The sequence below is a fragment of the Parachitinimonas caeni genome, from assembly GCF_030129945.1.
Taxonomy (GTDB): domain Bacteria; phylum Pseudomonadota; class Gammaproteobacteria; order Burkholderiales; family Chitinimonadaceae; genus Parachitinimonas; species Parachitinimonas caeni.
Genome location: NZ_JARRAF010000035.1, coordinates 1 through 51,260 on the forward strand (window position 1 = coordinate 1; position 51,260 = coordinate 51,260).

At 54.7% G+C, this 51,260-nt stretch carries 56 protein-coding genes, 1 tRNA gene and 1 riboswitch; of the genes, 34 read left to right on the plus strand and 23 right to left on the minus strand.

The window, feature by feature from the left end; all coding sequences use genetic code 11:
- The first annotated feature begins 258 nt into the window (after positions 1-258).
- The 9 genes from rph to PZA18_RS19735 all read left to right on the plus strand — a co-directional run bounded on the left by rph (position 259) and on the right by PZA18_RS19735 (position 6,560).
- Positions 259-975, plus strand: coding sequence for a ribonuclease PH (gene rph / locus PZA18_RS19695; RefSeq protein ID WP_284102594.1), 717 nt, complete (start codon positions 259-261; stop codon positions 973-975).
- Positions 975-1,970 (plus strand): tRNA dihydrouridine(20/20a) synthase DusA, encoded by a 996-nt coding sequence (dusA, locus tag PZA18_RS19700; RefSeq protein ID WP_284102595.1) that lies wholly within the window; start codon positions 975-977, stop codon positions 1,968-1,970. Before rph ends, dusA begins: the two co-directional genes overlap by 1 nt.
- Positions 1,971-2,064: 94 nt before the next feature.
- The gene (locus tag PZA18_RS19705; RefSeq protein WP_284102596.1) at positions 2,065-2,724 is read left to right on the plus strand and encodes a retropepsin-like aspartic protease family protein; all 660 of its coding nucleotides are present in this window, start codon (positions 2,065-2,067) and stop codon (positions 2,722-2,724) included.
- 40 nt (positions 2,725-2,764) lie between these two features.
- Positions 2,765-3,361 (plus strand): RdgB/HAM1 family non-canonical purine NTP pyrophosphatase, encoded by a 597-nt coding sequence (rdgB, locus tag PZA18_RS19710; protein ID WP_284102597.1) that lies wholly within the window; start codon positions 2,765-2,767, stop codon positions 3,359-3,361.
- Positions 3,358-3,591: a hypothetical protein gene (locus PZA18_RS19715; protein WP_284102598.1), complete on the plus strand. Its 234-nt coding sequence runs from the start codon at positions 3,358-3,360 to the stop codon at positions 3,589-3,591. The genes rdgB and PZA18_RS19715 overlap by 4 nt, the downstream gene beginning before the upstream one ends.
- On the plus strand, positions 3,588-4,766 hold the full coding sequence (gene hemW / locus PZA18_RS19720; RefSeq protein ID WP_284102599.1) for a radical SAM family heme chaperone HemW: 1,179 nt from the start codon (positions 3,588-3,590) through the stop codon (positions 4,764-4,766). The genes PZA18_RS19715 and hemW overlap by 4 nt, the downstream gene beginning before the upstream one ends.
- Before the next feature lie 37 nt (positions 4,767-4,803).
- On the plus strand, positions 4,804-5,565 hold the full coding sequence (locus PZA18_RS19725; protein WP_284102600.1) for a substrate-binding periplasmic protein: 762 nt from the start codon (positions 4,804-4,806) through the stop codon (positions 5,563-5,565).
- 89 nt (positions 5,566-5,654) lie between these two features.
- Positions 5,655-6,035 carry a Rid family detoxifying hydrolase gene (locus tag PZA18_RS19730; RefSeq protein WP_284102601.1) on the plus strand — a complete coding sequence of 127 codons (381 nt, stop codon included), beginning with the start codon at positions 5,655-5,657 and terminating at the stop codon, positions 6,033-6,035.
- Positions 6,036-6,080: 45 nt separating this feature from the next.
- Entirely contained in the window at positions 6,081-6,560 is a 480-nt protein-coding gene (locus PZA18_RS19735; protein ID WP_284102602.1) for a hypothetical protein, read from the plus strand.
- A 36-nt stretch (positions 6,561-6,596) separates the two neighbouring features.
- On the opposite strand, the gene PZA18_RS19740 is transcribed toward PZA18_RS19735, so the two are convergent.
- The 4 genes from PZA18_RS19740 to PZA18_RS19755 all read right to left on the minus strand — a co-directional run bounded on the left by PZA18_RS19740 (position 6,597) and on the right by PZA18_RS19755 (position 9,056).
- Entirely contained in the window at positions 6,597-7,061 is a 465-nt protein-coding gene (locus tag PZA18_RS19740; RefSeq protein ID WP_284102603.1) for a DoxX family protein, read from the minus strand.
- 58 nt (positions 7,062-7,119) lie between these two features.
- Positions 7,120-7,866, minus strand: a complete 747-nt coding sequence (locus PZA18_RS19745) for an HvfC/BufC N-terminal domain-containing protein (RefSeq protein ID WP_284102604.1) — start codon at positions 7,864-7,866, stop codon at positions 7,120-7,122.
- A complete protein-coding gene (bufB, locus tag PZA18_RS19750; protein WP_284102605.1) occupies positions 7,850-8,692 on the minus strand; it encodes an MNIO family bufferin maturase in 843 nt (280 codons plus the stop codon). The genes PZA18_RS19745 and bufB overlap by 17 nt, the downstream gene beginning before the upstream one ends.
- A gap of 103 nt (positions 8,693-8,795) precedes the next feature.
- On the minus strand, positions 8,796-9,056 hold the full coding sequence (locus PZA18_RS19755; protein WP_284102606.1) for a BufA1 family periplasmic bufferin-type metallophore: 261 nt from the start codon (positions 9,054-9,056) through the stop codon (positions 8,796-8,798).
- A gap of 213 nt (positions 9,057-9,269) precedes the next feature.
- On the opposite strand from PZA18_RS19755, the gene murB reads away from it, so the two are divergent.
- On the plus strand, positions 9,270-10,301 hold the full coding sequence (gene murB, locus PZA18_RS19760) for a UDP-N-acetylmuramate dehydrogenase (RefSeq protein WP_284102607.1): 1,032 nt from the start codon (positions 9,270-9,272) through the stop codon (positions 10,299-10,301).
- 39 nt (positions 10,302-10,340) lie between these two features.
- On the opposite strand, the gene PZA18_RS19765 is transcribed toward murB, so the two are convergent.
- Together PZA18_RS19765 and mpl are read right to left on the minus strand one after the other, a co-directional pair.
- Positions 10,341-10,850, minus strand: coding sequence for a cyclic nucleotide-binding domain-containing protein (locus tag PZA18_RS19765; protein ID WP_284102608.1), 510 nt, complete (start codon positions 10,848-10,850; stop codon positions 10,341-10,343).
- A 338-nt stretch (positions 10,851-11,188) separates the two neighbouring features.
- Positions 11,189-12,583 carry a UDP-N-acetylmuramate:L-alanyl-gamma-D-glutamyl-meso-diaminopimelate ligase gene (gene mpl, locus PZA18_RS19770; protein WP_284102609.1) on the minus strand — a complete coding sequence of 465 codons (1,395 nt, stop codon included), beginning with the start codon at positions 12,581-12,583 and terminating at the stop codon, positions 11,189-11,191.
- A gap of 109 nt (positions 12,584-12,692) precedes the next feature.
- Here mpl and PZA18_RS19775 point away from each other — a divergent pair, with 109 nt between their 5' ends.
- Complete coding sequence (locus PZA18_RS19775; protein ID WP_284102610.1) at positions 12,693-13,643, plus strand: GGDEF domain-containing protein; 951 nt, start codon at positions 12,693-12,695, stop codon at positions 13,641-13,643.
- Here the strand turns inward: PZA18_RS19775 and PZA18_RS19780 are convergent.
- The 5 genes from PZA18_RS19780 to argB form a co-directional block, all read right to left on the minus strand.
- Positions 13,621-14,238: a nucleotidyltransferase family protein gene (locus PZA18_RS19780; protein ID WP_284102611.1), complete on the minus strand. Its 618-nt coding sequence runs from the start codon at positions 14,236-14,238 to the stop codon at positions 13,621-13,623. The two genes, PZA18_RS19775 and PZA18_RS19780, sit on opposite strands and share 23 nt — an antisense overlap.
- Positions 14,238-14,690 (minus strand): D-aminoacyl-tRNA deacylase, encoded by a 453-nt coding sequence (gene dtd, locus PZA18_RS19785; RefSeq protein WP_284102646.1) that lies wholly within the window; start codon positions 14,688-14,690, stop codon positions 14,238-14,240. Before dtd ends, PZA18_RS19780 begins: the two co-directional genes overlap by 1 nt.
- A gap of 3 nt (positions 14,691-14,693) precedes the next feature.
- On the minus strand, positions 14,694-15,473 hold the full coding sequence (gene yaaA / locus PZA18_RS19790; RefSeq protein WP_284102612.1) for a peroxide stress protein YaaA: 780 nt from the start codon (positions 15,471-15,473) through the stop codon (positions 14,694-14,696).
- Positions 15,474-15,519: 46 nt separating this feature from the next.
- Positions 15,520-15,699: a hypothetical protein gene (locus PZA18_RS19795; RefSeq protein ID WP_284102613.1), complete on the minus strand. Its 180-nt coding sequence runs from the start codon at positions 15,697-15,699 to the stop codon at positions 15,520-15,522.
- A gap of 205 nt (positions 15,700-15,904) precedes the next feature.
- The gene (gene argB / locus PZA18_RS19800) at positions 15,905-16,798 is read right to left on the minus strand and encodes an acetylglutamate kinase (protein WP_284102614.1); all 894 of its coding nucleotides are present in this window, start codon (positions 16,796-16,798) and stop codon (positions 15,905-15,907) included.
- Between the two features lie 451 nt (positions 16,799-17,249).
- On the opposite strand from argB, the gene PZA18_RS19805 reads away from it, so the two are divergent.
- The 4 genes from PZA18_RS19805 (at position 17,250) to PZA18_RS19820 (ending at position 23,508) form a co-directional block, all read left to right on the plus strand.
- Positions 17,250-17,918: a TetR/AcrR family transcriptional regulator gene (locus PZA18_RS19805; protein ID WP_284102615.1), complete on the plus strand. Its 669-nt coding sequence runs from the start codon at positions 17,250-17,252 to the stop codon at positions 17,916-17,918.
- Positions 17,911-19,044: an efflux RND transporter periplasmic adaptor subunit gene (locus PZA18_RS19810; protein ID WP_284102616.1), complete on the plus strand. Its 1,134-nt coding sequence runs from the start codon at positions 17,911-17,913 to the stop codon at positions 19,042-19,044. Before PZA18_RS19805 ends, PZA18_RS19810 begins: the two co-directional genes overlap by 8 nt.
- Positions 19,044-22,100 carry an efflux RND transporter permease subunit gene (locus PZA18_RS19815; RefSeq protein ID WP_284102617.1) on the plus strand — a complete coding sequence of 1,019 codons (3,057 nt, stop codon included), beginning with the start codon at positions 19,044-19,046 and terminating at the stop codon, positions 22,098-22,100. Before PZA18_RS19810 ends, PZA18_RS19815 begins: the two co-directional genes overlap by 1 nt.
- 82 nt (positions 22,101-22,182) lie before the next feature.
- Entirely contained in the window at positions 22,183-23,508 is a 1,326-nt protein-coding gene (locus PZA18_RS19820) for a TolC family outer membrane protein (RefSeq protein WP_284102618.1), read from the plus strand.
- 73 nt (positions 23,509-23,581) lie between these two features.
- On the opposite strand, the gene PZA18_RS19825 is transcribed toward PZA18_RS19820, so the two are convergent.
- Positions 23,582-24,097: a hypothetical protein gene (locus PZA18_RS19825; protein WP_284102619.1), complete on the minus strand. Its 516-nt coding sequence runs from the start codon at positions 24,095-24,097 to the stop codon at positions 23,582-23,584.
- Positions 24,098-24,270: 173 nt separating this feature from the next.
- Positions 24,271-24,348: riboswitch (SAM riboswitch) on the plus strand.
- Positions 24,349-24,517: 169 nt separating this feature from the next.
- On the opposite strand from PZA18_RS19825, the gene PZA18_RS19830 reads away from it, so the two are divergent.
- The 3 genes from PZA18_RS19830 (at position 24,518) to PZA18_RS19840 (ending at position 27,576) form a co-directional block, all read left to right on the plus strand.
- Positions 24,518-24,862 (plus strand): hypothetical protein, encoded by a 345-nt coding sequence (locus tag PZA18_RS19830; RefSeq protein ID WP_284102620.1) that lies wholly within the window; start codon positions 24,518-24,520, stop codon positions 24,860-24,862.
- 138 nt (positions 24,863-25,000) lie between these two features.
- On the plus strand, positions 25,001-26,368 hold the full coding sequence (locus PZA18_RS19835) for an MATE family efflux transporter (RefSeq protein WP_284102621.1): 1,368 nt from the start codon (positions 25,001-25,003) through the stop codon (positions 26,366-26,368).
- 20 nt (positions 26,369-26,388) lie between these two features.
- Positions 26,389-27,576, plus strand: a complete 1,188-nt coding sequence (locus PZA18_RS19840; protein WP_284102622.1) for a multifunctional CCA addition/repair protein — start codon at positions 26,389-26,391, stop codon at positions 27,574-27,576.
- 83 nt (positions 27,577-27,659) lie between these two features.
- Here PZA18_RS19840 and rfbA read toward each other — a convergent pair whose 3' ends face one another.
- The 7 genes from rfbA to PZA18_RS19875 all read right to left on the minus strand — a co-directional run bounded on the left by rfbA (position 27,660) and on the right by PZA18_RS19875 (position 33,998).
- A complete protein-coding gene (gene rfbA / locus PZA18_RS19845) occupies positions 27,660-28,526 on the minus strand; it encodes a glucose-1-phosphate thymidylyltransferase RfbA (protein ID WP_284102623.1) in 867 nt (288 codons plus the stop codon).
- A complete protein-coding gene (gene rfbB, locus PZA18_RS19850; protein ID WP_284102624.1) occupies positions 28,526-29,596 on the minus strand; it encodes a dTDP-glucose 4,6-dehydratase in 1,071 nt (356 codons plus the stop codon). Before rfbB ends, rfbA begins: the two co-directional genes overlap by 1 nt.
- Before the next feature lie 111 nt (positions 29,597-29,707).
- A complete protein-coding gene (gene galE, locus PZA18_RS19855) occupies positions 29,708-30,724 on the minus strand; it encodes a UDP-glucose 4-epimerase GalE (RefSeq protein WP_284102625.1) in 1,017 nt (338 codons plus the stop codon).
- A 107-nt stretch (positions 30,725-30,831) separates the two neighbouring features.
- Positions 30,832-31,359, minus strand: coding sequence for an RNA pyrophosphohydrolase (locus tag PZA18_RS19860; protein WP_284102626.1), 528 nt, complete (start codon positions 31,357-31,359; stop codon positions 30,832-30,834).
- A gap of 84 nt (positions 31,360-31,443) precedes the next feature.
- A complete protein-coding gene (locus PZA18_RS19865) occupies positions 31,444-32,229 on the minus strand; it encodes a polyamine aminopropyltransferase (RefSeq protein ID WP_284102647.1) in 786 nt (261 codons plus the stop codon).
- Entirely contained in the window at positions 32,229-33,164 is a 936-nt protein-coding gene (ttcA, locus tag PZA18_RS19870; RefSeq protein ID WP_284102627.1) for a tRNA 2-thiocytidine(32) synthetase TtcA, read from the minus strand. Before ttcA ends, PZA18_RS19865 begins: the two co-directional genes overlap by 1 nt.
- Positions 33,165-33,239: 75 nt before the next feature.
- On the minus strand, positions 33,240-33,998 hold the full coding sequence (locus tag PZA18_RS19875; protein ID WP_284102628.1) for a pteridine reductase: 759 nt from the start codon (positions 33,996-33,998) through the stop codon (positions 33,240-33,242).
- Between the two features lie 47 nt (positions 33,999-34,045).
- On the opposite strand from PZA18_RS19875, the gene PZA18_RS19880 reads away from it, so the two are divergent.
- From PZA18_RS19880 to lnt, 10 genes are all read left to right on the plus strand, one after another.
- Positions 34,046-35,203: a class I SAM-dependent methyltransferase gene (locus PZA18_RS19880; RefSeq protein ID WP_284102629.1), complete on the plus strand. Its 1,158-nt coding sequence runs from the start codon at positions 34,046-34,048 to the stop codon at positions 35,201-35,203.
- 77 nt (positions 35,204-35,280) lie between these two features.
- Positions 35,281-35,357 (plus strand) — tRNA-Met (locus PZA18_RS19885).
- Between the two features lie 96 nt (positions 35,358-35,453).
- Positions 35,454-35,765 (plus strand): hypothetical protein, encoded by a 312-nt coding sequence (locus tag PZA18_RS19890; RefSeq protein WP_284102630.1) that lies wholly within the window; start codon positions 35,454-35,456, stop codon positions 35,763-35,765.
- Positions 35,766-35,794: 29 nt separating this feature from the next.
- Complete coding sequence (gene miaB / locus PZA18_RS19895; RefSeq protein ID WP_284102631.1) at positions 35,795-37,144, plus strand: tRNA (N6-isopentenyl adenosine(37)-C2)-methylthiotransferase MiaB; 1,350 nt, start codon at positions 35,795-35,797, stop codon at positions 37,142-37,144.
- 66 nt (positions 37,145-37,210) lie between these two features.
- Entirely contained in the window at positions 37,211-38,191 is a 981-nt protein-coding gene (locus tag PZA18_RS19900; protein WP_284102632.1) for a PhoH family protein, read from the plus strand.
- Positions 38,181-38,537: a DUF5329 domain-containing protein gene (locus PZA18_RS19905; RefSeq protein WP_284102633.1), complete on the plus strand. Its 357-nt coding sequence runs from the start codon at positions 38,181-38,183 to the stop codon at positions 38,535-38,537. Before PZA18_RS19900 ends, PZA18_RS19905 begins: the two co-directional genes overlap by 11 nt.
- Positions 38,537-39,010, plus strand: a complete 474-nt coding sequence (gene ybeY / locus PZA18_RS19910; RefSeq protein ID WP_284102634.1) for an rRNA maturation RNase YbeY — start codon at positions 38,537-38,539, stop codon at positions 39,008-39,010. Before PZA18_RS19905 ends, ybeY begins: the two co-directional genes overlap by 1 nt.
- Positions 39,007-39,402, plus strand: coding sequence for an SMU1112c/YaeR family gloxylase I-like metalloprotein (gene gloA2, locus PZA18_RS19915; RefSeq protein ID WP_284102635.1), 396 nt, complete (start codon positions 39,007-39,009; stop codon positions 39,400-39,402). Before ybeY ends, gloA2 begins: the two co-directional genes overlap by 4 nt.
- A gap of 82 nt (positions 39,403-39,484) precedes the next feature.
- Positions 39,485-40,351: an HlyC/CorC family transporter gene (locus tag PZA18_RS19920; protein WP_308447431.1), complete on the plus strand. Its 867-nt coding sequence runs from the start codon at positions 39,485-39,487 to the stop codon at positions 40,349-40,351.
- Positions 40,348-41,901, plus strand: coding sequence for an apolipoprotein N-acyltransferase (gene lnt / locus PZA18_RS19925; RefSeq protein ID WP_284102637.1), 1,554 nt, complete (start codon positions 40,348-40,350; stop codon positions 41,899-41,901). Before PZA18_RS19920 ends, lnt begins: the two co-directional genes overlap by 4 nt.
- Before the next feature lie 57 nt (positions 41,902-41,958).
- Here lnt and PZA18_RS19930 read toward each other — a convergent pair whose 3' ends face one another.
- From PZA18_RS19930 to PZA18_RS19945, 4 genes are all read right to left on the minus strand, one after another.
- Positions 41,959-42,468 (minus strand): RDD family protein, encoded by a 510-nt coding sequence (locus tag PZA18_RS19930; protein ID WP_284102638.1) that lies wholly within the window; start codon positions 42,466-42,468, stop codon positions 41,959-41,961.
- Positions 42,465-42,854, minus strand: a complete 390-nt coding sequence (locus PZA18_RS19935) for a DUF3106 domain-containing protein (protein WP_284102648.1) — start codon at positions 42,852-42,854, stop codon at positions 42,465-42,467. Before PZA18_RS19935 ends, PZA18_RS19930 begins: the two co-directional genes overlap by 4 nt.
- An 89-nt stretch (positions 42,855-42,943) precedes the next feature.
- Positions 42,944-43,324: a DUF3619 family protein gene (locus PZA18_RS19940; RefSeq protein WP_284102639.1), complete on the minus strand. Its 381-nt coding sequence runs from the start codon at positions 43,322-43,324 to the stop codon at positions 42,944-42,946.
- Complete coding sequence (locus PZA18_RS19945) at positions 43,321-43,872, minus strand: RNA polymerase sigma factor (RefSeq protein ID WP_407951197.1); 552 nt, start codon at positions 43,870-43,872, stop codon at positions 43,321-43,323. The genes PZA18_RS19940 and PZA18_RS19945 overlap by 4 nt, the downstream gene beginning before the upstream one ends.
- A gap of 535 nt (positions 43,873-44,407) precedes the next feature.
- Between PZA18_RS19945 and PZA18_RS19950 the strand changes: the two genes are divergently transcribed.
- From PZA18_RS19950 to PZA18_RS19975, 6 genes are all read left to right on the plus strand, one after another.
- Positions 44,408-46,168, plus strand: coding sequence for an acetolactate synthase 3 catalytic subunit (locus PZA18_RS19950; RefSeq protein WP_284102640.1), 1,761 nt, complete (start codon positions 44,408-44,410; stop codon positions 46,166-46,168).
- A 12-nt stretch (positions 46,169-46,180) separates the two neighbouring features.
- Positions 46,181-46,672, plus strand: coding sequence for an acetolactate synthase small subunit (gene ilvN / locus PZA18_RS19955; RefSeq protein WP_284102641.1), 492 nt, complete (start codon positions 46,181-46,183; stop codon positions 46,670-46,672).
- Between the two features lie 65 nt (positions 46,673-46,737).
- A complete protein-coding gene (gene ilvC / locus PZA18_RS19960; RefSeq protein WP_284102642.1) occupies positions 46,738-47,754 on the plus strand; it encodes a ketol-acid reductoisomerase in 1,017 nt (338 codons plus the stop codon).
- A 177-nt stretch (positions 47,755-47,931) separates the two neighbouring features.
- Entirely contained in the window at positions 47,932-48,573 is a 642-nt protein-coding gene (locus PZA18_RS19965) for a phosphatidylserine decarboxylase (RefSeq protein WP_284102643.1), read from the plus strand.
- 11 nt (positions 48,574-48,584) lie between these two features.
- Positions 48,585-49,331, plus strand: a complete 747-nt coding sequence (pssA, locus tag PZA18_RS19970) for a CDP-diacylglycerol--serine O-phosphatidyltransferase (protein ID WP_407951198.1) — start codon at positions 48,585-48,587, stop codon at positions 49,329-49,331.
- 220 nt (positions 49,332-49,551) lie between these two features.
- Positions 49,552-51,087: a 2-isopropylmalate synthase gene (locus PZA18_RS19975; RefSeq protein WP_284102645.1), complete on the plus strand. Its 1,536-nt coding sequence runs from the start codon at positions 49,552-49,554 to the stop codon at positions 51,085-51,087.
- Positions 51,088-51,260: the final 173 nt, after the last annotated feature.

Below are 51,260 nucleotides of genomic sequence, written 5' to 3' on the forward strand. Positions count from 1 at the left end.
GTCGATTTTTGGGGCATGGCGTCGTTAGCGTTCGCTTATTTAGCTCGCTAAACTGCGCTCACCCTGCCTAGCCCTGCCCCAAAACTCGGCCCGGCGCGACCGGAAACAAAACGTCAACAGAGCCTAACTGCAAATCGCGCTGTCTTTGCGGCTAAAGCCGCTCCTGCCGTTAAAACCTCAGCACCCCTGATCAATAAACAGTAGTCCTCACCGCATAGGGTAAAATGCCAGGTTAACCAGTTATGACCCGAGGTTCCCATGCGCCCATCCGCCCGTACCGCCGACGCCCTGCGTCCGATTCGTATCACCCGTCAGTACACCCGTCACGCAGAGGGCTCGGTGCTGATCGAATTTGGCGACACGAAAGTCATTTGCACAGCCAGTGTCGAAGAAAGTGTGCCGCCATTCCTCAAGGGCAAGGGCGAAGGCTGGGTGACTGCCGAATACGGAATGTTGCCGCGTGCCACCAATACCCGTAGCCGTCGCGAAGCCGCCAGCGGCAAGCAAACCGGCCGGACCCAGGAGATCCAACGTCTGATCGGCCGCAGCCTGCGTGCGGTAACAGATCTGTCCGCACTGGGCGAACGCCAGATCACTATCGACTGCGATGTCATCCAGGCAGATGGGGGTACTCGTTGCGCCAGCATCACCGGCGGCTTTATCGCATTGCATGACGCACTCAGCGCTTTGGTCACCGCCGGCAAACTGCCTGCCCTGCCGATCAAAGACTTTGTGGCGGCCGTGTCCGTCGGCATTTATCAGGGTCAGGCCGTGTTGGACCTCGACTACCCTGAGGATTCTGGCTGCGAGACAGACATGAATGTAGTCATGACCGGCTCGGGTCGCTTTGTTGAAGTTCAGGGAACCGCCGAAGGCGAGCCTTTCTCGCGTGATGAAATGAATGCGTTGCTGGATCTGGCCGATGCTGGCATCCGGCAACTGATCGACTTCCAGCGCAAGGCTCTGGGGGTTTGATGAGTCTCGTACCTGCTTCAAAGCCGTCCCGGCGCGTCAGCGTTGCACCGATGCTGGACTGGACTGACCGGCACTATCGCTACATGCTCAGGCTGATCAGCCGCCATACCTGGCTCTACACGGAGATGGTGACCACCGGCGCCATCATCCATGGCGACAAACATCGGCACCTCGACTTCAACCCGGAAGAAGACCCGGTGGCCCTGCAGCTGGGTGGATCAGAACCCGATGATCTGGCCCGCTGCGCCCGCACCGCCGAAAACTGGGGCTATAACGAAATCAACCTCAACGTAGGCTGCCCTTCCGAACGGGTCCAGTCTGGTGCTTTTGGGGCTTGCCTGATGGCCGAACCGCAATTAGTTGCCGATTGCGTCAAAGCCATGCGTGATGCGGTGACGATTCCGGTCACGGTCAAGCACCGCTTGGGAATTGATCAAATCGAAGACTACGGTTACGTGCGGGATTTCGTCGGAACCGTGGCCGAGGCTGGCTGTGAAGTTTTCATTGCCCATGCCCGCAATGCCATCCTCAAGGGGCTTTCCCCCAAGGATAACCGCGAAATCCCGCCGTTGAAGTACGACTATGTGTATCGCCTGAAGCGGGATTTTCCACAACTTGAAATCCTCATCAACGGCGGCATTGTCAGCTGGGATGCCGTCACCACCCATCTGGCCGAGGTCGATGGTGTGATGATCGGCCGTGCGGCCTACCACGACCCTTATAGTTTTGCCAGTGTGGACCAGCAGTTCTATGGCGATGATCGGCAGATCCCCAGCCGGGTAGACGTAGCAAAATTGATGGTGCCGTACATCGAAAGCCAGATGAAGCGAGGCAGTAAGGTCAAGCACGTGGCACGGCATATGCTGGGTTTGTTTCAGGGCATGCCGGGCGCCCGCAACTGGCGCCGAACCTTGTCCGATTCAAAACAACTGGAAGGCGCAGGCCCGGAACTGATCTTGAAAGCCCTGGCCGAAATCGAACACGCTGCTCGCTGAGAACAAAGCCAGACGTTGCGGCTGTATCCATGTCGAGATGGCAATGACATGCCAACCGCGCCAAGCCTGTGGAGTTTTGCCAAGGAGTCTTTCCGTGCCAAGCCCAAGTCGATTACTCAGTCTGATGCTGCTGGTTGCCTCGTCGCCAACCTGGGCCGGTAGCCCGGTGCTACAGGCCGTGCTCGGCAGCAGCAAGGCCACCCTGACGCTGGACGGCGGCAAGCCGTTCACGCTAGCCAAGGGCGAATCTCGGCAAGGCGTGCGCCTGATCGACATCATGACTGACAGCGTAGTCGTTGAAGTTGACGGTACCCGCAAAACCCTGAAGCTGGGCCAGGACGTCTTCACCCCAGCGAGCTCCCCAGGCAAAACCACCAGTACGGCAGGTGGCGTCACCCTGTTTGCCGATGGCCGGGGCCATTACTACGCCAGTGTCAGCATCAACAACAGTGGCGCCCGTGGCTTGATCGACACCGGGGCCAGCGCCCTGGTCCTTAGCGCAACCCACGCGCGACAGATGGGAATCGACTACGCCAAAGGCGCTCGGATCACCCTGCATACCGCACAAGGCCCAACAGGTGCCTTTCGGGTTCAGGTGAGTGCCGTGAAAATTGAAAGCATTCAGCTTTACGGCGTTGATGCGGTGGTTCTGGAAGGAAGCTTCCCGAGTCTGCCGCTGATCGGCATGACGGTTCTCAACCAACTGGATATGCAGCGGGACGGCGATACACTGCGCCTGAGCAAACGCTACTGAACCTGACCCCCAAACCTGAGTATCCGTTCAAATACCCACCATGAAACGTATCGTTCTAGCCAGTAACAATGCCGGCAAAGTGCGCGAGTTCCAGCGCCTGTTTGCCCCCCTGCATATTGAAATCGTGCCGCAAGGTGATCTGGGTGTACCGGAAGCCGAAGAGCCGCATGTGACTTTTCTTGAGAACGCCCTGGCCAAAGCCCGCCATGCCAGCACACTTACCGGCATGCCAGCCCTGGCCGACGATTCAGGCATCTGCGTGTCGGCCCTGAATGGTGCACCAGGCGTTTATTCCGCACGCTATGCCGGCCCACCCAAATCGGATGAACGAAACAACCTCAAACTGCTGGACGCGCTGTCTGGTGTAGCGGACCGACGCGCCTTTTACTATGCGGTACTGGTGATGGTCAGACATGGCGACGATCCTCGGCCCTTGATCGCCGAAGGCCGGCTGGATGGCGAGATTCTGTTGGCTCCGCGCGGTGAAGGTGGCTTTGGTTACGACCCGCTGTTCTACCTCTCAGCCCTTGGTAATACCGTGGCAGAACTCACGCCCGAAGAGAAGAATCCAATCAGCCATCGCGGGCGGGCGCTAGCCAGCCTGTTGGCACGCATGGCCGAGGAGGGTCAGGTATGAGTACCCAAGACGAAACCCGCTGGGCTAAATGGCTGAGAGATGACGGCAGCGTTGTGTCCTGCGTCGAGAAGGTCAAGGTCATGAATGAAAACCTCGATGAAATCAGCCAGATGTTGCAGGACGCCTTCGAAGACGGGTTGCTGATGGAAGTCAACGAAACGCAGTTGCGGCAGGTGATGCAACAGATGGTGGAAAAACTGGTCAATCCATGGCCCAAGGGCAAGGCATGAGCACAATCGCCTTGCCGATCGGCAAATCCAACTGGCAGCTGAAGGCCTTGCCCCCGCTATCGTTGTACATCCACTTTCCGTGGTGCGTACGCAAATGCCCCTACTGTGACTTCAATTCGCATGAAGCGCGAGGAGGAGTGCCCGAGGACGACTATATTGCCGCACTGGTCACCGACCTCGAATCACTCCTGCCGCTGATCTGGGGTAGGCCGATCCACAGTATCTTTATGGGTGGTGGAACGCCCAGCCTGTTTTCAGCCCAGGCGATGGATCAGCTGTTATCGGCATTGCGCGCCAGACTGAAGATCCTGCCTGAAGCGGAAATCACGCTCGAAGCCAACCCAGGTACGTTTGAGTACGAAAAATTCCGTGATTACCGGGCAGCAGGCATCAACCGGTTGTCGGTAGGAATTCAGAGCTTTGATGCCGGGCATCTGTCTGCCATCGGCCGCATTCACAATGGTGACGAGGCAAGACGTGCCGCCGAGATTGCCGCCAGCCATTTCGACAACTTCAATCTGGATCTGATGTTTGCGTTACCAGGCCAGACACTGCAGCAGGCGCTTGCAGACATCAGTACTGCACTGTCGTCTGGCCCAAGCCACTTATCGTGCTACCACCTGACGCTGGAACCCAACACCTATTTTCATCGCTACCCACCCGAGCTGCCCGATGACGATGCAGCAGCCGACATGCATGACGCCATCGAAGCACGGTTGGTCGAGGCCGGTTTTATCCATTACGAAACCTCGGCCTACTGCCGCCCCGGCAAGATGTCGTATCACAACCGGAATTACTGGGAATTTGGTGACTACCTGGGAATTGGCGCCGGCGCCCACGGCAAGATTTCATTCCCAGACCGCATCATCCGCCAGGCCCGCTACAAGCAGCCTGCCGCCTACCTGAACGCAGTGGCCGACGGCTCGGCCGTGCAGACAGAAGAAACCTTGAGTCTCGAACAATTGCCATTTGAATTCATGCTCAACACCATGCGGCTGGCTGACGGTTTCCCTGTTGAACTGTTTCAGGAACGCACGGGATTGCCTCTCTCTGCATTGAATCGAGGCCTGCAGCAAGCAGAGTCGCTTGGGCTGATTGAGCGCGATCACCAGACTATCCGACCATCGGCACAAGGCAGACGCTACCAGAATCGTTTGTTGGAGCTATTTTTGTAGAGGGACCACTTTCGAGCTTCCCGGGAAGGGAGTTGCCGTGCGCCGTCTGCTTTGTATGTTTTGTCTGTTCTGCCTGCTCGGAGGGCTTGCCGCCGCACGAGACAGCACAGGGCTGCGACTGGTCTGCGATGACTGGGCCCCCTATGAAATGCAGGACGATCAAGGCAACATCACTGGCCTGTCGCACGACATTGTTCTGGCAGTACTCAAACGTATGCAGATACCGCTGGCCGCCCCGGTCGAGATGTTGCCCTGGAAGCGGGCGCTGGCATTGGTCGAGGCCGGCAAGGCCGATGGTGCATTCAGCGGTGTGCGCAGCCGGGAGCGCGAAGTATTTGCGTATTTCAGTAGTGAACCGCTGGTGCAAGCGCCGTGGGTGGTCTTCGTCCGCAAGGACGATCTGCCTCAGTTCAATCAGCTGGCAGATCTGCGTAGCCGCAAGGCGGGTATCGTCAATGGCTGGTCGTATCCCGATAAATTACGATTGCTGTTCAAACAGGGGGCCGTCAGCGTGACCTCGCTCGACCCACCCAGTAATTTCCGTAATCTGGCCCTTGGCCGCGTTGATTACATTGTGGATGAACGGCGTAGCGGCCTGCACATCATGGCCCAAAACAATCTGCAGGACCGGCTGGCCATCGCCAACCTGCCCGCAATGCGGGATGATGGCTTGTACCTCTTGCTCAGCAAGGCCAGCGTCTCTGCAGAGCTGGCTGAACGTTTCGATCGGGAACTCAAAGCTTTCAAGGCCAGTCCGGAATACCGTACGCTGCAAAGCCGGTATGGTATTCATGAATAGACTTGACCATTTCACTACCCATTTCGCCCTGCCTTTCATCATAAGCCGCTCAAGCGGTGACCATTGTCTTTACCCAAGGAGACCATTGCATGACCCGTCAAATCATCCACAGCGATAACGCCCCCAAGGCCGTTGGTACTTATTCGCAGGCCGTGAAGGTAGGCAATACCGTCTACCTGTCCGGCCAGATCGGTCTGGATCCGGCCACAGGCGTTCTTGATGAGGGATTCGAAGCCCAGACACATCGCGTATTCCAGAATCTGCGCGCTGTCTGTCAGGCCGCAGGAGGTGACCTGCGCCATATCGTCAAACTCGGTGTGTTCGTGACCGATCTGGGAAATTTCGCCAAGCTTAACGAAATCATGGGCCAGTATTTTCAAGAGCCCTATCCGGCACGTGCCGCTATCCAGGCTGCTGCGCTACCCAAAGGCGCACAGGTCGAAGCAGATGCCGTAATGGTTCTCGACTAAAAACCATATGGGCTGGCTGCCTCAGTGCCGCCAGCCCCACCGATCATGGCACATCGCGCCCCCGGATTTCTGGTCTGGCCCTGGCTATGCTGGCTGCTGAGTGCCAATGCAGCAGGCGTGCCGACCGACTTTGCAGACAAACTCGAAGCTGCCTTGTTATGCCGCTCCGAGTGGTCACCGAATTTCTGGCGTGACTACTTCAACACCCATCTTGGGAAACCCGTCCGCACCTGGGGACAGGCCAACTGGTACCCCTCCCAAGGCGCACAGCTCGGTGGCGTCAGCACTCAGGAAGTGTTTGTCGAGACGCCGGATAGCCCGGCATTGATGGTCGGCACGCTGATCCCGCAACCGCTTGAGTCCGTCCTCAAAACACTGCAGGACAATCTGAAAGTGCAGTTCCAGCCCGTGCAAACCCCGGATGGCACACGCTATCGCAGTCAGTCCGGCAGTGTGCTGGTGGGCCAGACCAATCAGCAGACCAAGTGGTACTGCGCACGCTGGAACACCGGCAATCGGCCATAACCGCCGAACTCCGCCCCCCTAGTGAGTCGCCAAAGTCTAAGCCGCCAGGCGGCGGGCGATCCAGGCGTCCAACGACAGCTTGCCGGGTCCATTCGCAATAATCGTCAGTATCAGCAGCCCCCACAGATAATGATGCAGCAGCAAGGCCGGGGCTTCTGACAACACGTGGTAATACGAGATCACCGCCATCGCATTCACACCGAACAAGGCCAACGCCCCGAAGCGCCCAGCCAAGCCCAGCACCAACAGAACCGGGAAGAACAGCTCGCCGAAAGTCCCGAGCGCCGCCGCAAGGGCCGGGGGCAGTACCGGCACCCGATACTCATCCGTGAACAAGGCCACCGTTTTGCTCCAGTCTTCGATCTTGGTCAGTCCAGAGCTGAAAAAGACATTCGCCAGATATAACCGGACCAACAAATCGGCCACTGGCTTGAAATAGCCTTCCAGCCAACGAATCGCCAGGCGGGAAGGAGGGGTCAGGGTTTGCAACAGTGAGGGCACGCTAAATTCTCCAAAACATCGTCAAGTCAGCCCGTTGGTCGGCGAATGTCTGCATTCCTTACAGCAAATCTATTTCTTCAATGGCCTGTGCCGTCATCAAAGCAGCCAACGCCGCGCTCAGGGGGAATTCCGGGTTGATGTCGAGGGCTGCCGGTATCGCCAGCTCAAGCGGCATCCCGGCCATCAAACCGCGCAACCAGGCAGCCCGATCCGGAGTTATCGCTTCAACCGTGACCTTACCCTGCTGCCGCTGCACCCAGACCCATTCCGCACCTTGATCCAATGAAGGCCATTCCCCACCATGATGGGCAAGCCAGATAGAGGCGACCGGATAGGGCGAGTACAACAAGGCACAATCCGGCAAAAACCGGAAACGCAGTCGCGCCATCTGTTCCGGCGGAATGCTGGCCAGCCGGCTCCAGTCATACACCAGTCTATCTTCCGCGTAATAGGCAAGATGCCCTGCCCACTCCAGACGCGCCATATCCGGCAGATAGGGCAAGTGTGCGACCGGTGCAAAGCCTGCGAGAAAGTCACCCAACATCCCGCCATAGCGGTTCAGATCAGGTGATGTCGAGGGTGTGGTGCGGGCATATTCACGCGCCAGGGCCTCAAAAAACTCATCGCCCACCATCTGGCGGATGACGGGATAAGCGTCATCCAGCGCCCCTGCCCGATTAAACAAGCTGTTGTTGGCATAAGCGACCACCCCACGGCAGGTACGGCCAAACAGGCTCTGCCAATCCGCCTCCGGGTCAGCAACCGCCGCTTCGAATGCCCTTTGCAGCTCAGCCAGTTGCGACATGACGCGCCATCCTTTCCTCTCCGATTGCCACTTCCGCCAGCAAATCTGCCAATGGCGGCAGATGGGTATCACGCTCCAGCAAGGTCGGCACCGGACCGAAGCGCTGCCAAGCGTAGTCGAGCAACTGCCAGACCGCCTCACACACGGGGGTACCGTGGGTATCCAGCAGCATGCCGTCGTCCCGGGTTTCAAAGCCGGCAATGTGTATCTCACCCACCACCGCTACGGGCAGTGCATCCATCGCCTGCCGTGCATCCCGCCCCAGATTGCACTGATTGACATAAAAATTGTTCACATCCAGCAGAATCCCGCAGCCACTGCGGCGAGCGAGTTCAGCCAGAAAATCCGCCTCGGCCCAGATGTCTGCCGTGAATTCGATATAGCTCGAAACGTTCTCGATCAAGATCGTTCGCCGCAAGCGGCTCTGCACGGCATCTACCCGTTCCACCAGCAAAGCAAGCGCCTCGTCGGTGTAGGGCATGGGCAGCAGGTCATTAAAGTAGTGCGCGCCGACACGGTTCCAGCACAAGTGCTCGGACACTGCCGCTGGCTGCAGGCGCTCGACCAGTGAGGCCACTTGCTCAAGATGACCGGCATCAGGCGCTACAGCCGAGCCCAGTCCCATGCCCACACCATGCAAGGACAAGGGCCACTCGACTCGCACCGCTTCCAGCGCAGCAATATTGGCCCCACCGCCAAAGAAATTTTCAGGATGTGTTTCAAACCAGGCGACTGCTGGCTTCTCGGCCAGGATCTGGCGAATGTGGGGTAATCGCAGGCCCAGCCCCATCTGGCTGGGCAAATTTGTCAGTCTGACTGCATTCATTTCACTCTTCTCAACAGAACCAACAACAAAAACGGGCAGCCAGGCTGCCCGTTTTGCCATGCCAGAAACCCGTGGTTATCTCTGGCATTCTGTGCTGCGCAAATTATTGCCCACCCGGCTTGAGCGAACCCTTCATCTTCTCGCAGGTGCCCTTGGCAACGTACTTCCACTCATTCTTGTCCATATCCTTCTTGGACTGACCGGCACAGGAATGGCCGCCGTCCTTGCTGGCACAATCATTCTGACCAGCCTTGGAAACGCCATAGCATTTCTCCTTGGCTTCTTCAGCCTGGGCAGCCGTAGCGACGCCCAATGCCAATACACCAGCGATAGCAGTAGAGATCAGGGTGGTTTGCTTGCTCATGGGAATACTCCTTACGTTGACAGAAAAAATTGCGAAAACACATTCACGCCAGCCTTGGTCGTGCTGGCCATCAAGCTATTACACCCTAATTCACAAAAATCTTTTATCCAAGCTGACATTGATACGGGCCCCTGCCCTCGCAGCAATCCGCCAGGTATGTCAGGGCCAGGCAACGGCTCGGTTATACTCGCGTTTTTTACCCCCTGACCTGCCATGTTGCCTTTGCATGCCAATTTCGATCTTCTCGGCCACAACACGCTGGGCATCGCCGCCAAGGCGCAGTGGCTGGCGCAGATTCGCCACCCTGATGATCTCGTAGCGCTGGCAAATCAGCCGGAGCTGGCGGACCTACCCCGGCGGGTGTTGGGAGGGGGAAGCAATCTGGTTCTGGCGGGGGATCTGCCTGGCCTGACCTTGAAAGTCGAAATTCCGGGTCGGCGCATTCTCGGCGACGACGAACATTACGTTTATGTTGCCATTGGCGGGGGGGAATCCTGGCATGGCACGGTCGAATGGACGCTACAGCAAGGCTTGTCCGGCCTGGAAAATCTATCGCTGATCCCTGGCACCGTCGGTGCCGCCCCGGTGCAGAACATTGGTGCCTATGGCGTTGAACTGAAAGACGTTCTGCATGAGCTGACCGCCTACCATCTGACGGATGGCAGCGCCCGCCGTTTCTCGTTGGTCGACTGCCGATTTGCCTATCGGGACAGCGTATTCAAGCAGGATCAGGCCGGCCAATGGCTGATTGGCGAAGTCGTCCTCCGCCTCCCCAAGCGAGCCGCCCTGCACACCGAATACGGCGAACTGGCCCGCGAACTCGCTGCGCTGAACAAACCTGCCACGGCGATCGACGTCGCTACCGCCGTCTGCAAGATACGCCGCAGCAAACTGCCCGACCCCGCACAGATCGGCAATGCAGGCAGCTTCTTCAAGAATCCTCTGGTATCGCAAGCTCAGTACAGCGCGCTGCTGGCCACCTTTCCAGCGCTGGTTGGCTATCTACAGCCATCGGGAGATTACAAGCTTGCAGCAGGCTGGTTGATTGAGCAGGCGGGCTGGAAGGGACGTCAGCTCGGCCCGGTGGGCATGTACGCCCGGCAAGCGCTGGTTCTGGTCAATCATGGCGGGGCCAGCGGGGCGGAAGTCATGGCTTTGGCCGCTGCGGTACAGGCGGCCGTCCAGGAGAAGTTTGGAGTCATGCTGGAGCCAGAGCCCGTCATCTGGGGGCTGGCCAGTCAATAAACGCCAACGCATCCGCATACGACATCACCGCCGACATCCCTACCCGATGATAAACCGCTTGGCCTTGGTCGCCCGGTGGGCCAAGTCGGGCGCCTGATCCAGACGCTCGACCAGCTCAGTGACCAGTTCATCGGTCTCCCGCAGCCGGGAGGCCATCAGCAAAGCCATATTGCGATACAGCTTGGGGGCCACAAACGGCAGCTGATAGAGCGCCTTGCGCTCGAAAGTCAACATCACAGTAGGTGCGAGACAACGTACCGACGCCGTACGCTCGGAATAATCCAGCAGCGCCAGCTCACCAAAACTATCGCCAGGACCAAGCTTGGATAAAACCTGCTCGTGATCACCGATCATGCGTACGACTTCCACTTGACCGGCAAGTAACACATACATGGACCGCCCCGGCTCCCCCTGATGGACGATATAGTCGCCAATATCAAAGCTGGCCCGCTTGCAGTAATTAAGTACCTGGCGAATCTCATCCGCCGTAAATTCTGCAAACAGACGAACCGAATTGGCCAAACGCCTGACCAGCTCATCGTTCGGCATCCCGCTCCCCCTTACGAGCCTCTGGCGTGCGCCTCGCCCGGCCCTTCTCTCAACGGTATAGCACGATGCCGATGATTGCGAAGGTTGAGACCGAGAAACGGCTAGTCCAGTCAGACACCCGGCACCGGATTATCAACTACTGACCGGCACACGTTCGCCCCTTCCAAGGACCATCCCATATGGAATGGCTTGCTTTTATAGACGCTGCAGACTTGTCGTTTCCGACCGTGCCAGGCCAGGCTTTGAATAACACGCTGACCGGTAACTCAAATAGCGTGTCTCACCACGCTATGTCTCACTCCAACGAAACGCGATCCGCAATCAAGAGCCAATAGCACCTAAGCCATCGTCGCGTTAGCCAGCGCAGCAAGTAGCTTGCCATGCACACCACCAAACCCACCGTTACTCATGACGAGCACATGGTCACCGGCTTTGGCATGGCTAGCGACACTGGCAACCAGCGCGTCGAGCTGGTCGAAGCATAGGGCGCGCGCGCCCAGCGGTGCCAAGGCTTCGGCCGGGCTCCAGCCAAGACTTGCCCCAAAGCAGAAGGTCAGATCGGCACTTTCCAGACTGCCAGGCAGCAGCGCTTTCATGGCACCCAGTTTCATGGTGTTGGAACGCGGCTCCAGCACGGCCAGAATCCGCGCCGAGCCAACCCGTTCACGCAAACCGGCGATCGTCGTCGCAATCGCTGAAGGGTGATGGGCAAAGTCGTCGTAAACCGTCACGCCTGCCGCTACCCCCCGCACCTCCATCCGCCGCTTGACGTTCTGGAACGCAGCCAGAGCCGCGATGCCTACGTCGACGGGCACACCCACATGGCGAGCTGCTGCCAAGGCGGCCAAGGCATTTTGCCGGTTGTGGTCGCCCAGCAAGTCCCAGCGCACGGTGCCCTGGCTTTGTCCATCCAGGCAGACTTCAAAACCATCGGCCGAGGATGCTCCGACTTGCCAGCCGCTATCTGCACCAAATCGTTCAACGCGGGTCCAGCAACCGCGTGCCAACACCCGGTCCAGGCTCTGTTCCCGGCCGTTGGCGACAATCAAACCGCTCGCCGGAATAGTACGGACCAGGTGATGGAACTGGGTTTCGATGGCACCCAGGTCGGCGAAGATGTCCGCATGATCAAATTCCAGATTATTGAGGATGGCTGTGCGTGGTCGGTAGTGGACAAACTTGGAGCGCTTGTCGAAGAAGGCAGTGTCGTACTCGTCGGCCTCGATGACAAAGAATGGGCTACGGCCCCCTGGCTCCTGCCGGGGTTCTCCAGGCAGCCGGGCAGAAATACCAAAGTTCTGCGGCACGCCACCGACCAGAAAGCCCGGTGCCAGGCCGGCGTATTCGAGAATCCAGCTCAGCATCGAGGTGGTGGTGGTTTTGCCATGAGTGCCGGCCACGGCCAGCACCCATTTAGGATGGGCCGGATCTCGCAGAATGACCTCGCTCAACCATTGCGGGCCGGAAACATAGGGCAGCCCGCGATCAAGGATCGCCTCCATCAATGGATTACCGCGCACCACAGCATTGCCGACCACGTACAGATCCGGGGCCAAATCGAGTTGGGAGGCATCCCAACCCTGGATCAGTTCAATGCCCTGCTGTTCAAGCTGCGTGCTCATGGGGGGATAGACGTTGGCATCGCACCCCGTCACCCGATGCCCGGCCTGCTTGGCCAGAACGGCAATCCCGCCCATAAAGGTGCCGCAAATGCCGAGAATATGGATATGCATTCAGAAACCTTTGATTGTCTTGGAATATTTTCAACCAGCAGTTAATTGACCACTGGTTCAACATGGTAAAATTGCCAATCTGTCCGACAATTTTGCAATGACTCGATACATGATCAAACCCGCCAGCACTCCCACGCTTACCCCCGCAGACATCGCCCGGGTAGCACTGAAGCGCCTGGGAGAGATGGGCTTGCCCCCTACCCCCGAAAACTACAGCCGATTCTACAACGCGATCACCACCATCAAATCGGCTTCCGAGCAATCGGAAGAGGAATTGAAAGGCGCCTACCGGGTGCTATTCCGGGTCAACGACGTGCTGGATAGCGTGCATGACCTCACGCACGCGGTTTTGGCCGAGCTGTCACGCAGTAGTGAAGAAATGGGGACCTCGCTGGAAGCCCTGCAAGCCACCGACGATAGGCAGGTTGTCTCAGGCCTGTTGCAGCACATTATCGATTCAACCGGCCAAGTTTACAGCAGCGTAGCCGCCTCACAGCGCGACCTGAACCAGCTGAAAGAATCCATGCTGGCGGTGCAGGCCGATTTGGCCATCAATCGCAAAACCCTGGAGCAAGACCCGCTGACTGGCGCATTGAACCGGCAAGGCTTCGAGCATGTCCTCTTGCGCGAGGTAAAGCGGGCTCAGCGACATGGTGGCAAATTGACCACCGCAGTCATCGACCTCGACCACTTCCGGGACATCAATGATCGCTATGGCCGGCAAGTTGGCGATCGCATCCTGACGCACTTTTCCAGTGTCGCCAAAGCCGTACTCAGAGATAGCGACACCCTGGTGCGCTATGGCGGCGAAGAATTCCTGCTTCTGCTGCCCGAAACCGACCTGCATGGCGCCGGCTTTTTGCTGGACCGGTTGCGGCATGTCAATTTGAAGACGCCATTCTTTCAGCAACAGCAGCGGATTGAAGTGCGCTTTTCTGCAGGACTCGCACAATGGCGGCCCGATGAAAATGGCCATGCGATGGTGCTACGTGCCGATGAGGCCCTCAACCAAGCCAAGCATAGCGGTCGGGATACGGTCATCCACGCCAGGCTCTGCTGACATTTTGTTTCCGGTCGCGCCGGGCCGAGTTAGGTGCATTGCCATCCAGCGCACCATCGTCCACTTGCAAACGCGGCCAGCGCTGCAACCAGGCTTTCTCGATGACTCTTTGCCGGAGTAGCGACTGCGCCTGCGGGTGGCGAGGATTGGCAACCAGGGTTAATGCCCACACCGCTTCCAACCCGTAGGGCGCCAAGCATTCGAGTGAATCATCGTCATTCAGGCGCACACCAACACACGTCGCCAGCTCGGGGTAATAGGCTACCGCTTCGGCAGTATTCCGGTAGGGTGGGTGGCCATTGCGCCGGGCCATATGGGCCTGATTACGCACCTGCCAGGGGATTTGCGGACAGGCACGGGCCAATTGCTGTTCCAGCTTTTGATCCATTCCTCTCTCTGCCGTCGGATCAAACCAGGCCACATCAACATCATTCAGCGGCGAAGCGCCGACATGGCCGTGCAGATGGTCCCACACCAGATTGCGGACGAAGCCGGCCACCAGCCAGGCGTCGGGCAGACGCATCGACCGCAGGCCGTGCAGGCAATTCATGCGCCAGGTATCTGCCTTGATCAGATCAAGCGTTGCCTGCCGCATCACTCGGGCTGCTTCGAGTCAAACATCAGAGTCACTGGGCCATCGTTGATCAGGCTGACTTTCATATCAGCCCCAAAGATGCCGGTCGGTACTGGCCGCCCCAGACCCATCTGTATCTTCTCGACGAAGCGCTCAAACATTGGACGGGAAAAGTCCGGCGCCGCAGCACGGCTCCACGAGGGCCGATTACCCTTCCGGGTCGAACCGAACAGCGTGAACTGGCTGACCGCCAGAATATCGCCGCCAGCCTCCTGCACAGAGCGGTTCATCACGCCCGCCTCATCACCAAAGATACGCAGTCGCAGCAGCTTACCGACCAACCAATCAATATCGGTGTCGCCGTCTGCCGACTCCACCCCAACCAGCAGCAGCAAGCCGGGGCCGATCTGCCCAACCACCTCGCCCTCCACCCGGACAGCGGCTTCACTGACCCTTTGCAATAACACCCTCATCATTCACTCCACCGAATCACGCCGGAACACCCAGATGTCGGCCTCAGAGGCCTCTGCCACAAAGCGATAGCCCGCCAGATCAAACCCGCGCAGGGCATCAACCTGATCAATGCGCTGATCGATCTGGAATCGCGCCATCAGGCCACGCGCCCGCTTGGCGTAGAAGCTGATGATCTTGTAGCCATCACCTTTGCGGTCTTGAAACACTGGCGTCACCACCCGCAGTCCGAGCTTACGGGGGCTGACCACTTTGAAGTATTCATCGGAAGCCACATTCACCAGAACCGGTTCCGCCATCGCCGCCAGCTCCTCACGCAAGGCATGCGTCAGCTGATCGCCCCAGAACGCATAGAGATTGCTCCCTGCCGGGTTCGCTAACCGCGTGCCCATTTCCAGCCGATACGGCAGCATCAGATCAAGCGGCCGCAGCACCCCATACAAGCCGGAAAGGATGCGCAGATGCTGCTGGGCGAAACGCAGTGCCGCCTCATCCAACTGACAGGCCGCCAACCCTTCATAAACATCCCCCATGAAAGCCAGCACCGCCTGTTTGGCGCGACCGGGACGGATCTGGTCGATCTGCCAATCCTGGTAGCGACCGACATTGAGTACTGCCAGCTTGTCACTGATGTCCATGAGCGCAGCCAGCTGGGCCGGGGAATATTGACGCAGGAGGCCAATCAATTCGGCCGAGCGTTCCAGCCAGCGGGGCAGGCTGTGCTGATCTGTGGTGGGAGGGGTGTCAAAATCGAGGGTTTTGGCGGGGGAAACGACTAACAGCATGCGGCAGATCCAGGCAAGACAAAGCCTGGATTCTACCGCGACCGGATCAGCGTTGCGGGGTGCGACACGGTAGTGGCAAAGACCTGCCCTGGGAAGCAGGCGAAGTTGGCGTCTGTACGGGTGGCGGACATTCAAATTGAACCAGCAAGTAGTCATCGGGCCGGCTGGCTTCGATCAAGTCCCACCCAAGTTCCCGCCGCATTTGAAGTTCGAGCTGATTAGCCATGATGTTGCCCTCCTGCAGGTTCGCCAGCGGTAGATCGCCGCCAATGATGGTGCTTACACCTGTTTAATCGGGCAAACCTGGCAAGGCTTTACTTCGGGCAGACAGGCGGATAAGCCGGGCGATAGCCGGTCATCCGCCCAGAGGCGCGGTTGACGTCATTTGCGGATCAGAAAAACGCCAATCAACCTGGCCCACAACACAATGATCAATCCGCGCAGATCATGGTGCCGACACCATCATTGGTCAGCACTTCCAGCAGCAGCGCATGTTTTACCCGGCCATCAATGATGTGCACCGAATTCACCCCGTTGCGAGCCGCATCAAGCGCCGAGCCAATCTTGGGCAGCATGCCACCGGACAAAGTGCCATCGGCAATCAGGCTGTCCACGAGCTTCGGGGTCAGCCCGGTCAGCAGTTGCCCCTTCTGGTCGAGTACGCCCGGAGTATTGGTCATCAGGATCAGCTTTTCTGCCTTCAGGGTTTCAGCCAGCTTGCCCGCTACAAGGTCAGCATTGATATTGAAAGCCTCCCCCTCACTCCCCACGCCGATGGGGGCAATCACTGGAATGAAATCCCGTGTGTCGAGCAGCGCCACCAGCTCAGGGTCGATGGATTCGATTTCCCCAACCTGGCCAATATCCACCGGTTCGCCCTCCGCGCCCTTGAGCAGCAACTTCTTGGCGCGGATAAAGTGGCCATCCTTTCCAGTCAGCCCCACGGCGCGACCGCCATGCTGATTGATCAGGCTGACGATTTCCTTGTTGACGAGGCCGCCCAGCACCATCTCAACGATTTCCATGGTTTCAGCGTCGGTCACCCGCATGCCCTGGATGAACTCCCCCTGCTTGCCCACACGCTCCAGCAAATCGTTGATTTGTGGTCCACCACCATGCACCACCACCGGGTTGAGCCCCACCAATTTGAGCAGCACGACATCCTGCGCGAAGGATGCCTTCAAATCCTCATCCGTCATGGCATTACCGCCATACTTGATCACGATGGTCTTATCGTTGAAGCGACGGATATAGGGCAGCGCTTCGGACAGGATGGCTGCCTTTTCGGCAGCGGTCTGGGCTGAAATCGGCGCAACAGTCGGCATGGGAACTCCTGAGAATAAATCGCAATTGGAAAGCCGGCATTTTACGGCGAGTTGCCAAGCTCTGTTGACGTTTGGTTTGTCGATCGTGCTTCGTCGGAAGGAGGCCGGATGCAAGGCGAAAGCGCATCGCTTGATGCCAAGCCAACCAAACCCGGCCCAACACGCTTAAACGCAAAACGCAAAACGCAAAACGCAAAACGCAAAACGCAAAACGCAAAACGCAAAACGCAAAACGCAAAACGCAAAACGCAAAACGCAAAACGCAAAACGCCAGCAAAGCGTAGACCATTCCCACCGAACATCAGGGCCAGTGTCGAGCCTTGCCCTCCTCTGGATGTCCCTCTAGGGAAAGCCGTGCCATAAATCTATTGCATCACCAGATACTTAGTTCTAGACTTCGCTAATTAATGAATATTCATTTACTAAAATGAGTACAGATCGGAAGTGCCCCGTGGCAACCGTCGTCAAAGGCTGGACCCGTCGCAAAGAGGCCAGGCCCGCAGAAATCCTGGAGGCGGCGCTCGCGCTTTTCGCCGAAAAAGGATTTACCGCCACCAAGATGGAAGACATCGCCAAACGGGCCGGCGTCACCACTGGCACACCTTATCGTTACTTCGCCAATAAGGAAGAGATCTTCAAGGCGGTGGTTCGGGAGAGCCTGATCCCGCAGATCAGCTTTGGCGAAGAAATGCTGTCTCAGTTTCATGGCTCTGGCCAAGCATTGCTTGAAGAGGTTCTGCGCAGCTGGTGGCAAGGCGTGGGCGAGACCAATCTGTCGGGCCTGCCCAAGCTCATCATCGCCGAAGCCGGCAATTTTCCGGATCTGGCCAAGTTTTATTATGAAGAAGTGATCGAGCGAGGTGTCCGCCTGATTGGCCGGGTCATCACCTACGGAGTGGAGCGCGGCGATTTCCGCCCGGTTGATGTGGATTACACGGTGCGCGTCGTCATGGCCCCCGTGATCATGGGCATGATCTGGAAGCACTCACTGGGCGTCTGCGAGCGCGAACCGATCGACACTGAACGCTATCTGAAAACCGTTATAGAGCTACTTTTAAGTGGCCTGACTCAACCACAACAGCCGGCGAACCCGGCCTCTTTGGAGATTCCCCATGCGTAGCTTTCCTGCAAAGCCTGCGGTCGCAGTGCTGGCAGCTGCAAGCCTGCTTACCGCTTGCAAACCTGATGCGCCCTACGAAGATGTCCGCCCTGTCCGCACCGAAATCGTCAAGGCTGGTGAAGTCGCCATGGGAGCCTCGTATTCCGGCGAAGTCCGGGCCCGTCGCGAGACCCGGATGGGCTTTCGCGTTAATGGCAAGATCGCCGCACGTCTGGTTGAGGTCGGGCAGTCGGTAAAAGCCGGACAGCCCCTGCTAAGACTCGATCCTCAGGATGCGAGCCTGTCGCAGGCGGCGAGTGAGGCACAAGTCACCGCCGCCAAGGCGGAGATGACTCAGGCCAAGATGGATCTGGATCGCACCCGCCAATTATTTGCACGCAATTTTGTCAGCCAGGCCGAGGTTGATCGGCGCGAGCTGGCATTCAATACCGCCGACGCCAAGTACAAACAGGCAGTCGCGCAAGGCAGGGTTGTCAGCAACCAGGCCGGCTATACCACCCTGCTGGCGGATCGGGCTGGCATCGTCACCGCCATTGATGCTGAAGTTGGCCAGGTTGTGGCCGCCGGCCAGACCGTCGTCAAACTGGCCGAAGATGGCGAGCGGGAAGTCGCCGTCAGCGTGCCGGAATCCAGGGTTGAAGAACTGCGTCGGGCCAGCAAACTGACGGTGTCGCTGTGGATTGATCCCAGCAAGCGCTATGAAGGCAAACTTCGTGAAATTGCACCAGACACCGATCCTGTGACCCGGACTTATGCCGCCAAGGTCACCATTCAGAATGCCGACGAGGCAATCCGCTTGGGCATGACCGCCAGCGTTCAGCTCGACTCCGCCACCGCCAAAGGTGCAGTGCGTCTACCGCTGACCGCCATTTACGACCGCGAAGGCAAACCACTGGTGTGGGTCGTTGATCCGCGCTCTTCAACCGTCAATCTGCGGGAAGTGAAAATCGTCGGCGTTCGCGATAACCAGATGACTGTGATTGGCGGCCTGCAGGAAGGGGAACAGGTTGTGACGGCAGGCGTGCATATGCTGCATCCCGGCCAGAAGGTGCGGCTGGCTGAGTCACAACGCTCAGAATCGCAACCAGCGCCAGCCACAACCCAGGCCAGCGGGGGTAAGTCCTGATGAAAAACCTCAACTTGTCCGACTGGGCGCTCAAGCACCAGTCGCTGGTGCTCTATCTGATCCTCACCTTTCTGCTGGCGGGCGTTTTCTCGTACACCAAGCTCAGCCAGAAGGAAGACCCCGAATTCACCTTCAAGGCCATGGTAGTCCGCACCTTCTGGCCCGGCGCCAGCGCCAGCGAAGTGGAACAGCAGGTCACCGACCGGCTGGAACGCAAGTTGCAGGAACTCGGTGAGATTGACTACACCCGCTCCAGCTCCAAGCCGGGCGAATCGTTGATCACCGTGATCCTGAAGGAGAGTACCCGCCCCAAGGATGTCCCCAACGCTTGGTATCAAGTGCGCAAGAAGATTGGCGACATCCGCTATACCCTGCCAGCCGGCGCACAGGGACCTTTCTTCAACGATGAATTCGGTGACACGTTTGGCAATATCTATGCTTTCACTGCCGATGGCTTCAGCTATGCCGAACTCAAGCGCTACGTCGATCTGGCCAGAGCCGAGTTACTGCGCGTGCCCGATGCCAACAAGGTCGATCTGGTCGGTGAGCAGGATGAAAAAATCTATGTCGAAGTCTCAAATGCCAAGCTTGCCTCGTTAGGCATCGACCCGCAGCTGATCGCGCAGGTATTGGCCACCCAGAACAGCATGGAACCCGCCGGTATCGTGCATACCAGCTCGGAACGGGTCTTCCTGCGCGTGACAGGCGACTTCCAGACCGTTGATAGCATCAAGAATATCGGTATCCGTGCCAATGGCCGTACCTTCCGACTGGGCGATGTCGCCAATGTCTTCCGTGGCTATATCGACCCACCCACGTTCAAGATGCGCTACCAGGGGCAGGAAGCGATCGGCCTCGCCGTCAGCATGAAAAAAGGGGGCGATGTGATTCGCCTTGGTACAGATCTGAAAGCTGCGGTCGCTAATCTGAAAGCCTCGATGCCGGTAGGTATCGAGATTCACGAGGTATCAGACCAGCCCGGCGTTGTTGCCCGTTCGATCAACGAATTCATGCGCAGCCTGCTCGAAGCCGTCGTGATCGTACTGGCCGTCAGCCTGCTATCCCTGGGCTTTCGCACGGGTATCGTGGTGGCCCTGTCGATCCCGCTGGTACTCGCCATGACATTTGTGGCGATGTATGTGCTCGATATCGACCTGCAGCGCATCTCGCTTGGCGCCCTGATCATCTCACTGGGTCTGCTGGTAGACGATGCCATCATCGCGGTCGAGATGATGGCCTTGAAACTCGAACAAGGCTGGGACCGCTTCCAGGCAGCCACCTACGCCTATACCTCGACCGCCATGCCAATGCTGACCGGTACCTTGATCACTGCCGCCGGATTTCTGCCTGTCGGCTTGGCCAAATCAGGCGCCGGCGAATATACAGTGTCGATTTTCCAGGTGGTTGGCATTTCGTTGATCATTTCCTGGGTCGTCGCGGTGGTATTCACCCCCTATCTGGGCTTCAAGCTACTGCCCGAAATGAAAGGGCACCAGCATGATCATGACGCCGTATACAACAAGCCGTTCTATCGCCGCTTCCGCACCTTGGTGGATTGGTGTATCGACCATCGCAAGACCGTCATCTTCCTGACACTGGCAGCCTTCGTTACCTCGGTCGCCCTGTTCAAGTACGTGCCAAAACAATTCTTCCCCGCTTCCAGCCGGCCGGAATTGATGGTCGATCTGTGGCTACCGCAAGCGGCATCGTTTGAAGCAACTGAACGCGAAGTCAAAGCCTTCGAGGCCAAACTCAAGGGCGATCCGAACATCGCATCGGTCACCAGCTATGTCGGCTCAGGCTCGCCACGTTATTACATGCCCCTCGACCAGCAGCTACCCAATTTGAATTTTGGCCAGCTGACTGTCATGACCCAGAACGAGAAAGTACGTGAGCAAGTCCTGACCAAAATTCAGAACCTGTTCGACAAAGACTTTCCGCTGGTACGTGGCCGCGTCACCCGACTGGAAAACGGTCCTCCCGTAGGCTATCCCGTGCAATTCCGCGTCTCGGGCCCCGATGCAGCCAAGTTGCGGCCGATTGCTGACAAAGTCGCCGACCTGATGCGTGCCAACCCGCATGCCCGCCACGTCAATATGGATTGGGGAGAAAGGCTGAAAGTGGTGCGACTCGACGTCGATCAAGACAAAGCTCGTGCCCTGGGTCTGAGTTCGCAAGATTTGTCTCGCGCTATGCAGAATGCCATCTCAGGCATTGCCATGACCCAGTACCGTGAAGGAGACAAGTCGATCGACATCGTCGGCCGCCTGACCGCCAACGAACGCGGCAACCTCGACAACCTGAAAGATCTCAAGGTTTATCTGCGGGATGGCAAGTTTGTACCGTTGAGCCAGATTGCGCACATCAAGCTGGAGAGTGAGGACAGCATTGTCTGGCGCCGTAATCGGGTGCCGACCATTTCTGTTCGCGCCGATGTTGAAGGCGCCCAGGCACCTGACGTGACCAATATGATCTATCCGAAGGTGCAGGAGCTGGCAAAGAGCCTACCTTTGGGCTATCGCATCGAAATCGGCGGCACACTCGAATCCAGCCGCACCAGCCAGGCTTCGATTGGCGCAGTCATGCCGTTGATGTTGCTGGTGGTCACCACCTTGCTGATGCTCCAGCTGCAAAGCATGCAGAAAACGATGATCGTGCTGCTGACCGCACCGCTGGGCATGATCGGTGTCAGCGCTTCGCTACTGGTGTTCCAGGCACCCTTTGGCTTTGTAGCAATGTTGGGAGTCATCGCCCTGGCCGGCATGATCATGCGTAACTCGGTGATTCTCGTAGACCAGATTGATCAGGACATTGCTCGGGGAGAACCGGCATGGAACGCTATCGTCGAATCTGCCGTGCGGCGTTTCCGCCCCATCATGCTGACAGCGCTGGCGGCCATTCTTGCGATGATCCCGCTCACCCGCTCAACGTTCTGGGGGCCGATGGCGGTTGCGATCATGGGAGGTCTGCTGGTTGCCACGCTGCTGACCCTGCTGTTCCTGCCTGCACTCTATGCAGCCTGGTACAAGGTAAAGCGGCCGTCAGCCTTGGCATGAGCCGGCGAATTAACATAAAATACTGATCAGTATGTTTATAGTGCGGCGCGAACCGCCAGCCAAACCGAAAAGGATCAACAGAATGAGAATTTCGAGCCTCCGAATCAGTGCAGCGGCGGTGGCGCTTGCCCTGTTCGCCCCGTATGCCGGAGCGGCCGACCTGCTGTCGGTTTATCAGGAAGCCAAAAAATACGACGCCACCTTCGCTGCCGCGCAGTCGGCACTGCGCGCCGGCCAGGAAAAATCCGTACAAGGCAAAGCCCTATGGCTGCCCAATGTGGGCTTTTCAGCCAGTGCCGAGCACGAAAACGGGCGGTCTGAACCTAGTGGCCGTACCAGCAGCGGCTCGACGTATGGTTACCAGTTCAAGGTGACCCAGCCGATTTATAACGCAGAAGTCTCTGTAGGCTCTGACCAGCTGAGCGAGCAGGCCAAGCTGGCCGAAGTGCAATTCAAGGGTGCCGAGCAAGACCTGATCCTGCGCGTGGCACAGTCTTATTTTGATGTCCTGCTAGCGCAGGACAGGCTGGAACTGGTCAAGGCACAGAAGGACGCAACCGCGCAGCAACTGGCGCAGGCCAAGAAAAGCTTTGAAGTCGGCGTCGCCACCATTACCGACACCCATGAAGCGCAAGCCCGCTTTGACGCCATCGTTGCCTCGGAAATCGCTGCCGATAACGATTTGACCGTCAAGCGTAATGCCTTTCTGCAACTGACCGGAGTGCCGGCTGACGGGGTATCAGGGGTCAACTCTCGCATGCCAACATCCAATCCTACCCCGGATGACGTAAACCACTGGATCGCCATCGCGGAGAATTCCAGCTTGCAAATTGCCAGCAAACGTGGCGAGCTCGCTATATCGACGGCGGAAATAGAAAAGTATCGTCCAAGTAGAGAACCGTCTCTTCAAGCTGTCGCTAGCTATGGAGAAAACAGATTTAGCGGAGATTTGACAGCAACACGAGGCGATTCACAAAAACAAGCAAATATCGGGCTACAGCTCTCAATCCCGATATTCACCGGAGGCTCAAAAAGCTCAAAATTACGCGAAGCAATAGCTAATCGTGACAGGGCGCAATATGAACTTGAAGCCACTCGCCGGACAGTAGCACTGACAACCAAGCAAGCATTTCTGGGTGTTAAGGCTGGAGCAGCACAAATAAAAGCGCTTGAACAAGCTCTCGTTTCGACACAAAGCTCACTCGACTCCACCAAACTAGGCAGAGAGGTTGGCGTTAGAACCACCTTAGATGTTTTGAACGCACAACAGCAATTCTTTTCAACCAGAAAAGATTTAGCCGAATCAAGATATAACTATCTGCTAAACCGTCTGAAGCTTTCAGCCGCCACTGGGAATCTATCAGAAAGAACCCTAGAGGAAATAAACAGTAATCTCATCAAAAACTAGATATTTATCTGCCCCCCTGCCAAGCGTAGAAACTTAATTGGCAAGGGGGCATTTTACTCAGGATCAGATTTGCTTATGGAAACATTGACTTCCACATTCCATCGTTACCACAAATCTTGGTCACCCGCCCCCAATCCCACGTACATTTTCTTTCAAACCCCACCCAGCTGCATTTCTCCACCCGACTCCAATCAGTGGTCATAGTTCCTGGAGCAACATAAACTCCATTTAGCGTGCAAGCCGACTCACAACCGGGCACTGCCCACCCATTTTTCTCCTCAATGGGCCACGACTCCTGCACATCACTCCAGGAACCAGCTTCGCAACGTCCCCGGATAACGTAAGTTTTAATAACGGACTTGCAAACTGGCAAACCCTGCACGTTTGACTCAACGACCTTTCTCTCCTCATGCCAACCAGGTTGATAGACCTTTCCAGCATACTCACAGGCCGGTGTATTGACATCACTTGGAATCAATGCAGGAATATAGATCTTCTCACTGTCAAACAATTGATCATTTGCGCTTGAAAGCAAACTAAAGACCGCTAAGCCAAAACCAAAAATCGTTCTTAAATCAATAACTTTCACTTCAAAATCCTTATTAACCCTCCAAATTGGGCATAAATTTTAATCAAAATTATTGAATATATCAATATTCCATTCTAAGGCTACCAGTTGGAATGTGAGGTATTAAGACTTTCTTAGCCCCTTCCCGCCCAACTCACATTGCAATTGACGTCTATCATCTAATAGCGCTAGAGTTAGCAATCAGCGCCGATTTGAGCTTCAGCTTGCGGGCGCTTTAAAAATGCGGCTAAAGCGGTTTTCCCGATTCGGGATAGTTGTTGAAAACCCGCTTGCAGCCGCCAGCGGGTTTTTTTACGGACACAACTCGCTGCATCCGAACTGTCCGTCGCGCCGATTTAAGACCACTTGCGGGGCGCGCAAATCTACCGCTAAAGCGTCGCCCCCTACCGAGGGCTTCGCTCTGAGGACCCGGAGACCACCATGTTCGACTGCCTTGCTCAAGCCACCAGCGTTTTGTCAGACAACGTCTCAACACCCGTTCAGCCACTGCGCCAACCCAAGCGCCGCATCAACCCTCTTCAGCTCGAAAAGCAATTTCGTGGCCGCAACTGGTCCCGCTTCGAGAGCCTGAACCACACCAGTCCCGCCACATTGGCCCGCCTGCGAGAAGCGGCCCTGTTACTGGGAATACAGGTTGAGCGGTTGGATGACGGCAGTTTGCTGCTACTTGACCTGTCACTGGGCGAATCCTTGTCCCTAGCGGGTCGTTTCGGCAGCGAACTCGCCGTCAGCGGACATTTTGCCGGCAGTGGCCACCATCGCTAATTAAGTCGTCTATCCCGACTTGCCAAGGCCGGAGGGATTCCCACACCGGCTGGCTCAGAACCGGCAAGCTACAATAGAGCTTTGCTTGCCGTTCTTTATTCACTTATGTCATCAGCCACGCACTCCCCCAATCGCCTCGTGCAAGAAGCCCAGTCTGTCTGGCATCTGGCCTGGCCCATCATGATCGCCCAGCTGGCCCAAACCGGCATGGGCTTTGTCGATGCCGTCATGGCAGGGCGAGTCAGCGCAGATGATCTCGCCGCAGTGTCTCTGGGCGTAAGTGTCTGGGTCATCATCATCGTCACGCTAATGGGGCTGATGATGGCGATTTCACCAGCGGTATCGCAGTTGTATGGGGCCAAGGAGTATCACCGGATTCCCCATACTGTTCGTCAAGGTTTGTGGATGGCTCTGGGGTTAGCCCTGCTGGCATGGGCGATTGGTTTGGGCACGCTGCCGGTTTTCAGCCACATTGGCCTGTCTCCGACTGTCGAAGAGAAAGCGCGCCAGTTTGTGATTGCGGTCTGCTTTGGCTTGCCGGCATTTACTTGGTTTCGGATACTCGCCAATTACAGCGCCAGCATCAATCGCACCCGCCCGATGATGGTGATCGGGCTCATCGGGCTGATACTGAACATTCCATTCAATTACATACTGATTTACGGCAAATTCGGCCTACCCGCGTTGGGCGGGGTTGGCTGTGGCTATGCCAGCGCGCTGTGTGGCTGGATTTCCTGCCTGCTGCTGGCAGCCTGGATTTATTGGGCGGAGCCCTATCGCGACACCATGCCTTTTGATCGCTGGGAGGGCCCGAACTGGCAGGAAATTTCCCAACTGCTGAAGCTTGGAGTACCAATTGGCATTACCTATTTTGCCGAAGTCACCGCATTCAGCCTGGTCGCCTTGCTGATCGCAAAATTTGGTTCGGTCCAGATTGCCGCCCACCAGATCGCCCTGAATTTTTCTTCGATGGTTTTCATGATTCCCATGAGCTTTGGCTTGGCCTGTCTGGTACGGGTAGGACAGGCCGTCGGTGAAGGTGATCCCTATAAAGCACGATATTCCGCATGGGTGGGCGTCGGAATGTCTCTGGCGTATGCCATTTGTTCCGCCAGCTTTATTGCATTGGCAGCCAGCACCATCGCAGGCTGGTATAGCCAGGATGAAGCAGTCATCAAACTGGCCTCGCATTTTCTGCTGTACGCCGCCTTGTTCCAGCTATCTGATGCCACACAGGTTAGTACTTCCTGTGCCATGCGTGGCTACAAATCCACGCGTATCCCGATGCTGATCCACATGACTGCGTTCTGGGGGCTCAGTCTACCGCTCGGCTGTGTGTTGGGTCTTGCACCAGACTGGATTCCCTTTGCTCCCGCCAAGCCTATGGCCGCCGAGGGATTCTGGATTGCAATCGTTGCCAGCCTCACCCTGGCCGCTATCCTGCTTTCCTGGCAGCTCGATAAACTCTCGCGCCGGCGGATCGCAGACGCAGCCCGCCCTCACTGATCGACAAGGACAAAGCAGTCATGAAGACCTATTGCGTGGGCGGTGCAGTGCGCGATCGCCTGTTGGGATTAGCAGTGAAAGACCGCGACTATGTGGTGGTAGGGGCCACCCCGGAGCAGATGGCAGCCCTTGGCTACAAACCCGTTGGCAAAGATTTCCCCGTATTCCTGCACCCCCACACACGGGATGAATATGCATTGGCCCGCACCGAGCGGAAATCCGGCCACGGCTACAAAGGTTTTACCGTATATGCCGCCCCGGATGTCACCCTTGAGCAAGACCTGGCCAGACGTGATCTCACCATCAACGCCATGGCAGAGGACGAAGCCGGCAATCTGATCGACCCCTACCAGGGCCAGAATGACCTGAAAGCCGGCTTACTGCGCCATGTTTCTGATGCATTCGTCGAAGACCCGGTGCGGATTCTGCGTGCGGCACGTTTTGCTGCACGCTATCGCTTCACGATTGCCGCCGAGACAATGGCGCTGATGCAACAAATGGTCCAAGCAGGAGAAGTTGATCATCTGGTTGCCGAACGAGTCTGGCAAGAGTTCGCCAAAGGGCTGATGGAGCAAATGCCATCCATCATGATCCGGACCTTGCGTGACTGTGGCGCGCTGGCTCGCGTTCTGCCAGAAATCGAGGCGCTTTTCTCCCATCAAAGCGAGGGCGAGATGCTAGGCGAGCACACATTGCGCGCTCTGGATTACGCCGCTTCGGAAGACTGGGATCTCCCCACCCGCTTCGCCGTGCTCTGCCACGACCTCGCCCATACCGCATCGCCCGAGCAAGGTTCCGACACCTTGATTCAGCAACTCTGTGATCGCATCAAAGCCCCGGCAGAAATGCGCGAGCTAGCATCCCTGGCTTGCAATGAAGGGCGCCAGATTGATGCAGCCTTAAGCCTATCGAGTGAAGCCCTGCTAGACCTGCTACTGCGGGGAGATGCATTCCGGCGCCCAGAACGCTTCATTCAGCTGATGGACAGCTGCGTTGCCGCGGCACGCGGCCGATCTGGGCAAGCGCGTAGCGACTACCCCCAAGCATTACTGCTCTCGGCCTGCATGTCGGCGGGAAAGAGAGTGGATGGCGGCGCTATCGCCCGCGCCACAATCAATAGCGCCGACATTCCACAGGCCATACGGGCCGCCCGTCTTCAAGCGGTGATCACCGCACAGCAGGGTATTTTGGGCAGCGCCTCAGTTTAAAAAAGTTTGCCAAAAAACAAACAGCCCCAAAATCCGGGGCTGTTTGTTTGGTGCTGATGAGGCTAAACCGCGAGTCTCAGTCGCTACTCTTCGAGCAAGCTCAGCAAATATTTTCCGTAGGCATTCTTCGCCAGCGGCTTGGCTAGTTGGCGCAGTTGCTCATCGTTGATGTAGGCCAAGCGGTAGGCCACCTCTTCCGGGCTCGCAATCTTCTGCCCTTGTCGCTTTTCCAGGGTCTGAATGAACTGGGATGCCTCAAGCATCGACTCATGAGTTCCAGTATCCAACCAAGCATAACCACGCCCCATGATTTCCACACTGAGCTGATCCCGCTCCAGATACCAGCGGTTAACGTCGGTAATCTCCAGCTCACCACGCTCGGAGGGCTTGATCGCCTTGGCAGCCTGAATCACCTGATTGTCGTAAAAATACAGGCCCGTCACCGCGTAGCGCGACTTCGGCTGGGTAGGCTTCTCTTCCAAGCTGATGGCTTTGCCCGTCGCATCAAACTCCACCACCCCATAGCGCTCCGGATCGTTGACCAGATAGGCAAACACCGTCGCACCAGAGGTCTTTGCCGCGGCACTTTGCAGCAGTTGAGCAAACTCGTGACCATAGAAGATGTTGTCGCCTAAAACCAAAGCGCAGCTGTCAGAACCAATGAACTCTTCGCCAATCAGGAATGCCTGTGCCAAGCCATCTGGCGAAGGCTGCACTGCATAGCTCAACCGAATCCCCCATTGAGCACCGTCACCCAGCAACTGCTGGAAGCGCGGGGTGTCTTGGGGAGTAGAAATGATCAAAATATCGCGAATACCCGCCAGCATCAGCGTCGTCAGCGGGTAGTAAATCATCGGCTTGTCGTAAACAGGCAGCAGCTGTTTCGACACCGCCAGCGTAGCCGGGTAAAGCCGGGTGCCGGACCCTCCGGCCAGAATGATACCTTTCATCAGACGCCCTTTCGTTCGCTGTAATTTTGCGAAATCCAATCCCGATAGTCGCCCGACATCACGCGACCCACCCACTGCTGGTTTGCCAGATACCACTCAACCGTCTTGCGAATACCGGTTTCAAATGTCTCGGCAGGTCGCCAATCCAACTCAGCCTCAATCTTGCGAGCATCAATCGCATAGCGCCGATCATGGCCTGGCCGATCCTTTACGAAGGTAATCTGCTCTCGATAAGACTTGCCATCCGCTCTTGGCCGAATTGCATTCAGCAAGTCACAAATGATATGGACGATGTCGATATTGGCCATCTCGTTCTTGCCACCGACGTTGTAGGTCTCACCAACCTCGCCCACTGCAAGCACACGCTGAATCGCCGAACAATGGTCACCTACATACAACCAGTCACGGATGTTCTTGCCATCCCCATAAATCGGCAAATTTTTACCTGCCAAAGCATTGGCGATAACCAATGGAATCAACTTTTCGGGGAATTGATATGGGCCGTAATTGTTGGAGCAATTAGTCGTCAGAACTGGTATGCCATAGGTGTGGTGATACGCACGTACCAAATGATCAGACGATGCCTTGGATGCAGAATATGGGCTGTTTGGTGCGTACTGGTGGGTCTCGGAGAATGCCGGGGCATCCGCCTCCAACGAACCGTACACCTCATCCGTTGACACGTGGAGAAAGCGGAAGCGTCCCTGCTCTTCAGACGGCAGCGCATTCCAGTATTGGCGCACAGACTCCAATAAGCGGAAAGTCCCAACAATATTGGTCTCAACAAAAGCAGCTGGCCCATGAATGGAGCGATCCACATGGCTCTCTGCCGCGAAGTTCAACACGGCTCTAGGCTTGTGCGTCGCCAGCAGCTTGGCAACCAACACCTGGTCACCAATATCCCCTTGCACGAAAATATGCCGGTCATCTGCCGCCAAACTGGCAAGATTGTCCTTGTTCCCGGCATAGGTGAGCTTATCCAGGTTGATGACAGGCTCATCACAGGCCTTCAGCCAGTTCAATACAAAATTTGCGCCGATAAAACCAGCGCCTCCGGTAACCAATATCACTCAGGATCTCCTAAACGAGGGGTCTTCCGTGGCACTGCGGTACAGGCCGGAAACGTGACAATGAATGAGGGATAAAAATCAGCGAATGAACAGTTAATACGTCTGAAACGATCAGACGTAACCGTCAGGGTTCTGAGACTGCCAGCGCCAGCTATCTACGCACATTTCCAGCAGGCCGCGTTGGGCACGCCAATTCAATACTTCGGTGGCACGGGTTACATCCGCATAGTAACTGCCAATATCGCCGGGACGACGCGGCGCGAATCGATAAGGCACTTTACGACCACTTGCCGCTTCAAACGCGCGAACCACTTCCAGAACGCTATATCCGCGCCCGGCACCAAGATTGACCGTAAGCAACCCAGGAGATTCAGACAGCTGACGTAAGGCTTTAAAATGGCCTTGAGCCAAATCCATCACATGGACGTAATCACGCACCCCAGTCCCATCTGGCGTAGGGTAGTCATGACCGAAAATTGAAAGATGATTGAGCTTGCCAACAGCAACTTGGCAGATATAAGGCATCAGGTTGCCAGGGACACCATCAGGATCCTCCCCGATCAACCCAGAAGAGTGTGCACCAACAGGATTGAAATAACGCAGAATGGCAATGTTCCAGCTCTCGTCCGCATGAACCAGATCATGCAACAAGGTCTCCACCATCATTTTGCTGCGGCCATATACCGTATTCGGTGCCAGAGGGGACTCTTCCCGATAAGGGACTCTGGCGGATTCACCATAAACCGTCGCAGATGAACTGAAAACCATACGCTTTACATCATGGCGCTGCATCGTCTCAATCAAAGAGATGCTCGCTTCAAGATTATTTTCGTAACAACGCAACGGATCTCGTTCTGCACGGTCTATCGACTTGAGTCCTGCGCAATGCAAGACACCGCAGAATTTGTGTTTGGCGAAGATGCGCTCGATTGCAATGCGGTCACGCAAGTCGGCCTCGTACCAAACGAAGTCACGACCTGCGATTTTCTGAACGCGGGAGAGGGCGGCGGGCTTGCTATTGCTAAAGTTATCGACCACGACAATGTCGTAATCGTTGGCTAAAAGCTCTATGCAAGTATGCGTGCCAATATAGCCAGCACCGCCCGTAACTAATACTTGTTGTCGCATGGCGCGATGGTACCAATTTTGTGCGCTGCACCCAAGGTTGCAGTGCTCTTTTTATAAGTCATGGATCAAAAAAGTGGCAACACCACAACAGTGTTGCCAATTGAGCATCAACGTCTTTCACCTGCGGTGCGAGACGAATGAGCGGTGCTTCTTTGTCTAGGCGAGGGAGTCAGGAAACGTGCCAATTCCGACAAAGCACGCTCATACACCCCACGCTTGAACTCGATAACACTATCAAGCGGCGCCCAATATTCATTCCATCGCCAAGCATCAAACTCAGGGTGATTAGTGGCACGCAAACTCACGTCACAATCCCGCCCTATCAATCGCAACAAAAACCAAATCTGCTTTTGTCCACGATAGGACCCCCGCCATTCACGGCGAACCCAGTTCACTGGTACATCGTAACGCAGCCAGTCTCGGGTCCGGCCCAGAATCTTCACTTGATGCGGTGCTAACCCTACCTCCTCCATTAACTCGCGAAACATCGCTTGCTCAGGGGTTTCACCTGATTTAATGCCCCCTTGCGGAAACTGCCAGGAATGCTCGCGTACCCGTTTGCCCCAGAATACTTGATTCTTGTCGTTGCAAATGATGATGCCAACGTTGGGGCGATAGCCATCTCGGTCGAGCATGTCAATCACCACAGAATGCGTTTAGTTGCCTGAATTTTTTCACATCCGCGACGCATTTGAAAGTTGGCATGCCCAACTACGACACTAGATTAGCAATCGCCTATCGTTATGCGGGTTCATTCGGGCCAAATCACTTACAAATTCTGAAAATTCCAACGGGTATTTTTTTTCCAGCTCGCGGGCACGATCCGTCAAACGCGACCATGCCGGGCTCCCTTGCCCGCTTTTGAACGCCAAGACAACAACGTTCCCTTTCTGTCGCGCAGGCAAGCAGAGAACCCGCCCTTCAAAGCTATTGGAAATCCGATCCACATAAGTCGTAAATTTCGGGTCGGAACCCCACAAATTCACCAGCAGTACGCCATTTGACTCTAGCTTATCCCGGCAACAAGAAAAAAAATCTTCTGTCGAAAGCGCTGTCGCTATCCCGGCCGGGCCATAGGCATCCAATACAATCACAGAGGAGACCTCTTCCATGGATGCAATAGCTTGCGCACCGTCCCCTATCTGAACACTCAAACGCTCATCATCTGGAGGCAGAAAAAACATGGATCTTGCCACGGCAACCACTTGAGGGTGCAGCTCTATAGCAGCAATTGAACAGCTCGGCATATGGTGATAGAAGAATTTCGGCAAGGACCCTCCGCCCAAACCAACTACCACCGCGCGCTCCGGCTCCTCCCGAAACAGCAGAAAGGCCAACATGCATCGACTATAAGCCAGCACCAGCTCGACGGGATCACGTACACGCATTGAGCTTTGTATTGCATCAGAACCTAAGTGTAATGACCTGATGCCATCCTTCTCGCTAACATCGACCGGGACCTCATCCACCCAAGATGCACTTGCGCGCTTGCCAAACCTTCTCATCACGAAGCACACCTATTCAATTCGCGTTTATCTAAAATACTGATTGTCCGCAAGGCCGTAGCGGGCACTTCTGTTTCGATCGGTTCGTGATCAAACGCTATATCGCCATCTGCATACGGCGTCTCTTGAGTAGTCAGATTTTTAAAACCAAATAACTTCGGATCAGCCAAATGAGAGGGCGCTACATTACATAATGCGCGAAACATGGTTTCCAAACGACCGGGGAATCGGCGATCCCAATCTCGCAGCATATCACCGACCACTTCGCGCTGAAGATTGGCTTGAGAACCACACAAATTACAAGGAATAATTGGAAATTGCCGGATTTCTGAATAGCGAACAATATCCTTTTCTCGGCAATATATGAGCGGTCTGATAACGATATTGCGACCATCATCCGAAACCAACTTGGGTGGCATGGCTTTTAATTTTCCGCCATAAAACATATTGAGGAATAGCGTTTCTAGCACGTCATCGCGATGATGACCCAAGGCAATCTTCGTTGCCCCCACTTCTCCAGCAACGCGATACAAGATTCCTCTACGCAAACGCGAGCACAACCCGCAAGTCGTTTTCCCTTCAGGAACAACGCGCTTTACAATACTGTAGGTATCTTCTTCAACAATGCGGTATTCAATACCTAGCTTTTCCAGATAAGTCGGCAAAATCTCTTCAGGAAAGCCTGGCTGCTTTTGATCGAGATTCACGGCAATAATGCTAAAATCAATTGGAGCACTTTTCTGCAGTGAAAGCAGTATATCGAGCATGGTATAACTATCTTTGCCACCAGACAGGCAAACCATTACCCGATCACCTTGCTCTATCATTCCAAAGTGATCAATGGCATCCCCAACTGCATGCCGCAGTCTTTTGGCCAGCTTGTCGGCATTATACTTTGCCTTCGCCTGTGCCTCCGCCTGTAAAATGGACTCCATACCAACCTCTTCAAACCAAAAGCTCGTTATATTACAACGCATTAAACATCTTCGCAGCCACCTTTCCCAACTCCATTAGAGATTCAGGCTGCGTCCACCATCTACTGCGATAATTTGCCCCGTTATATACGGCGCATCCATTACCAAAAATCGAATCGTACGCGCTATATCGATTGGCTCCCCAACCCGCTTCAGAGGAATCGAGCTAATTATCCTTTGGCGGGACACGTCATCAAAAACCGATTCCCCATCCGGCCAAACATTGGCACCAGGCGCAACGGCATTTACCCGCACATCCGGCCCCAGATCCCTCGCGAGCGCGCGCGTCATCGCTACCAGACCCGCCTTGGCAACCGAGTAAACAACATGATGGCGCATCGGGCGTTCCGCGTGGATATCCACCATGTTGATCACACATCCCTGACGCTTCTTCAATTCCCCAGCCGCGGCCTGAATCAGGAACAAGGGGGCCTTTAGATTGCTTCCAACCAAATCTTGCCAGCTCTCTTCAGTCACCTCCCCAATCGGCGTAGGAAAAAAGCTGGACGCGTTATTCACCACAATATCCAACCGACCAAAATGCTGAATCGTTTGCTGCACCAAGCTTGGCAGCCCACCCATATTCAAAAGGTCCGCCTGAACCGTGGCAATTGAGTTGGGGCGTTTTAAATTCAACTCCGCAGCCAATGCTCTCGCCTCTGCAGAAGAGCTACGGTAGTGCAGCATGATATTGATCCCGGCTTCGTGCAGTTCTCGCACGATGGCGGCACCAATCCGTTTTGCCCCGCCGGTGATCAAGGCTACTTTTTCCTGTCCGGCCGCTTGGTTTTCCACTCTGGTAGACTCGCGATCCTGTTAATAAACCGCCCGGAATGTAGCATATGACCCGCCTGCCCGCACCCGAACCTGAAGCGCTCATACACAGCCAAGAACTGACAGAACAGATTCGGCAAGAGATCTCGCGCCGGGATGGATGGATCAGCTTTGCCGACTATATGGCATTAGCCCTCTACCACCCGACTCTGGGTTATTACACAGGCGGCAGTAGAAAACTTGGTGCGGCAGGGGATTTTACAACTGCACCTGAAATCAGCCCGATATTCGGACAATGCGTTGCTCGCACGGTGGCCGCGGTACTGTCGGAAACACATGGCGATGTCCTAGAGATTGGTGCCGGTAGCGGCCGCCTTGCGGCAGACCTTTTGCTGACACTTCAGGATCTGAACCAACTTCCTGATCGCTATTTGATACTGGATGTCTCTCCGGAGTTACAGGATAGGCAGCGCACAACAATCCTAAATACAGCTCCTGCACTGGTCGATAGAGTTGAATGGGTGGCTCAAATCCCAGCCGGATTCACGGGCTGCATGGTGGGCAACGAGCTGTTGGATGCCATGCCATTTCATGTTATTGAAACCGATGAAAATCAGAAGATTTTGGAACGAGGCGTCGCTTGGCAGGAAGACCAATTTATCTGGCAAGCTCGACCATTGGCGGCGGGTAACTTGCAAGATCAGGTTAGTGCTTTGTTTCTGCCGCCGAATTACCGCTCAGAAGTTCAACTTTCCGCCCAGGGCTTCATTAGAACCGCTGCAGAGCAATTGACTCATGGCGTTCTGCTATTAATTGATTATGGTTTTGACGAATCCCAGTACTACCACCCGCAACGCGATCAAGGCACCTTGATGTGCCACTATCGTCACCACAGTCTCGATGATCCGTTCTTCCTGCCGGGACTGCAGGACATTACTTGTCACATTGATTTTTCGGCAATTTACAATGTAGCCAATCAGTGTGGCTTGTCACTGGAAGGATATACCAACCAAGCCAGCTATCTGCTTGACGCAGATTTAGCGGAGTGTCTAAGCAGACAGGAAAGTACCTCTGCCACCGAACGAGCCAAGCACGCAGCCGCCGTCAACAAGCTATTCAGCCCAGCAGAGATGGGGGAATTATTTAAAGTAATCGGGTTTAGTCGAGGCCTATCCGGACCTCGACTGCCGGGATTCCGCCAAAGCGACTTGTCCGGAAGCCTTTAGCAAATAGCAAAACCCAAAAGACAACAAATAAAATTTGACAAGTCAGAGTTGGCCACATATAATCTGCGGCTCTTTAAGGCTATGTAGCTCAGCTGGTTAGAGCACAGCACTCATAATGCTGGGGTCACTGGTTCAAGTCCAGTCATAGCCACCAAGATAAAACAAAAGAAAGCCCGCTGCTTGCAGCGGGCTTTCTCTTTATCCAGCCTCACCCTACCATATGGATCTTCCCTCGCACATCGAGATACATATGCGCAAATTACTCGTACTCCTTAGCCTCTGCGTTAGCCTGCCCGTCTTGGCTGGGCTGCGAATCTTCCCGCAGGATGCCCAATTCGGCGTGCTCCAAGACTTCTCCAATGGCACCGCCAAAATCAACGGAAAAGTGCTTGAGGTACTGCCAACGGCCAAAGTTTATGGCCCGATGAACACCATGCTGCTACCCCAAGCCACCCCCAAAGCCGGCCAGGTGATGGTTCTACTCGACGCAGCCGGAAAAGTCCGCACACTCTGGATATTGGACGACGAAGAAATTCAGCGTCTATCCAGACAGAAACCGTAACTCATGACACAAAGCAGGTTGAAAATATCGTGACCAAAAAAGTTTTCATCAAGACTTTCGGCTGTCAGATGAATGAATACGATTCAGACAAGATGGCAGATGTCTTGAATGCCTCCGAAGGCATCATCAAGACCGACAATCCGGAAGAAGCAGATGTCATTCTGTTTAATACCTGCTCAGTGCGTGAAAAAGCCCAAGAGAAGGTGTTTTCAGATCTGGGACGGGTTCGGCATCTGAAGCAACTAAAGCCCGATCTGGTCATTGGCGTCGGCGGATGCGTCGCTTCGCAAGAAGGAGAGGCAATTGTCAAACGTGCCCCCTTTGTCGATGTTGTGTTCGGCCCCCAGACTTTACATCGTCTGCCCGAGCTGATTGCAGAGCGCAAAGCCAAAGGTACATCACAAGTAGACATCTCTTTTCCAGAGATTGAAAAGTTTGACCATATGCCCCCAGCCAGGGTTGAAGGCGCCACCGCATTCGTCTCCATCATGGAAGGATGCTCGAAATATTGCTCTTTCTGCGTCGTACCCTACACCCGGGGCGAAGAGGTTTCACGACCCTTTGAGGATGTCCTGGCCGAAGTTGCAGGTTTGGCTCAGCAAGGTGTAAAGGAAGTCACCCTGCTTGGCCAAAACGTCAATGCCTATCGAGGTCGCATGGAGGATGCCGAGGACGGTGAGTACGCTGACTTTGCGCTGTTGCTCGAATATGTCCATGAAATCCCCGGCATTGAGCGTATCCGTTACACCACCAGCCACCCCAAGGAAATGACCCAGCGGCTGATTGACTGCTACCGCACTTTGCCAAAACTGGTGTCACACTTGCATCTACCAGTACAGGCAGGATCTGACCGCGTGCTGATGGCCATGAAACGTGGCTACACCAGCCTGGAATACAAATCCCTGATCAGAAAGCTCAAGGATGCCCGTCCAGACTTATGCCTGTCTTCTGACTTCATTGTCGGCTTTCCTGGTGAGACCGATGATGACTTTGAGAGGACCATGCGTCTGATCGACGAGCTTGGGTTTGATGCCTCGTTCAGCTTCATTTACAGCCGTCGTCCGGGCACTCCAGCTTCCGACCTTCCGGATGACGTACCGCCAGAAGTGAAGAACAAGCGCTTGGCTCGTCTGCAGGCCCGTATTGATGAATTGGCTCAGGCCGTCAATGACGCCATGGTGGGAACCATCCAGCGCGTGCTGGTCGAAGGAACATCACGCCGAGACGCCAGTCAGCTGGCGGGCCGAACCGATAACAATCGCATCGTCAATTTTGATGGCCCCGCCAGATTGATTGGCCAATTTGTCGAGGTCTCAGTCACCGCAACCGCCGCCCATAGTCTGCGTGGCGAAATAGTGACTCGCGAATCCAGTACATAAAAAACGGCGCCTCTGGCGCCGTTTTTGTCTGGTCAATAGAAGCAATACAACTGGGAATACATCAGATTGCATACTGAAAACCTACATTTCACCCCTATCGACAACCCACGCCTCAATCATTTGTGTGGCGCGCTGGATGAGAACATCCGGCAAATCGAAACAGCCTGCGAAGTTTCCATCGCCCGGCGTGGACATGAATTCCGCGTCAACGGCAGCACCAGCAAGAGTGTCTCACTGGCACTTGAAGCACTTGACCATTTCTATCAACTTGCCAGCAAACCAATCGATCTGGACACAATTCAGCTGGGCCTGCTGGAGCTGAGCAAAAAAACCTCGAATCCGCAAACACAAATGGAGAATGGTCCAGTACTGCGCACCCGGCGCAACGATCTGCGTGGACGGACTCCGCGACAAGTCAGCTATCTGCAAGCGATTCAAGACCACGACATCACTTTCGGCATTGGCCCAGCCGGTACCGGCAAAACCTATCTGGCGGTTGCCTCCGCCGTTGACGCACTGGAGCGCGATCTCGTCAAACGTCTGGTTTTGGTACGACCCGCCGTTGAAGCCGGCGAGAAACTCGGCTTTCTGCCAGGAGATCTCGCCCAAAAGGTAGACCCCTACCTGCGCCCCATCTATGACGCACTCTACGACCTCATGGGCTTCGACAAAGTAGCGCGTCTGCTGGAACGAGGATCCATCGAAATCGCACCGCTCGCCTTCATGCGTGGCCGAACCTTAAACCACGCCTTCGCGATTCTTGATGAGGCACAGAACACAACCCCGGAACAGATGAAAATGTTCCTGACCCGCATCGGCTTTGGCTCGAAAGCAGTGATTACAGGGGATGTCACCCAGATCGACTTGGCACGTCACCAGAAGTCAGGCCTCGTCGAAGCACAGGTTGTGCTGACCGACATCCGGGGCATTGCAATGCATTATTTCAATAGCGAAGACGTGGTACGTCATCCACTCGTACAGAAAATTGTCGATGCCTATGACCAGCACCAAGCTCGCAAGCCCGAGGCCAATGCACATGCAAATTAAGCTATTCGCCTTGCTCTGCCTGTCCAGTCCAGCTTTTGCCATCACCCCCCAGGCAGATGCTGAAGTCAAACATCTGCTGAGCTATGTCGGTCACTCCACCTGTGAATTCCTTCGCAACGGTGAGGCTTATGCAGCCAACGACGCCAAGTCACATCTTGAGATGAAATACCAGAAGACCAAGGACCGACTGGGTAGTGCCGATGATTTTGTCAACAAAGTTGCCAATGGCAGCAGCATGACCGGCCGCCCCTATGAAATCCGCTGCCAAGGTAGCAAGCAACTCGCCGCAGCCTGGCTCAATGCCGAACTGATCAAGTTCCGTCAGAAAAACGAGGGCAAGCACTGATGGCACGCAACAAACTGGTCCTGTCTGTGCAATATGCCGTAGACAGTAATCTTGCCCCGAGCCGCAAGCAATTCCGCGAATGGGCCCACAGTGCACTGGATAAGTCCATCAACGCTGCCGAAGTAACGTTGCGGATCGTTGATGTCGATGAAGGACGTGAACTGAATGCCCAATACCGTGGCAAAGACTATGCGACGAATGTACTGACTTTCACGTTTGATGACAGTCCACTTGTTGAAGGAATGCCCTTATATGGCGATCTGGTGTTGTGCGCACCTGTCGTCGCCAAGGAAGCACAGGAACAAGGGAAGGCGCTGGACGCGCATTACGCACACCTTGTGGTCCATGGCATGCTGCACCTACAAGGATATGACCATATCGAGGATGACGAGGCCGAAGAAATGGAATCGCTGGAGACTCAGATCATGCAGCAACTAGGTTTCCCCGATCCTTACGCCAAGGACGAGGCGTGACCAAGGCACTGATATCCGGCATCCACCATGTTGCCATCATCGTTTCAGACTGGGATGTATCCAAGCCCTTTTATTGTGGTTTGCTTGGCTGCACCGTGCTGGCTGAGCAGTTCCGCGCAGACAGAAACTCACTGAAAATTGATCTGCGCATGCCGGATGGTAGCCAGCTTGAAGTCTTTACTTTTCCGCACTCCCCTGCCCGACCGACCCGGCCAGAGGCACTGGGATTACGCCACCTCGCCTTTCGAGTTCAAAACCTTGCAGCAGTAGTTGAGCGCTTAGCAGAATTTGGCGTGTCCCACGAGGGTGTACGCCACGACGACAGCACCCACTGCGACTTTCTATTCTGTTTTGATCCGGATGGTCTGCCGATTGAGTTCTACGAATCTTAGGCTCTGTTGACGTTTTGTTTCCGGTCGCGATAGCGCGCCGCAATCGATATAATGAAAAGCATCTTGTTTCTACCCCTCTGACATGGACTTACCCTCTAGACCACCATTGCGCCCCCACCCCAAACCCAGCTGGCTTGAGCGTCTGACAGCATTACTGCTCAGAGAGCCCGAAGACCGCGAACAGCTGGTAGAACTATTGCACTCCGCATTTGAACGACATCTGCTGGATGCTGATGCCCTGGCAATGATTGAAGGGGTATTGCAGGTCGGCGATCTGCAAGTGCGTGACGTCATGATCCCTCGCAGTCAGATGGATATGATTGACGTGGAAGATTCCCCAGAGCAGTTCATGCCTCTGGTCATTCAGACCGCTCACTCCCGTTTCCCTGTTTACGATGGCAGCAAAGACAACATTCTTGGCATTCTGCTTGCCAAGGATTTATTGCGCTATTACGCCGGGGAGGAATTCAACGTCAGGGACATGCTACGACCCGCCGTATTCATCCCTGAGTCAAAGCGGCTCAACGTGCTATTGAAAGAATTCCGCGCCAATCGTAACCATATGGCGGTCGTTGTTGATGAGTATGGCGGAGTAGCCGGATTGGTCACGATTGAGGATGTGGTCGAGCAGATCGTAGGTGATATCGAAGACGAATATGATTTCGATGAAACCGAAGACAACATCATTCAGGATCGCCAAGGCCGTTGGCGGGTTAAAGCCATAACCCCCATCCCTGATCTGAACGAGGTTATTGCCAGCCGATTCTCCGATGAAGAAGCGGACACGATCGGCGGCTTGGTGCTTTCCCAATTCGGCAAGGTTCCCAAGCGGGGAGACTCCGTAACGTTCGATGGCTTCAGCTTCCAGGTTCTACGCGCCGATAGCCGACGTATCCACAGTGTATTGATCGAAAAGGCCGTTGACACCGCAGCGGAGTCTGCTGAGTGAACCTGCCCATCCGAGGCGGATACCAGCTTTTACTCTGCTTCATCTTTGGTGCAATCGGAGTCCTAGGCCTCGCCCCATTTCGGTTGAGCTTTTTCTCCACGCTCGCCCTGATGGGGTTCTTTCTCTTTACCATCTATAGCCCAAGCCCCAAGCGCAGCGCCCTGCATGGGTGTGCCTGGGGTCTTGGCTATTTCATTGCTACCACTCACTGGACTTATCTGAGCCTGGTTGACCACGGCGGCATGCCAGCCTGGCTGGGAGCGTTGGCCGTGTTTCTGTTCAGTGGGTATTTGGCACTGTTTCCTGCCCTCGCCAGCTATCTCAGCCGAAAGCTTCCCTTGCCAGTCGCCATTCAGCTCATCATGGCCGCACCCGCCATCTGGACGCTCAGCGAATGGTTAAGAGGCACCTTATTTACAGGATTTCCGTGGGCTGCCGTTGGCTATTCACAAGCTCCTACAGGACTACTCAGCCCATGGTTCCCATTGGCAGGCGTTTATGGTGTCGGGTATCTATTGGCTGTATTCGCTGCTTGTGTAGTCTGGATAGCTGCAAATTTGTGGGGAAAGAATCGAAAGGGTATCGCAACTTCTGCACTGGTCACTGCTGCAAGTTGCACGATCGTCATCCTAATTAGTCAGTTCCTCTCCACGATCGAATGGACACGCCCATTTGGCAAACCACTACACGTTTCCTTGGTTCAGGGCGCCATTGCGCAAGATTTGAAGTGGGATCCCAAACGCTTTAACGATACACTGGCCCGCTACCTGCAGCTCACCCACCAAGCTCAAGGCAGGTTGGTTGTTTTGCCGGAAACAGCCTTTCCCGTTTTTCTTGAAGAACTGCCCAAGGAGTATCTTGAAGCGCTAACCAAGACTCCCAAAGCACGAGGAGCCGACCTGCTCATCGGGGCTGCCCGCAAAAATACTGAGGCAAGGGGCTACTTCAACTCCGCCATCCTGATCAGCGAAAACAACCTGCCCCACTACAACAAACAGCATTTAGTGCCATTTGGCGAATTTATTCCCATGAAATGGGCAATTGGCTGGATTTACCGCAGCATGCTCAACATGCCGCTTGATGATTTCTCTGCGGGCAGCAAGACACAGCCAGCGATGATGGTTGCCGACCAGCGCTTGATGCCTAATATCTGCTACGAGGATGTTTTCGGAGAGGAAATTGCTGCTGTGAGTGCAAACGCCACAATCTTGGTCAACCTATCAAATCTGGCATGGTTTGATGGATCTATTGCGCTTGAACAACATGGCCAGATTTCCCAGGCACGGACATTGGAAACCGGCAAGCCCATGATCCGCGCCACCAATAGCGGCATGACTGTGGCTATCGATCAGCACGGGCATTATCAGGGTCGTCTACCAGAAAGAATTCCTGCAATACTAGAATCTGAAGTACAGGGAAGAGCAGGACTGACACCTTATCTTCACCTGAAAAATCTACCGATTCTGGCTTGGTGCCTACTGATGCTTGGGCTAGGATATATCCGCACTTACGCGAAGCGTTTACCTGGAAAAACATCCCACACAATCTAAGTAATGCGCGCTTTACGTCCCCAAGGCAGCCATACCTGCTCATGCGGAAGATGCCATTCAAGCCTTCGTCTCTACCGCCACAAGATACGTTCCCACCAATCGGTCGTGCAGAAACTGCTTTTCTTTATCAAGGAACGCCCATAGATAAGGAAATGCGAACCAAATCATGGCGAGCCAACTCACCCACCTTTCTGCGGGATTATGTTTAGCCCACATCACGGCAGGCAGTAGAGGAAGTGCCGCTATCAGCACAATCAAAAATCTGTAGGTGATTTGGCGGAAACCCAGCATGCACCCTTCTTGCGTAACCAAGCGGATTCGCCAGGTTTTCATGGCCAAGGTCTGACCACTACGAATCCAGCAACGCGCAAAATATCCGTATACCGCAGACAACCAAAACAAAAACAGGCCGTAACGCAAAGGCTGAGACTGCGATACCGCAGGAATCACCAGCTGGAACAACATTCCAGCGACAAAAATCACGGCAGCAAGTAATAAGCTGTCGTAGACAAGGCACACCAACCGCCGCCAACGGGCGGCAGGCTTTAGTTCATAACTGGGAATCATTGAGATATCTGCTTGGTTGCTTCCGGATACGCAGGGGCTGGCGCCACTGGCTGCGACCGCGATTGCTCTGCTTTGATGACGGGTGCAGTGGCTTTGTTTTTTCTGGTTAATTCCTGCTGGTTCTTAAGCCGGGATTTTGCCTGCGCCCGCTCAGAGGGTGGTAGTTCATTCAAGCGCTTGTAATTTTCTCTGGCACGTTGCCTGTCTTCGTGACTCAGTGTGGACCAATGTTTCAAACGCTCCGACACTCTCGCCTGCTGCTGTGGTGTCAAGGTCTTGTAACTATCAGCGATTTTAATAAATCTGGAACGCTTTTTTGCCGAAAAATTATCCCACTCGGCGGCCAATGGGCGCAGCACCTGCTGCTGGCTTGGCGTCAGCTGCACCCATGCCAAAGCCGGCTTATCCCCAGCCAGCACCCAACCCGAGCATCCCCATGCCAGCAACATGCATAATCCTAGCGTCCTTCTCGCCCTCATGACTGACTATGCCCCTGCAGAATCGTATCAAAGCGCTCAGAAATATACGCATCAGGCGGCAACTCATCCGAGAGTAGCAAGGTATCGATGTCATCATCGGTCTGAACATCGTTAAATTGAAGACTGAAGGCAATTGCAGCACCAATCGCCAAGGCAATCAAACCGACGCGCCACAACTTATGGCTATCGCGCAGTTGGCGTCCCAATCCCACCCCAACACCAGCCAAAGCGCCCACCGGTTGGGGCGCCCTCATCCTCGCGCGCTCCAATGCACGCAGGCGCGCCATCCCCAACTTCTCTTTTTGCGCAGCAGACAACTGCTCGGCAGCCTCGCTCAAGTGCCCAGCAAGCCGTTTTCCAAAATCTTGATCACTCATAGAGATACCCCTTTGGCCTTCAACCAGTTAGCCAAAGCGTGTGATGCCCTGGAACAATGTGTCTTGACACTTCCCTCCGAACACCCCATGGCTTCGGCTGTCTGAGACACATCCAACTCCTCCCAATAACGCAACAGGAAGGCTTCCCGTTGACGCGGTGGCAGTAATTCCAAACCCTGCTCTATTATTTTTAAGGTCTGCTCGCGATTGAGCGCCTTTGCCGGGTCTTCAAATGCCGTACTTTCCGATTCGACCGACAAACCGTCAAAAGGATCTGTCGGGGCATCCTCTTCTTCATTTACCGAGAACGAGGAAAGCAGAGAAGTCCACCAGCTACGAACCTTGGATCGGCGAAAGTGATCACGAATGGCATTTTGAAGTATTCGCTGGAAAAGCATCGGCAGTTCCTCCACTGGCCGGGATGCATAACGATCCGCCAGGCGCAGCATCGCGTCCTGGACGATGTCCAGCGCAGCATCGTCGTCACGGACAGCATAAACAGCCTGCTTAAAGGCTCGCCGTTCAACTTCCTTGAGGAACGATGACAACTGCTCGTAATTAGCCAGAGAGCTCTCCTAGATATGACTGTGACTCAAACCCATCCAAAGCGTCGCGGATACTAGCAAAAGGCTTATGGAAATAACAGTTTGGCCGCGCTATCAAGAAATGGTGCAGCGCGAAAATAACTTGACCCTGAGAACCGGCTTGAGTACCGTAGAAATCCTACAAGCCCCAATGCCGCGGCCGGTTGGATACAACACAACGTACTCCATACCGCATCGGCAGCATTTGTTCGATGCTCGTCCCTCGGCCACAAGCCAAGTGCGATGACAAGCCGGCAGTCTCACATATGAGACCAGACCAGGCTCTCTAGCTGCATTTCGTTGCAAGCCGTTCGCCCTAACGCGATGGCTGATCCGCCCCACACGACTTCAGGGCGCATTTGCATGACCGTCTAATCACGGCGTTTCATGCAATAGCCTAAGCGACATCGGTCGTTGATAGCTGAAGATCGTCTCATGGGAAATCAGCCGTTAGTGCGCCCGTAATTTGCGTTTAAGTTGTTTCTCCAGGGGTCACCATATGGAAATCTCAGGTGCAGAAATCGTTGTTCGATGCCTGGCCGAAGAAGGTGTCGAATTCATATTCGGCTACCCAGGCGGTGCGGTACTCGAAATTTACGATGCCATATTCAAGCAAAACAAAGTCAAGCATGTGCTGGTTCGGCACGAACAAGGGGCTGTGCACGCAGCGGATGGTTACTCTCGCTCATCACAAAAGATTGGCGTGGCGCTGGTAACCTCGGGACCAGGCGCTACCAATGCCATTACCGGCATTGCCACGGCCTATATGGACTCCATCCCGATGGTCATCTTGTCTGGTCAGGTTCCTACACCTGCCATTGGTCTGGACGCATTCCAGGAAGTCGATATGGTTGGTATCACCCGGCCATGCGTCAAACACAACATTCTGGTAAAAGATGTCAAAGACTTGGCATCTGCCATCAAAAAGGCTTTTTACATTGCCACAACAGGCCGCCCAGGCCCCGTGGTGGTGGACATCCCTAAAGATGTCACCATCGCAAAAACCGAATTCCACTACCCTGCCTCTGTGCAGATGCGCTCTTACAACCCGCCGTCCAAAGGGCATCCGGGCCAGATCAAGAAAGCCGTCAATCTGATGCTGGAAGCCAAGCGGCCGATGGTTTACGTTGGTGGGGGAGCCGTTCTGGCCAATGCCAGCGAACAGGTTACCGAGCTGGTACGCATGCTGGGTTTCCCCTGCACCAACACGCTAATGGGGCTGGGAGCATATCCCGGGACCGACCCGCTGTTTGTAGGCATGCTCGGCATGCACGGTACTTATGAAGCAAATCTGTCGATGCACTATTGCGATGTACTCATCGCAATCGGTGCCCGTTTTGATGATCGCGTAGTGTCCGTACCGCAGCAATTCCTGTCGTCGCCAAAGAAAATCATCCATATCGATATTGACCCATCGTCGATCGCCAAACGCGTCAAAGTCGATATTCCGATTGTTGGAAATGTTCGCGAAGTGCTGGACGAAATGCTGTCCCTGTTGAAGCAAAGCAAGGAAAGGCCAGATGCGACGGCCTTGGCAAGCTGGTGGAAACAAATCGATGAGTGGCGTGCGCCCAACTCGCTCTATTACCAGCCTTCTGACGAGCTGATCAAGCCCCAGTACGTCATACAAAAACTCTACGAACTCACTGGCGGTGAAGCTTTCGTTACCTCTGATGTCGGCCAACACCAGATGTGGGCAGCGCAATACTATAAATTCGCCAAACCTAGAAGGTGGATCAACTCAGGTGGACTCGGCACCATGGGTTTTGGCCTGCCGGCTGCGATGGGGGTTCAGCTTGCCAATCCAGATGCAGACGTCGTCTGCGTGACGGGTGAGGCCTCAATCCAGATGTGTATCCAAGAACTCTCTACCTGCAAGCAATATCACGTCCCGGTAAAGATCGTGAACCTCAATAACCGATATCTCGGGATGGTGCGGCAGTGGCAAGAGTTCTTCTACGGCAACCGCTATTCCGAATCCTATATGGATGCACTGCCTGATTTCGTGAAGCTGGCTGAATCATATGGTCATGTCGGCATGCGGATTGAACAGCCTGCAGATGTCGAAGGTGCTCTACGGGAAGCGCTGAAACTGAAAGAGCGGCTGGTATTTATGGACTTCATCACCGACCAGACTGAAAACGTATTCCCGATGGTTCAAAACGGCAAAGGTTTGAACCAGATGGATCTGCCGCCACACATGCGAAATCTGCAGCAAGGTACCGTCGCCAAAGAACGCGACTACGGTAATTTGAGTTAAGTCGGAGGCCGCATGCGACACATTTTATCTATTCTGGTTGAAAACGAAGCCGGAGCGCTTTCACGAGTTGTTGGCCTATTTTCTGCGCGTGGTTACAACATCGACTCGTTGACCGTTTCCACGACCGAAGACCCTACTCTGTCGCGGATGACCATAGTGACCAATGGTTCTGACGACATCATTGAGCAGATCACCAAACAGCTGAACAAACTGATTGAGGTGGTCAAGCTGATTGATCTGAACGAGTCAGATCACATTGAGCGGGAATTAATGCTGATCAAGGTCCGCGCAACCGGCAAAGATCGTGACGAAATGAAGCGGATGTCGGACATTTTCCGTGGCCGCATCATTGATGTCACTGAAAAGACTTACACCATAGAACTGACAGGCACCAGCCAGAAGCTGGACGCATTCATTGAAGCAGTAGACCGAGCCGTCATATTGGAAACCGTGCGCACCGGTGCCTCGGGCATCGGCCGTGGTGAGCGGATTCTCAAGATTTGATTCAAGCCTGCGGCACTGGTGCTTTATGCCCAACCACAGGCCCACATATTGATAAGGATAAAGCCATGAAAGTTTTTTACGACAAAGACGCAGATCTCTCCCTGATCAAAAACCGCCAGGTAACCATCGTCGGTTATGGATCTCAAGGTCACGCCCATGCACTTAACCTCAAGGACTCTGGCGTAAATGTCACCATCGGTTTACGGCGTGATGGTGCTTCCTGGAAAAAAGCCGAAGCCGCCGGCCTTGCCGTCAAAGAAGTCGCTGACGCTGTCAAATCTGCCGATGTCGTCATGATCTTGTTACCTGACGAAAGCCAACCCGATGTTTACAAACGCGACATTGAGCCGAACCTGAAGCAAGGCGCAACACTGGCTTTTGCGCACGGTTTCAACATCCATTACAACCAGATCATTCCTCGCACTGATCTGGACGTCATCATGGTTGCCCCCAAAGGCCCAGGACACACGGTACGATCGACTTACAAGCAAGGTGGTGGTGTACCGTCCCTGATTGCGGTCTACCAGGACAAGAGCGGCTCCGCCCGCGATATCGCTCTCTCCTACGCGGCAGCAAATGGTGGCACGAAAGGTGGTGTCATCGAAACATCTTTCCGGGAAGAAACCGAAACGGATCTATTTGGCGAACAGGCCGTACTGTGTGGCGGCGCGGTAGAGCTCGTAAAAATGGGCTTCGAGACACTAACCGAAGCTGGCTACGCACCAGAAATGGCATATTTTGAATGTTTGCACGAGCTGAAGTTGATTGTTGACCTGATGTATGAAGGTGGTATCGCCAACATGAATTATTCGATCTCGAATAATGCTGAATATGGCGAATATGTCACAGGCCAGGAAGTCATCAACGAACAGTCTAGAGCCGCCATGCGCAATGCGCTCAAGCGCATCCAGACAGGTGAATACGCCAAGCGCTTCATCTTGGAAGGCAAGACCAACTACCCTGAAATGACCGCAAGACGACGCTTGAATGCTGAGCATCCGATCGAAGTGGTAGGGGAAAAACTTCGGGATATGATGCCCTGGATCAAGGCAAACAAGCTGGTTGACCAATCCAAGAACTGAGGCCAGTACCGCTCAGGACACTAGACTCTGTTGACATCAGGTTTTCAGTCGAGAACAAAACGTTGACAGAGTCTACGACTAATTTCAGTTTTTGCTGTCAGCCGGGTTGCAATAGCGACCCGGCTTTTTGTGCATGCTAAAATCCAGCGCTTACTGTGCGCACTCGAAAGCAAACCCTTGAACGATTACCCTCACCCCATTATTGCCCGCGAAGGTTGGCCATTTCTGGCAATCAGCATTGCCGTAGCAGCTCTGGTTAGCTGGTTTTGTGGCTTCTGGTCGCTTCCTCTGTGGCTGATTGCACTATTTGTACTGCAATTTTTCCGCGACCCACCACGTACCGTTCCGCAAAATCCGAATGCAGTTCTATCACCTGCAGATGGTCGAATTGTGGTGATAGAGAAGACGCAAGACCCCTACACCAAGCGTGATGCACTGAAAATCAGCGTTTTCATGAATGTCTTCAATGTACATTCAAATCGGTCCCCAGTAGACGGAATCGTTCAGTCGGTTCAGTACTTTCCAGGAAGCTTCTTGAATGCCGCTTTGGACAAAGCTTCTATGGAAAACGAACGCAATGCCGTTCAGATCAAGATGGCGAATGGCACAGAAATCACCTTCGTGCAAATTGCAGGCTTGGTTGCGCGGCGTATTCTTTGTTACACCAAGACTGGCGACAGTCTAAAGCGTGGCCAGCGCTATGGCTTTATCCGCTTCGGCTCTCGCGTTGACGTCTACTTGCCTCCAGATGCGCAGCCCAAAGTCACTGTGGGTGACAAAGTGTCTGCAACAGAAACCATCCTCGCCGAACTGGCCTGATCCGGAAGACAGTGATGCGCCCCACCACTGGCGACAAAATGAATCTTCGGCGGCAAAGCATTTACCTGCTGCCGAATTTATTCACTCTAGCCGCTTTGTTTGCCGGCTTTTATGCCGTCGTGCAAGCGATGAATCAAAAATTTGAGTACTCAGCGGTTGCTATTTTCATCGCTATGGTGCTCGACGGTCTTGACGGTCGCGTCGCCCGCATGACCCATACCCAAAGTGCCTTTGGCGCCGAATTCGACTCACTATCGGATATGGTGTCATTTGGTGTTGCGCCAGCACTAGTTGCCTACGAATGGGCCTTACGTGACTTTGATCGCTTGGGTTGGATGGTTGCTTTTATCTATTGTGCCGGAGCCGCACTACGCTTGGCTCGCTTTAATACCAATCTAGGTTCCACCGATAAGCGCTGGTTCCAAGGGCTGCCAAGCCCATCTGCCGCAGCAGTGGTTGCCGGCTTGGTATGGACGTCACTGGAAGTGGGTTGGTCTGGCATGTGGGTGAAGTGGCTTGCGCTGGGCCTTACTCTGTTTGCAGGGCTGACCATGGTTAGCAACGTCCCCTTTTATAGCTTTAAGGAATTCAACGTTCGCAAGACCGTCCCCTTCGTCGTCCTGCTGCTGTTGCTTCTGGCAATTGTCGTTGTGGTTTACAAGCCTCCTTTAGTCCTCTTCGGCTTCTTCCTGGCATATTCCATTTCAGGCTACATGACGTACTGTTATAGGAAACTGAAATTCCAGAAAAAATCTTGACAACACCAAAAAACTTACATTAGATTGGCTGCATGTATACCTTGACATGCAGCCTTTTTTGTTTCTCCTTGCCAGACTACCTGCTGGCATGTCTGCTGCTGCGCCCAGCGCGCTAATACTCTTCCCCTTTCCCTCTAAATGTTTTGACCATCAGCTCTACCATTTTCGGTATGTGCTTTGATGTCGGCTACCTTGTAATGACACTTCTCAGGAGAATCCAATGAGTAACCGTCTCTATATTTTTGACACAACATTGCGCGATGGAGAGCAAAGCCCAGGTGCCTCCATGACCAAAGAAGAAAAAGTACGTATTGCGCGCCAGCTAGAAAAAATGCGGGTTGATGTCATTGAAGCGGGCTTCCCTGCGTCCAGCCTTGGAGACTTCGAGTCAGTTAAGGCCGTCGCAGACGCAATTCAAGACTCAACGATTTGCGGACTGGCCCGGGCACTAGAGAAAGATATCGAGCAAACCGGGTTAGCCCTTAAAGGTGCAAAATCAGGCCGGATTCACACCTTCATCTCCACATCTCCAATTCACATGCAGATGAAGTTACGGATGGAACCAGAAGCAGTCCTCGAACAGGCGGTAAGGGCTGTCACTTGGGCACGCCAGTGGACCGATGATGTGGAGTTTTCTGCAGAAGATGCGGGGCGCTCGGAACCTGACTTTCTTTGCAGGATCTTTGAAGCTGTTATTAAAGCAGGTGCCAGAACCATTAATGTGCCAGACACTGTTGGATATGCTGTTCCAGAGCAATTTGGCCAACTCATCCATTTCCTCCTTGAACGCATCCCGAATTCTGATCAGGCAATTTTTTCAGTTCATTGCCACAACGATCTAGGAATGGCTGTAGCCAACTCGCTATCCGCGGTGCTACACGGCGCACGGCAGGTAGAGTGCACCATCAACGGCCTTGGAGAGCGAGCAGGGAACGCCGCCTTGGAGGAAATTGTGATGGCTGTAAAAACCCGAAAGGATGTCTTTCAATGCGACACTCGGATCGATACATCCCAAATTGTTCCGGCATCCCGATTAGTTTCAGGCATCACTGGATTTGCCGTGCAGCCTAATAAAGCAATCGTCGGAGCCAATGCCTTTGCCCATGAGTCCGGCATACATCAGGACGGCGTACTTAAGCACCGGGAAACATATGAAATCATGCGCGCAGAAGATGTTGGCTGGTCCGCCAATAAGATGGTTTTAGGCAAGCACAGCGGTCGAAATGCTTTCCGCACTCGATTGACTGAACTTGGCATCGAATTGGCTTCCGAAGAAGCGCTCAATGCGGCATTTGCCAGATTCAAAGAACTCGCAGATAAAAAGCATGAGATTTTCGACGAGGACTTGCATGCTATTGTGAGTGATGAAACGGTAGCGGTAGATCAGGAGCGCTATAAATTTATCTCATTAAAAGTATCAACAGAGACCGGGGAACTGCCCCATGCCTCCATCACTATCTCTGAAGAAGGTACCGAGCGACATGCCGAATCTACCGGATCCGGTCCCGTGGATGCTACTTTCAAGGCCATTGAGTCTCAAGTTAACAGCGGCGCCGATCTATTGCTCTATTCGGTAAATGCCATCACCAGCGGCACCGATAGTCAAGGTGAAGTAACAGTACGTTTATCCAAGGCAGGGAAAATAGTAAATGGTCAGGGTGCTGACACCGATATCATCGTTGCATCCGCAAAGGCATACTTATCCGCTCTAGACAAACTCACAAGCACGATTACGCGCGCTCATCCACAAGTTTGAACGTTAGTGGTGAGAAGGAGCCATCCCCACCAGCGCTGCCTCCCACTTACGGTTCGCTGAGCTACCAGTTCAAGTAAGCATTTAGGTTTATTGTATTAAGCAAAAGCCGGTACAAGTTGATTGCTTGTACCGGCTTTTGCTTTGTAGCTAGAGTCAGGCCCCCCCAATCTGCC

Coding starts and splice junctions, on each gene's coding strand:
- rph (WP_284102594.1), top strand. CDS start 259: ATGCGCCCATCCGCCCGTACCGCCGACGCCCTGCGTCCGATTCGTATC.
- dusA (WP_284102595.1), top strand. CDS start 975: ATGAGTCTCGTACCTGCTTCAAAGCCGTCCCGGCGCGTCAGCGTTGCA.
- rdgB (WP_284102597.1), top strand. CDS start 2,765: ATGAAACGTATCGTTCTAGCCAGTAACAATGCCGGCAAAGTGCGCGAG.
- PZA18_RS19715 (WP_284102598.1), top strand. CDS start 3,358: ATGAGTACCCAAGACGAAACCCGCTGGGCTAAATGGCTGAGAGATGAC.
- hemW (WP_284102599.1), top strand. CDS start 3,588: ATGAGCACAATCGCCTTGCCGATCGGCAAATCCAACTGGCAGCTGAAG.
- PZA18_RS19730 (WP_284102601.1), top strand. CDS start 5,655: ATGACCCGTCAAATCATCCACAGCGATAACGCCCCCAAGGCCGTTGGT.
- PZA18_RS19735 (WP_284102602.1), top strand. CDS start 6,081: ATGGCACATCGCGCCCCCGGATTTCTGGTCTGGCCCTGGCTATGCTGG.
- PZA18_RS19745 (WP_284102604.1), bottom strand. CDS start 7,866: ATGTCGCAACTGGCTGAGCTGCAAAGGGCATTCGAAGCGGCGGTTGCT.
- bufB (WP_284102605.1), bottom strand. CDS start 8,692: ATGAATGCAGTCAGACTGACAAATTTGCCCAGCCAGATGGGGCTGGGC.
- PZA18_RS19755 (WP_284102606.1), bottom strand. CDS start 9,056: ATGAGCAAGCAAACCACCCTGATCTCTACTGCTATCGCTGGTGTATTG.
- murB (WP_284102607.1), top strand. CDS start 9,270: ATGTTGCCTTTGCATGCCAATTTCGATCTTCTCGGCCACAACACGCTG.
- PZA18_RS19765 (WP_284102608.1), bottom strand. CDS start 10,850: ATGCCGAACGATGAGCTGGTCAGGCGTTTGGCCAATTCGGTTCGTCTG.
- mpl (WP_284102609.1), bottom strand. CDS start 12,583: ATGCATATCCATATTCTCGGCATTTGCGGCACCTTTATGGGCGGGATT.
- PZA18_RS19775 (WP_284102610.1), top strand. CDS start 12,693: ATGATCAAACCCGCCAGCACTCCCACGCTTACCCCCGCAGACATCGCC.
- PZA18_RS19780 (WP_284102611.1), bottom strand. CDS start 14,238: ATGCGGCAGGCAACGCTTGATCTGATCAAGGCAGATACCTGGCGCATG.
- dtd (WP_284102646.1), bottom strand. CDS start 14,690: ATGAGGGTGTTATTGCAAAGGGTCAGTGAAGCCGCTGTCCGGGTGGAG.
- yaaA (WP_284102612.1), bottom strand. CDS start 15,473: ATGCTGTTAGTCGTTTCCCCCGCCAAAACCCTCGATTTTGACACCCCT.
- PZA18_RS19795 (WP_284102613.1), bottom strand. CDS start 15,699: ATGGCTAATCAGCTCGAACTTCAAATGCGGCGGGAACTTGGGTGGGAC.
- argB (WP_284102614.1), bottom strand. CDS start 16,798: ATGCCGACTGTTGCGCCGATTTCAGCCCAGACCGCTGCCGAAAAGGCA.
- PZA18_RS19810 (WP_284102616.1), top strand. CDS start 17,911: ATGCGTAGCTTTCCTGCAAAGCCTGCGGTCGCAGTGCTGGCAGCTGCA.
- PZA18_RS19815 (WP_284102617.1), top strand. CDS start 19,044: ATGAAAAACCTCAACTTGTCCGACTGGGCGCTCAAGCACCAGTCGCTG.
- PZA18_RS19820 (WP_284102618.1), top strand. CDS start 22,183: ATGAGAATTTCGAGCCTCCGAATCAGTGCAGCGGCGGTGGCGCTTGCC.
- PZA18_RS19830 (WP_284102620.1), top strand. CDS start 24,518: ATGTTCGACTGCCTTGCTCAAGCCACCAGCGTTTTGTCAGACAACGTC.
- PZA18_RS19840 (WP_284102622.1), top strand. CDS start 26,389: ATGAAGACCTATTGCGTGGGCGGTGCAGTGCGCGATCGCCTGTTGGGA.
- rfbA (WP_284102623.1), bottom strand. CDS start 28,526: ATGAAAGGTATCATTCTGGCCGGAGGGTCCGGCACCCGGCTTTACCCG.
- galE (WP_284102625.1), bottom strand. CDS start 30,724: ATGCGACAACAAGTATTAGTTACGGGCGGTGCTGGCTATATTGGCACG.
- PZA18_RS19860 (WP_284102626.1), bottom strand. CDS start 31,359: ATGCTCGACCGAGATGGCTATCGCCCCAACGTTGGCATCATCATTTGC.
- PZA18_RS19865 (WP_284102647.1), bottom strand. CDS start 32,229: ATGAGAAGGTTTGGCAAGCGCGCAAGTGCATCTTGGGTGGATGAGGTC.
- ttcA (WP_284102627.1), bottom strand. CDS start 33,164: ATGGAGTCCATTTTACAGGCGGAGGCACAGGCGAAGGCAAAGTATAAT.
- PZA18_RS19880 (WP_284102629.1), top strand. CDS start 34,046: ATGACCCGCCTGCCCGCACCCGAACCTGAAGCGCTCATACACAGCCAA.
- PZA18_RS19890 (WP_284102630.1), top strand. CDS start 35,454: ATGCGCAAATTACTCGTACTCCTTAGCCTCTGCGTTAGCCTGCCCGTC.
- PZA18_RS19905 (WP_284102633.1), top strand. CDS start 38,181: ATGCAAATTAAGCTATTCGCCTTGCTCTGCCTGTCCAGTCCAGCTTTT.
- ybeY (WP_284102634.1), top strand. CDS start 38,537: ATGGCACGCAACAAACTGGTCCTGTCTGTGCAATATGCCGTAGACAGT.
- PZA18_RS19920 (WP_308447431.1), top strand. CDS start 39,485: ATGGACTTACCCTCTAGACCACCATTGCGCCCCCACCCCAAACCCAGC.
- PZA18_RS19930 (WP_284102638.1), bottom strand. CDS start 42,468: ATGATTCCCAGTTATGAACTAAAGCCTGCCGCCCGTTGGCGGCGGTTG.
- PZA18_RS19940 (WP_284102639.1), bottom strand. CDS start 43,324: ATGAGTGATCAAGATTTTGGAAAACGGCTTGCTGGGCACTTGAGCGAG.
- PZA18_RS19950 (WP_284102640.1), top strand. CDS start 44,408: ATGGAAATCTCAGGTGCAGAAATCGTTGTTCGATGCCTGGCCGAAGAA.
- ilvN (WP_284102641.1), top strand. CDS start 46,181: ATGCGACACATTTTATCTATTCTGGTTGAAAACGAAGCCGGAGCGCTT.
- ilvC (WP_284102642.1), top strand. CDS start 46,738: ATGAAAGTTTTTTACGACAAAGACGCAGATCTCTCCCTGATCAAAAAC.
- PZA18_RS19975 (WP_284102645.1), top strand. CDS start 49,552: ATGAGTAACCGTCTCTATATTTTTGACACAACATTGCGCGATGGAGAG.